The organism is Dickeya sp. ws52, assembly GCF_007210685.1.
In the GTDB taxonomy this organism is placed as follows: domain Bacteria; phylum Pseudomonadota; class Gammaproteobacteria; order Enterobacterales; family Enterobacteriaceae; genus Dickeya; species Dickeya chrysanthemi.
The window spans coordinates 173015-229670 of the sequence record NZ_SZVX01000001.1 but is presented as its reverse complement, the minus strand read 5'-3'; the positions used below and the strand labels follow the sequence as shown (position 1 = coordinate 229670).

Sequence of the window (56656 nt, the reverse complement as noted above, 5' to 3'; positions counted from 1 at the left end):
ATTCAAAATTCACAATGAATGCAGAGGGGATCGTGCAGTGGGATGAGGCGATTCGTTATCAGTGATTATCCTGAAAAACAAAGCGGCATAATAATAAATACGAGATAAATAATAGCCGGAGTTAATAACTTTCTGGATTATTTTTTAACGGATTGCTTTAAAAATAATCAGTCGCAGTATATGAATAATGGCCGAGAGTGGTGTTTAGTCGAGCACATATTGTTTTACCGGTCATCTAACGGTGAGGGTGATGTATGCCATCATGCATTGCGTGGGTTATTCCGCTCACCGAAAAATGACCAAAACATTAATCCGGCATACCGACGAACGGCAATACGCGATGTAACGCAACGTATTGCACCAGCATAATGGTTTTGGCGTCCATAATCGTGCCGTCGGCAATGGCCGCTAATGCCTGCGGCAACGTCATCTCCAGCGTTTCTACATCTTCGCCCTCGTCCAGCACGCCGCCACCCTCGCCGATACGAGAATGGTCGTCATATTCGCCCAGAAAGAAATAGAGCTTTTCCGTCACCGAACCGGGGCTCATATAAGCTTCCATTACTTTGCGAACATGGAATACCCGGTAGCCGGTTTCCTCTTCCGCTTCGGCGCGAATCCGCACCTCGGGGTCGGCATGATCAAGCAAGCCGGCGGCGGCTTCAATCAGCATTCCGTCGTGGCCGTTGACGAATACCGGAAAACGAAACTGACGGGTCAACAACAATGTCTGTTTGCGGCGATGATACAACAAGATGACTGCGCCATTACCGCGATCGTAGGTTTCCCGGCTTTGCCGCTGCCAGGTGCCATCCCGGCGTAGAAAATCGAAGGTATTTTTCTTCAGCACATACCAATCATCAGACAGTACCACGCTGTCAATAATGCGTACCCGGTCTCGTGTGGTGAGCATTGCAACACTCCTGAATAAGTGATGAGTGGTTATCCTAACTGGGTTTTTCGTGCATCTTCAAGTTATTTCGTGCGTATTTGTGCAGTTATTTGCGGGTTAAAATCAGTATTTAGGTAATTAATCGTGCAATATCAGGCGTGTTCAGGTAAAAAAGGGATGAAAAAACGTATCGGAGAAATACCATGCTGACGACGCAGCGTAAACAGCGAATTCTGGAACAACTGGCGGCTGAAGGACAGGTGCTGGCAAAGCAATTAAGCGAAGCCTTTGGCGTTTCGGAAGATACCATTCGGCGTGACTTGCGCGAGCTGGCCGGCGAGGGGCGATTACAGCGGGTGCATGGCGGCGCCTTGCCCGCTTCCGGCACAGTGGTCAGTTTTGATGCGCGCAGCCGGATAGCGATAAGCGCCAAGCATCAACTCGCGCAGGCTGCCGCTGCGCTGATACTATCGGGTCAGGTGGTGATGATTGACGGCGGCACCACCAGTGGTGAGCTGGTGACGTGCCTGCCGTTGACGCTGGCGGCGACGGTAGTTACCCACAGCCCGAGCGTGGCGGTGGCGCTGGTAAATCATCCCGGCATCGAGGTGGTATTGATTGGCGGTCGTCTTTACAAGCATTCACTGGTTGCGGTAGGCGCCGCGGCGGTGGAGGCGCTGGCGACGATCCGCGCCGATATCTTTTTTATGGGCGTAACCGGTGTGCATCCGCAGGCGGGGTTCAGCACCGGCGATCTGGAAGAGGCGTATATCAAACGAGCGCTGGCGGCACGCGCAGCGGAAACGGTGGTCATGGCGACACAGGATAAGTTGAATGTCGCCTCTCGTTATGCGATCGGCGAACTTACCATGGCCAGCACGCTAATTGTGGAATCCGCGGTGCCTGACGAAGTAGCTACGCCTTTTACTCGGGCAGGGTTAAGCCTTATTCGCGCATAAATACGCTAACAACGCTGATGGACGACAGCGTTATCGACGTGGGCATTAACGTGCAGAAACGTGCATCGGAGGGTGTGCCGTCTCCGATGTTACCGCCATTACTGAGATAAGGTGCCGACAGGCGCGCACCAGTGAAACTCGCTCGCCAATTGGCTGAGCGTTTCACGTACCAGACGAACCGCGCCGTCACGGATGATTGTCGGCCGGAATCCGAGTTCGATGGCGTAATCCGGCATAGACAACGGGCACGGCAGACAACGCAGATGCGGCGTACGGGCAGCAATGGCCTGAGCGGCGTGGGCGGGCAGCGTCGCCAGCAGAGTATCATCCTGCAGTAGCCAGGGGATCGCGGCAAAATGGGTGGTGGAGGCAGCAATGCGTCGGCTGAATCCCAGCTCTGCCAGTTGCTCGTCTACCAGCCCGATATGTCCGCCGTGCGAGATCAACAGGTGCGGTGTGTGGATAAATCGCTCCAGCGACAGCGTCGTCACGTCCCGGCTTACCAGACAGGCATAGCCGCCGCTGGCGACCTGCACTTTCGACAGTGAACGGTAGCTGAAACCGCCCGCCGTCAGCGCCAGATCCAGTTCATGGCGCAGCAGCATGTCGGCCGCGATCTGGCTGTGGGCTTGCCGAAACACCAGCCGCAAGCCAGGTGCCCGCTGGTGCAGGCGGGCAATCATCATCTGCCCCAACGCCAGTTCAAAATCATCCGACAATCCCAACGTGACGGTGCGACCGGCATACGCCTGTGGGTTCGGTTGGAGCAACATCAATGTTTCACGGCATTTGTTGAGTGCATCGCTGACCAACGGCTGCAGTTCGTGTGCACGCGGCGTCGGCATCAAGCCCCGGCCGGTACGTACGAATAGCGGATCGCCGTACCACTGCCGAAGCCGTTTTAACGCCGCGCTGACGGCGGATTGAGTAATGCCGAGGCGTAAACCGGCGCGGCTGGCGCTACCTTCCTCATACAACGCCTCAAACGTCTTGAGCAGATTCAAATCCAGACTGCTGATATTTATTTCATTCATATCAATCAACAACGAAATGGGCTTCATTCAACTCAGCGGGACTGGCAGCATACCACCATCCTGTGGCTCTCGGGCCCGATTAACTCACCGGAGAAAAGACGATGGCGACATCCGTAGTGGCTGCATTACAGATAGGGAGTTCACCCGCCGGCAAAGCGGCGACGCTGGGGGCGATTCTGGCATGGGAAACGGAAATTGTTCGTAGCGGCGCGGTGTTGGTGGTCATGCCGGAAGCGTTGCTGGGCGGCTATCCCAAAGGGGAGATGTTCGGCACTTATCTGGGTTATCGCCTGCCGCAAGGACGCGAGACGTTCGCACAGTATTATCACCATGCCGTTGATCTGGATGGCGAAGAGTGTACCGCGCTGGCGGCGTTGTCGGCCCGTACCGGCGCCACGCTGGTAGTGGGCGCGATAGAGCGCGACGGCAATACCTTATACTGCACCGCGCTATTTTTCACGCCGGAAGCCGGGCTGGCGGGCAAGCATCGTAAGCTGATGCCTACCGGCACCGAGCGGCTGATCTGGGGGCAGGGCGACGGCTCCACGCTGACGGTCATCGATTCACCGGCTGGTAAAGTCGGTGCGGCGATCTGCTGGGAAAACCATATGCCGTTGCTGCGTATGGCGATGTACGGCAAAGGGGTACAGATTTGGTGCGCACCAACGGTGGACGAACGCGATATCTGGCAAGCCTCAATGCGGCATATCGCCCATGAAGGGCGCTGTTTTGTGATTACCGCCTGTCAGGTACAACCTTCGCCTGCTGCGCTGGGCATCGACATTCCCGGCTGGGACCCGCAACGACCCCTGATCAACGGTGGTAGCTTGATAGTCGATCCGCTGGGCAACGTACTGGCCGGGCCGCTGACGGGTGAGACGGGGTTACTGACGGCGGAAATCGACACCGACCTGCTGGCCGGCGCCCGTTACGATCTGGATGTGGTCGGTCACTACGCCCGACCGGACGTATTTTCGCTGACGGTGGATGAACGGGAGCGGAAAACGGTGCGATATTGGGGGGATTAGGCTGTAAATGGTGTTATTGAGTCTGGCGGTGAGGGGATATTTTGAATTTTCGGGATTGAATGTTTATCCATTTTAAATGAACGGGTGTAGTACCAATTTTGGTGGTCAGACTTTAACCGCCTGCCCTTGTTATGTGCGACGGTGGGCATCAATTTCTTCGACATATAGCTTTTGAGTTTTTGCAGCTACTACCTGTAGTAATGATCTAAGCGTAATGTTGGCGGTTTGAATCTGTTCTTCGGTTATTGTGTGACCATTCATTGGATGAATAACCAAATCATTGATGCTACCCATACCACCAAATGACGACAAAATACCCTCAATACCTCTGAAGTCGGATCCACGGATTAATTCAGCATTTTTTTCAAACCAATGGGCCCAATGCTTCTCACCTACTGATAGTAGAAAGTCTATGAATACTTGAAGATCGCGGGATAATGCTTTGATATCTGGATGCATATAATACCTAAGTGGCTGTACTAAATAGTCTATTGTGTTAGGGAAGTTCAGTTCGAATTGATAGGCTTTGCTGATGCTGTTTTAATGGGAATGATTATCCTTGAACGAAGCTCAAATAGTTCAGGTGGGTGCCGTCGTGCCATACAACGCACCATGAATTTATATCACTTTCATTGGAAAAAAAGATTTCCCAGCGCTTATCAGCCATATCTTGTAACTCGAGTTTCTGATTGTTAATGAATTGAAAACAATGATTTTCAAGAGCTAATTCAGCGCCTTCAGCACCGATCAACCATAGGAAATCTTCTTTCCATAAAGGGTGTTCAGATATTTCACTAATTTGATTGAGGCAAAGTGTTTTGATTATTTTAGGCCAATCTGATTCAACATAAAGACAACGAATGGCTAGGCGATCATTGATTCCAGAGCCCCCAGAATAGAAATTAAAAGAATAATCCAGATCGGTTGTTAAAGGCTGGAAACCTAGTATGTTCGCAATGATTCTAATAGCTTTTTCTCTTTCAGTTTCGTTGCTGCTATATTGATAGTCAATTCCATCGTAAGAGTGCATATAGGATTTTCTTTAACGTTTAAAAAGTTATTATGTGGAATGTTTTCATGTAATGGCAATACTGCTGTTCCGCATATTTTTTCTGTTGTGTGTATTTCGAATGTGTCGTGTGCAAATCATAAGCATGTTTCTAGTCTGCATCAATGAAAGAATGCTAGCCAGGAATGGGGTGTCATATCCTTTTGCGATTTAATTTAATATACACTAACCAAACTATATACCCTTTATACTCCAAGTTACAGATCTGTTGGCTGTATTATTCGGCCCATCCCTCAGGACGTCATGGGGTATCCGGGTCGGTGAAGTAGCGGCGCGTTTTGGCGCTCAGCAACGCCCATAGATTGATGGCGATTTCAAGACCACTGCGCACGGCCGCAGCCGTTAGCTTCTCGGCCGGCAGCAAACCGCCATCAGCTTGATTCAGCAGGTAGGCGTTTTGAAGCAGAACGCTGCCATAAAACAGGATTGCGGCGAATAGCATCAACCAGCGACCACGTGGTTTCCCTCGCAGCGCAAGCACAGAAGCCAGGATTAAAAATACAGCGCTGGAGACGGCGAAAACGGCCGTACTCGGGGCGAGTTTGATGGCACCCGCAGTTTGTACGGAGACGGTCAGGAAAATCAGTGCGAACAGGCTGATAAGACCGACTGCGATGTTCATGATTGCAGCGGCCCAGAGGCGTTTGGGGCGTTTATGCTGTGGGGGAGTCACTGTCGTTCCTTGGATGATCGAGTGGAGTAAACCAACGTGTAATCGCCCGGCCAGGGCGCACGGTAGGCGGCGTCTACGACGGCGGATTGTTCCTTCTGCCGGTGACCACGCTATCGTGTCGATACTGTATATGCCGTTTTAGCGGAAAGACAATAACTATACCCGTCATACTTCAAGTTGCAGGTGCGTTGGCTGCGTGACTCGGCCCATCAATGGGCCTCGCCCTTCGGGCCGCTGCAAGCAGCGTTCAAATCTGCTCCCGGCAGATTTGTCGTTCACCCGAATCACTTACTTGAGTAAGCTCATCGGGATGAAATGAGAGACATCCTGTCTCTCACCAGAGGCCAGCCGTTGGCTGGTCAAATTCGTTCCCGACGAATTTGTCACTCTCTTGCCGCGTGACAAGGCTCAATGAGCCTTGCCCTGACGGGCCAACGCGTTGCGTTGTTCAAAACGCAGCGCGTTTTGTCCTGCAACTCGAATTATTTGGGGTATATATGGGATTTCGTATTTGACACGTTTTTATGATGATCGTAATATGATGACCATCATGTTAAATAAATTTACACGCAAACAAATCACCCACGAGCGTATCGTCGAGGTCGCATCGCGCGCGATCCGGCGCGCCGGCACTAACGGCGTCGGCGTTGCCGATATGATGAAGGAAGCCGGCCTCACGCATGGCGGTTTCTATGCGCACTTCGAGTCACGGGATGCGCTTGTGGTTGAGGCTATACAGCGCGCCTGGATTGACAGTTCAACCGCAATCAAGGCGGCGACTGCACGTCGCATGGCATGTGGGGAAGGGCATTTTGCGGCGCTGGTGCATTCCTACTTGCACGAAAGTCATCTGGAGCAAATCGAGTGTGGCTGCGTCGTCGCCGCGTTGGCGTCTGAAATGCCCCGTATGAGCGATGCCGTGCTCAACGAAGCGCGCCGTAATGTAAATGCGTTGGTAGAGCTGGTGCGCTCAACGCTGCCACAGAGTGCCGATCCGGCCCGAGCAGAAGACGCTGCGGCCATGATGGTCGGTGCATTACAACTGGCGCGAGTATTCGGCGGCCAGCGTGGTCGCTATCTGCTAGCGCGAACCAGCGAACAGCTTATTACACAGTTTGAACCTTTTTACCCTAATTGAGCCTGCCGGGATATCAGCGGCAGTCTCTTTTCACCTGAAAATATGATGACCATCATACCGGAGATATTGTATGAAAATTGCTGACGCTACTGTTCTCGTCACGGGTGCCAACCGCGGCATCGGGCTTGCCTTCACCAAGGCTTTCCTGGCTCGCGGTGCCCGCAAGGTTTATGCGGGTGCGCGCGATCCTTCGAGCATCACCTTATCGGGTGTTGAACCACTGAAACTCGACGTGACCTCGGTCAGCGATGTTGAGTCTGCCGCGCGTTTGGCCGGCGACGTGAATATCGTCGTCAATAACGCGGGTATTGCGGCCATCGGCGGGTTTCTTGCCGATGATGCCGAAGACCTCCTTCGGCGCCACTTCGAAACAAATGTTTTCGGGGTGTTGCGCGTAAGCCGCGCGTTTGCGCCGGCGCTGGCACGCAATGGCGGCGGCGCACTGCTCAACGTGGCATCTATCGGTAGTTGGCTGAGTTTTCCCATGTTAGCGACCTATGCGACGTCCAAAGCCGCCGTCTGGAGCCTGAGCAACGGCTTGCGCAACGAATTGCGGGAGCAAGGAACGCAGGTGATGTCTTTGCACATGGGTTTCGTCGATACCGATCTTACGAAGGGTCTCGATGCCCAGAAATCAACGCCTGAGGCGATTGTGGAATACGCGCTCAATGCGCTGGAAGCGGGTGCCGAAGAAGCGCTCGCTGACGAGCTCACCCGGCAGGTGCATAGCGGCTTGTCGGCCGAGTCGCCGATCTATCTGATGCCGCGCTAAGCGCTCTTCAAAAGAACCGGAAACACGGCTTATGGCGACGAGGAGCGAACTTGAACTTACGCGTCAGGTCAGTACGCCGGCATCTCCTCCGGCACGCTTTCTCCGTGGTCGGCATTGTCGTGTTTCTGGTCTCCATGAATGGAGCCGTCTTGTTTGCGGCCTCCGAAACGGATTTCCCGGCAGTACCGCAACGGGCTTCTCGTGAGTACGCCATAGCAGAATGGCGCACAAGTGCGTTTTACTGGCTCGCTGCTGAAAGACCAGAAGCGCCAGCAGAATGACCGAGAGTGGTGACGTGCCGGCAATGGGGCAGCCACATGAACGGCTGACGTAAGATGTCCTCATCGGCGAAATAAAGAAGGCGCAATAAAGAAATAGGGGATGCCCTCTCAACAAGTGTTGTAATGATTTCAATTGGGTGAAGGCTGGATGGTGGTCTCAGATGCGCAGGGAGCCAAGGTCACTTTCAGTGCAGATACCGCAAAATCAATAGCCAACAGCCCGACCCGCTAAGGCGGTCGGGCACTGAAAAAAGAGATCGCAGGTTGTGGGATGAGGGCCGACTGAGTGCTCGCTTCATCAACGAATCATCAAGCGGTAGGCGGTGTTGTCTCAACGACTGTGAACCACCCCTTCACCACCTGGATGACGCCCCACAGTTTATCGGGGATCGCCAGTAACGGCACGCGCTCGGCATCAAGGGCAGTGGCAATTTCTGCTTCCCGGCCTTCACCCGCGAGCTCGACCCATGTTGGATTCATCACCAGACCCTGTCCAACCGCGACCAGTGACAGTCCTGTGCTCAACGCTTTCTCGGCGTCGCTGGGCGTTCGGATAAGGCCGGCCGCCATTAATGGAATGCGGTCAGCTACGTGTTCAACGAGCAACTCGGCGGTCGTACGTTCGCCGGTATAGTCAGCAGGTCTGGCATTCGGAATGTCAAAGAGTGACGCATGGAGATAATCGATGCCAGCTTCAATCAGCCGGTCAATAAGCACGTAACTATCGTTAATACGCAGGGCACCCTCATCAGCCTCTTCTGGTGATATGCGGTAGCCAAGCAAGAACGGTCGCTTGGCGTGTTCGGCGATGACCCGCTGTGCTTCACGCACCACGGCTAAGGGGAAACGTATACGGTTTTCGAGTGAGCCACCCCATTCATCATCACGCTGGTTAAACATGGGCGAGAAGAAATTCTGGATGAGAAAGCCATGAGCACCATGCAGTTCGATGCCGTCGAAGCCCGCTTCAATGGCGCGGCGAGTCGCTTCGCCGAACGCCATGATGATTTCTTCAATTTCTTTTTCACTCAGTGCATGACTGGTTACTTCGGCGTTATTGAACGGGCTGGGCGGCACCTGTAATGCACTGGCACTGACAACGCGGCCATTCGGCACAAGGTGTGGCAAGGCTTTGTTGCCGGCGTGGAAAATCTGCAAGATGGCGGGCGCGCCCCCGCTTTTAGCCGCTTGCGAGAGGCGACGGAGGCTGGGAATGAAACGATCATCATAACTGGCGAACTCGTCAGTGAAGCCTATACCATCAGGTGTCACGTGCGTACAGCCCGTCACTACCATGCCAACGCCGTTGACGCGAGCGCGATAGTAGGCCACCTCTTGGTCAGATATGGTGCCATCAGGGTTCGCCGACCATGTTGTCATCGGCGCCATCACGACGTGGTTGCGCAGGGTCAGGCCGTTCTTGAAAGCGAAAGGCTGAAGCAGCCTCGATTGGGTTGAGGTCATAGCACTGAATCTCCATGAATAAAAAAGTAAGTCAGGGTCGGTTGTGAACCGGTGTGGGGCAGTATGGGCCCGATGGCTCAGAGAATGTTTGCCAGAAACGTTGCATTTATTGCCTGATTTGATGATTTGATATCAATAACCAAGTCGGTCGGCGATCAACAATGCTAAGCTTCAACAATACAATTGAAATGTAACCATTAGATTTTACGGAGATGTGGAATGAGTTCTCAATCAGAACCGGACATGGGTGAGCTTGTCAGTCTGGTTGGTAAAATTGCACAAATCGACGGAGATTATGATACCCCGATTCCAGCTCTGAAGCTTCGTCGTTGCAGTTCCACCACCGATCCGAAGCCTTGCATTTATGGCCTGGGCCTGGTCTTGATCGTGCAAGGTGGTAAGCGGATCTCTCAGGGCGACGAGATCTTCGACTATGGGGCCGGGCAATCCCTTATAACAACCGTGGATATGCCTGTCGTCGCGTATGTCACTCGTGCCAGCGCCACAGAGCCTTTCCTCGGGATGTGGCTGGAACTTGATGCTCGCCTCATCGGCCAGTTGGCGGCGGAAATGGAGTTTTCGACGCCGCTGCAGGCTTCGACGGCACGGGGAATATCCCTTGAGGTACTGGATCCAGGCTTGCAGGATGCGCTGACCCGGCTGCTCCGATTGCTGGCCGAACCGTCGTTGATTCCTCTCCTCGCTCCCCTGATCCAGCAGGAGATCGTCGTGCGCCTGCTTAATGGGGGACATGGCGCCAGTTTGCGCCGCCTTGTGGCGGTCGGCTCTCCGAGCCAGCAAATTGCCAAGGTGATTACATGGCTTAAACAGCATTACACGGAAAATATATTGATGGATGATCTTGCAGCAAAGGCCCATATGAGCGCGTCGACTTTTCGGCAGCATTTTCGCGCCGTCGTCGGCGTGAGTCCCTTGCAATACCTGAAGAACCTGCGCCTACTCGATGCCCGGCAACTGATGCTCAATGAAAATCTGGATGCAGGCAGCGCAGCGACGCGAGTCGGGTACGAGAGCGCATCCCAGTTTAGCCGGGAATACAGCCGATTATTCGGAGATCCACCGAATCGAGATATCAAACGGATGCGAGAATCCACTCGGACAAGAAACCATTATGACCACTAAAGAGTGGCCAGCCGTCCCATCACCGGTTAAAAACAAAAACCCCAGACTTGCGTCTGGAGAAGGGCGAGTGAGGATGAACCGGTCCGGTCGGGATTGACTCGCGCGGAGCGCTCGCCCTGCGGGCCGCCTGCGGCGGTCCAAAAGGCAAGCCGTTTTGTCGAACCCTGTCGTGGGTTCTCGTCCGTCCCATCACCGGTTAAAAACAAAAACCCAGACTTGCGTCTGGAGAAGGGCGGGTGAGGATGAACCGGTCCGGTCGGGATTGACTCGCGCAGAGCGCTCGCCCTGCGGGCCGCCTGCGGCGGTCCAAAACGGCAAGCCGTTTTGTCGAACCCTGTCGTGGGTTCTCGTCCGTCCCATCACCGGTTAAAAACAAAAACCCCAGACTTGCGTCTGGGGAAGGGCGGGTGAGGATGAACCGGTCCGGTCGGGATTGACTCGCGCAGAGCGCTCGCCCTACGGGCCGCCTGCGGCGGTCCAAAACGGCAAGCCGTTTTGTCGAACCCTGTCGTGGGTTCTCGTCCGCCCCATCACCGGTTAAAAACAAAAACCCCAGACTTGCGTCTGGGGTTTTTGTTTTTAATCTGGCGGTGAGGGAGGGATTCGAACCCTCGATACGTTTTCACGTATACACACTTTCCAGGCGTGCTCCTTCAGCCACTCGGACACCTCACCGGATTGTCGCCGTCAGGGGCAACGGGGCGCTACTCTAGGGAAAATCCGCCGCAGCGTCAACACACTTCTTTCATAAAAACGTGCGTTTAGCCAAACTTAGCGCAATCTGCTGCTTTCCTCGACAGTTTGCTTTGTCTGCCAACCCATTCGATGAGTAAGGAAACGGCGCATGTTTCATTTCTGTTAATTTGCGGTTGTTGTGCCGACTCCTCGGCTGTGTCGATAAGGGATAAATGCTATGCTTGCTTATCAATGCCGAGTCAGGAGAAACCATGTATCCCGTCGATTTACACATGCACACCGTCGCCAGCACCCACGCCTACAGCACCTTGCATGACTATGTGGCCGAAGCTAAAACTAAGCAGATCCGCCTGTTTGCCATTACCGATCATGGCCCGGATATGGCGGATGCGCCGCATCACTGGCATTTCATTAATATGCGTGTCTGGCCGCGGGTAGTGGACGGTATCGGTATTCTGCGAGGTATTGAGGCTAACATTAAGAATCTGGCGGGCGATATCGACTGCACCGGGCCAATGCTGGAAAGCATGGATCTGATTATCGCCGGTTTCCATGAGCCGGTGTTTCCCCCTTCAAATCGTGAAGCCCATACCGAAGCGATGATTGCCGCCATGGCACAAGGGGCGGTACATATCATCAGTCACCCCGGTAACCCGAAATTCCCTGTCGATATCCGTGTGGTGGCGCAAGCGGCCGCTAAATATAACGTGGCGCTGGAATTGAATAACTCCTCTTTCACCCATTCCCGCAAGGGCAGCGAGGCGAATTGCCGGGCGATAGCCGAAGCCGTGCGTGACGCCGGCGGTTATCTGGCTCTGGGGTCGGATTCGCATATCGCCTGGTCGTTGGGGGAGTTTCCGCATTGTGAGCGTATTATGCGGGACGTTGATTTTCCGCAAGATCGCGTGTTGAATGTCAGCCCGCGCCGGGTGCTGGATTTTCTGGAGCAGCGTGGTAAGCCGGTGATCCCGGAGTTTGCCGATCTGTGACGTTGTCACTTAATCGCGCCGTCATGTCTTTTTACAGGTTGATGAGATGAATGAATTTTCCGTGGTGTGCCGCATTCTCGGCACGCTGTTTAACCGCTCGCCGCAGGATCCGCTGTTGGCGCCGTTGTTTACCCTGATTGAGCAAGGCAAGCTGGCGCAGCAATGGCCGCTGGCGCAAGACGAGCTGATGGCGCGCTGGCAGCGTAGCGTCGATTTGCCGGCGATGAGTGCTGATTATGAGGCATTGTTCGGCGCAGAGCCGTCGGTAGCGCCGTGGCGCTCCAGTTGGGAGCCGGACGCACCGGAAGCTGAAATCCGTACGTTTTTACAGCAACGTGGTATGCCGCTGGGCGACGGGCCGGTGGATCACTTTGGCGCTATGCTGCTGGCGGCATCCTGGCTGGAAGACCAGGCACAGGAAGATGAAACGGCGGCGCAGTCGGCGTTTTTCGATAACTATTTATTGCCGTGGAGTGATCGTTTCTTAGGCAAGGTGGAAAGCCATGCTACCAGTGCATTTTATCGCACTCTGGCGATCATTTGCCGCGAAGCACTGGACGCGATGCGTGACGAACTGGCGGAAGCGGAAGACAATGAGACGGATAATGAGACGTCTGAAGAGTGAAAAACGGGTGGCGGATGCCACCCGTTTTTGTCTTAATCGATCAAGTCTTAATCGGTCAACATGATAACCAGTTGACCGGGTTTCACCTCGATGCCTTTGGCCAGTTTCTTCGCCAGCGCTTCTTTGTTGTTGTGCTCCGGGTTCAGCACATAAGCGGGCTTCTGGTCAAAATAGCTTTTCAACGACTGATTCAGGTAGGGCGTCAGCGTTTGCAGTAGTGTTTGTAATTTCTCCGGCTGAACGCTGTAATCCACCAGTTCCATCTCTTTCAGGTAGATGGCGCCTTCATCCTTGTTGAACACCGGCTGGGCTTTGAGCGTCAGTTTCATATCCGCTTGCTGTTTTCCCAGCAATGAACTGATATCCACTTTAGCGTTACCGCTCAGCGTTACTTTGCCGGGTTCTGCGCGGCCAATCTGGCTGGTCAGCTCGGTCAGCGTAATATGTGCATCCACCACACCGGGAACGCCCAATTGCTTCTGGTAGTCATTATGTTGCTGCAAATACTGATTAATTTCTTGCTCGCTCAGGCTGTATTGCGCCAATTGGTTACAACCGCTTATCAGCAATGTACCCAGCAGCGCCAGAGCGGCCAGTCCCGATTTTTTCATTGTTATAACCTCTTGTTTTCCGTAATGGACCTCGCCGGGCGAGGAATGCCGGCAGGGTGCGTTATTCCGCTCACATCGCCAATCGGAATACGCCTAAACGCCGCCGTCGGGCGGCGGCGACAAGGGGATTATTGTGCCTGTTCAAGCAGCAGGTCGACGTTGGCGCTTTGAGACAAGGTGTCACAGTAAGCGGCGACACTCGCCGGGACATTGACGTCGGCAACGATGGTCAGCGAGCGCAGCAGGGCAAACAGGTTGATGTCATCCAGCGACAACGTACCGTTGCACGCCTGTGGCGATACTATCAGCGGCGCCAGCGTTTGCAGGTCGCTTTCCAACCGGCTTATCAGTTCAGCGCTCTGGCTGAAATGCGTATCGAAGCGGCCGATTTGCCCCTCTTTCTTGTGAATAAAGTAGTTACGGCCGGCGTCAGTGGCGAACTCGTCGAAATCCGCGCGGGAAAAACGGGGAATCAGCAGGTGCGGCGCGTATTCATAGACGCGGCTAATCCAGGCGTCGATAGCCGGGTTGGTCGGGCCGGTCAACACTGGTTTGCCGTCCAGCTCGTCAACGTATTTCACGATGTCCAGACTTTCCGGCATGTAGCTGCCGTCGTCTTTTTGCAGGATCGGCACCACTTTCTGACCGACCATTGAAATCGGCGTGGTTTCATCATCGTTAGACAACACATGCAGTTCCACCGGCAACCGTTTAAGGCCGAAAATCATGCGTGCTTTCACGCAGAAAGGACAATGTTCATAGACAAACAATTTCATATGGGCACTCCCTGGTTGAGCGGCGCCGGGATCAGACGCGGCCGTAATCATGATGTCGGGGGGAATTATCCATTGTCAGCCGCTGTGCGTCCATGTGCAATGCACGTCATAACAAATGTACGTCGTAACAAATGTGCGCAGCAACAGGTGGAAATAGCAGAGAAAAATGGGGCGATGACGGCGCCCCGCAGATGATGTGGACTGAGTGTGATTGATAGCCTTGATCAATGCTCGCTCAGCATTGCCGGTTCGATCCGTTTCAGATGGAATTGCCAGTACAGGGCGGCCAGGGTCAGCATACCGATAATGCCTAACATACCCCAAGGCAAGGCCGGTTGGCCGAGCGCCTTTCCGGTATCAAACAGCCAGCCGCCACCGCTATAACCGAGCGCGCCGCCCAGTGCCAGCCCCATACGGCTAAATCCCATATAACTGCCGCGGGCGCGGGCATCGGCCAGTGATGCGCCCAGCGTTTCTCGCGCCGGTTCGGCGATAATGGAGCCAAGATAAAACAGGGCTATCAAACCCAACAGCCATTGCAAGTTGGTGACCATCCCCATCGGAATCAGGCTTAAGGTCATGATGAACAGCCCGAACATCAGTCGCTGTTCAAGGCGAAAACGTTTTTCGCTCCAGCGCGCTATCGGGTAGAGCAGCGTCAACGACAGCGTCGCTTCAATGGCGTACATCCATTTCACGGCGGACGGCGTGCCGGCCAGTTCATTCACCATGATAGGCATCATCAACAACACCTGTACGCCCAGCATGAAATAGCCGGTCAGCGTCAGCACATAGACAACGAAACGCCGATCGCGCATCACCCGCATCATGCCTTCGCGAATAGGCGTGCGGGTAGTGGAAATGCGATAGGCCGGCAATAACAAGGCATTGAGCGCGGCAGCCAGCACGAATACCGCCGCGCCGGCCCAGCACACCACTGAAAAGTTATATTGCATCAACCAACTGCCGATCAGTGCGCCGATCACCGCGCCGGCGTTATCCTGCATCATCAGGAGCGAAAAGAAACGGCTGCGCTCGTGCGGACGCGTCAGCTTGATGACCATCGCGTTACGTGGTGGTTCGAATAAGGTGCCGCCCAGTGCCGACAGTACGCAGGAGAGCATCAGCATCAGCGGTGTCGTAGCCAGCGCCATGAACACAAATCCGGACGCGCGCAGCAACATGCCGGTGACGATCATCGGCTTGGCGCCGAAACGGTCGGCGATGGCGCCGCCGAAAATGCCGAGCCCTTGTTGGGTGAATTGGCGCAAGCCGAGCGCAATCCCGACGGTGAGCGCCGCCCAGCCCATCTGATCGACAAAGCGAATGGAGATCAACGGGAACACGACGAAGAAACCCAATACCACCAGCATGTTATCCAGCAGCAGAAAATATTTACCCAGACTGCGGGCCTGCGTCATTAATGACATGTTTCACCACGAGGAAAAAAGAAAGAAAGGAATGCAGCTTGTCCATTCTCTCGCCGATTGCGTCATCGTGATAGGGGATCCTGCTAATAAATTTTTTTATCGTTCAACTGTTATCTGTCGAACAGTTTAAGAAAAAATGTCAGTGCGGCGTATCGATCGTTCAATAACTCGGCGGTCATGATTTTACGCTATGGAATTTATGTGGTTATAGTAAGCGCTATTGGCTTGTTATCCGGTTATGGCGTCCGCCGTATCGGCGTTGATCGCATTAATAAAATTTATTTATCGATAATTCGTCACCTGAGGGGGAAGGCATGTTTGGCTATCGCTCAACGACACCCAGAGTCCGTCTGACTACGGATCGGCTGGTGGTCCGTCTGGCGCACGAACGCGATGCCTGGCGTCTGGCTGAGTATTACGCGGAGAACCGTGATTTTTTAAAACCCTGGGAGCCGGTGCGCGATGCCAGCCACTGTTATCCTTCCGGTTGGCAGGCGCGGCTGAGCGTGATCTGCGATATGCACAAACAGGGGAGCGCGTACTATTTTTTGCTGCTGGACCCGGATGAAAACGAAGTGCGCGGCGTGGCTAACTTCAGTAATGTGCTGCGCGGTTCTTTTCATGCCTGTTATCTGGGGTATTCGCTGGGTGAAAAATGGCAGGGGCAGGGGATGATGTACGAAGCATTGCAGTCGGCATTGCGTTACATGCAGCGCCAACAGCATATGCATCGCATTATGGCCAACTATATGCCGCATAATCATCGTAGCGGCAACCTGCTGGCCCGGCTGGGGTTTGAGAAAGAAGGTTACGCCAAAAATTATTTATTGATTGACGGCAAGTGGCAGGATCATGTGCTGACCGCGCTGACGAACAATGAATGGACGCCGATGCGCTGAATGCGCGAATAAATCAGGAGAAGCCATGAAATACGCATTGACGCCCCAAGAAGCGCGGGTAATCGGATGCCTGCTGGAAAAGCAGGTCACGACCCCGGAACAGTATCCGATGTCCCTGAATGGCCTGACCGCCGCCTGTAATCAGAAAACCAACCGCGAGCCGGTGATGGAACTGACCGAAAACGAGGTGCAACAAACGCTGGACTTGCTGGTGAAACGACATTTTCTGCGTACCGTCAGCGGTTTTGGCAATCGGGTAATGAAATATGAACACCGGTTTTGCAACTCTGAATTCGGCGACCTGAAATTTTCCACGGCCGAAGTGGCGCTGGTGACGACCTTGTTGCTGCGCGGTGCTCAGACGCCGGGCGAGTTGCGCACCCGTGCCGCGCGTCTGCACGAATTTGTCGATATGGACGAGGTGGAGAACGTGTTGCAGCACCTGCAACAGCGTGAGGACGGGCCGTTTGTAGTGCGGCTGGCGCGCGAGCCGGGTAAACGCGAAAGCCGTTTTATGCATCTGTTTAGCGGCGAAGTGGCCGAGGCGGCGCCGTCTGCGTCGGGTGATGCGCCGCCGGATGACGAACTGGTTGCTCGGGTGTCCGTACTGGAAAATGACGTTGCTGAATTGCGGGCGCAATTGGCGGCGTTGCAGGCGCGTCTTGCCTGATGTGGTTCCGATAACAGAGTGGCGGGGAATGTAGGCATGACATCGGTGCGTATTGGTGTAGTAGGGTTGGGCGATATCGCCCGCAAGGCGTATTTGCCGATTTTGTCGCAGGCTGAGAATTGGCTACTGGTGGGCGCCTGGTCGCCGGGGCAGGAACGAGCCCGGCAACTGTGTCGCCATTACCGTATCACCTGTTTTGCCTCTCTGGACGCGTTGATCAGCCAGTGTGATGCGGTATTTGTCCACAGCAGTACCGCCAGCCATTATGAGGTGGTTAAAACGCTGCTATTGGCGGGCAAACACGTTTATGTGGATAAACCGCTGGCGGAAACGCTGGCGCAGGCAGAAGCGTTGGTGGCGCTGGCGGCCAGTCGTAATTTGTTGCTGATGGTGGGGTTCAACCGCCGTTTTGCGCCGCTGTATCAGCGTTTGCGGCAAGCGCAGCCTACTCCGGATAGCCTGCGAATGGAAAAACACCGCGTTGATCATATCGGGCCGCACCCGCTGGCGTTTACCCTGCTGGATGACTACCTGCATGTGGTGGATACCGCGTTGTGGCTGGCACAAACGCCTGATGCCCCTGCTACGTGGTACGGCGGCCGGATACGCTGCAATCCGCAAGGGCAACTGGTGTATGCCGAGCACCAGTTTCAAACCGCGCATACCTTGATCACCACCAGTATGCACCGCCAGGCCGGCAGCCAGCGCGAAAGCGTGCAGGTGATCGGCGATGGTGGTTGGTATCAGGTAGATAACCTGCGGGAATGGCGTGAAGAGCGTGAGGGGACGGTGTTGCTGCATCCTACGCCATCCTGGTTGAGTACACTGGAACAACGCGGGTTTGTGGGGGCGGTCCGGCACTTTATTGAGGCGGTGGTTTCGCATACGCCGCCGTTAACCTCAGGTGATCAGGCGTTGTATGCGCAACGGGTGATCGAGATGCTATTGAGAGAATGCTGAAAAAAACAGCGGCCATCGGTTGCCCATGTGGCTATTGGCGGTGCAATCGACTAGGCTGTGTGCCGCGATAAATTGCGCAGTGAGCGATCGGCGGTGAGTGCCGCTGTATGGCGTGAGGTGTTGCGGGCGGTGTGACCGTCTTGGGCATGGCGGTCGAACGGCTTTTCCCCGCCATCCATTTCTTTCCCATAGTCAGAACAACTGAATGAATCTACTGAAATCACTGGCAGCGGTCAGTTCCATGACCATGCTTTCTCGTGTGTTGGGATTTATGCGCGATGCGATCGTCGCTCGTGTGTTTGGCGCCGGTATGGCAACCGACGCTTTTTTTGTGGCGTTCAAGCTGCCTAATTTATTGCGGCGTACTTTCGCCGAAGGCGCGTTTTCTCAGGCGTTCGTTCCGATCCTGGCTGAGTATAAGAGTCAGCAAGGCGAGGAGGCGGCGCGCACTTTTCTGGCCTATGTCGCCGGCATGTTGACGCTGATTCTGGCGCTGGTGACGGTAGCCGGGATGATTGCCGCCCCCTGGGTTATCATGGTGACCGCGCCGGGCTTTGCCTCGACGCCGGAGCGTTTTGAATTGACCTCTGCGCTGCTGCGGGTGACTTTTCCTTATATCCTGCTGATTTCGCTGACATCAATGGTTGGGTCGGTGCTCAATACCTGGAACCGATTTTCGGTTCCGGCGTTTGCGCCAACCTTATTAAACATCAGTATGATCGGCTTTGCGCTGCTGGGTGCCCGCTGGTTTGATCCGCCGGTGATGGCGCTAGGTTGGGCGGTGATAGTCGGCGGGGTGCTGCAACTGTTCTATCAACTGCCGTATTTGAAAAAAATCGGCATGTTGGTGTTGCCGCGCATCAAGTTTCGCGATCCTAGCGTCAGCCGGGTGATGAAGCTGATGGTGCCGGCGATTCTTGGCGTATCGGTCAGCCAGGTCTCCCTGATCATCAACACTATTTTTGCTTCGTTCCTTAGCCAGGGCGCCGTCTCGTGGATGTATTATGCCGATCGATTGATGGAGTTTCCCTCCGGCGTGCTGGGGGTGGCATTAGGGACGATTCTGCTGCCGTCGTTGTCGAAAAGCGTCGCCAGCGGCAACCACCAGGAGTATTCCCGGTTATTGGACTGGGGGCTGCGGTTGTGCTTCGTGCTGGCATTGCCTGCGACGGTGGCGTTGGGATTGCTGGCTAAACCGCTGACGGTGGCGTTGTTTCAGTATGGTAAATTCAGCGCGTTTGACGCCATGATGACGCAGCGTGCGCTGGTCGCTTACTCCATCGGTTTGATGGGGTTAATCCTGGTGAAAGTATTGGTGCCGGGATTTTATGCACGGCAGGATATTAAAACGCCGGTAAAAATCGCCATGGCGACACTGGTGATGACCCAGTTGATGAACCTGATATTTATCGGTCCATTGCAACATGCCGGGCTGTCGCTGTCGATTGGTCTGGCATCTTGCTTCAACGCCGGGTTGTTATTCTGGCAGTTGCGTCGCCAGCGTATCTTTGCCCCTCAACCGGGTTGGACGGTATTTTTGGTGAAACTGGTGACGGCCGTCGTGGTGATGTCTGCCGTGCTGATCACGCTGAATCTGTGGATGCCTCCCTGGGAGCAAGGCAATATGACGGAGCGGCTGTTGCGTTTGCTGGTGGTAGTGGCGGCAGGCGTCGTCAGCTATTTTGCCTCGCTGGTCACACTGGGATTTCGTCCGCGAGATTTTTCCCGCCGTAGCGTCTGATTTTTTCCTGATTCCTCATTGGTTGATTTTTCTTTCATGGTTCGCGGTCGGCTTGGTAGGCCGCCTGCGGACCTGCATATTGAGACATCTTTAGTATCCCCCCTTTATTTTGTCGTTTCTTAAAAAAATAGCATATTGCTTGAATTTTATCATTTTGTTCAGTGTTTCTGATTAGTTGCACACCGAGTGATGGAAGTCAATCGCACAATATAGACCTGGATTTACGTGTTTTCCGGCCAATTGATGTTATTTATGTTGCTGTTTTATAGGTTAATTTTATTAATGTGTTTGCGTATATTGCCGATAATAAATTATCGGTAAATACATTACTGATACTTCAAATAAAAACACAATAACCTTTAGTAAACAAAGGAAAAAAAGATGACGATTTTCCAGAAGTTAGCCATAGCCATAGCGATTTTTGTACTGGCGCTCGGTGGGGTGGGCGGGTACGGCATTAAAGCACTGGGGGATTCGAAAGACAGGGTTGAATACGTTACCGGCAATACCTTACCCAGCCTGACGTTATTATCTAACTCGAATATCAATATGCGTGAAGTACGGGCATCGCTCTCGATGCTGTCGGAGATTGAGGATCAAGCGCAGCGCGTGGGTCAGTTAAAAACCATTCTGGGACAACTGGCGAACGTAGATAAATTCATGGCGGATTATAAGCAAAATTACATTTCCGACGATCGTGACGCACAGATGACCAACAGCATTATTCAACTGTTGGCGTCTTACCGTCAGTCCATCGACAGCCTTTATCAAGGCGGTACTATTCAGAAAAGCACCGATGCGGCAGCAGAAAATGCTAAAAAACAAACCGAGCAGGCATTGATAAAATTGTTGCAGGATCAGCGAGAATACAATTTGACGCTGGCCAGTAATCAGGAAAAGGCGAATAAAGAGGGCTACAGCACCGCACTCTATACACTGATCAGCCTGATCGTCGTTTCCGTTGGAGTTGCCGGTTCGCTGGCGTGGGTGATTCTGCTCTACGTTCGCCGCAGCCTGAATCACTTGCAACACACGCTGTTGACGATCAGCGACAATCTGGATCTGACGTTGCGGGCCGATGATAGCCGTCATGATGAAATCGGTAAGACGGCGCAGGCGCTCAATAACCTGACCGAGCGTTTCGCCACAGTGCTGGCGGATGTGCGTATGGCCAGCGAAAGCGTGGCGACGGCATCCAACGAGATTGCCGCGGCAAATATCGATCTGTCCGCGCGGACTGAAGAACAGGCGTCATCCCTGGCGCAAACCGCCGCCAGTATGCATGAGATTTCCTCCACGGTAGAAAGCAATGTCGATAACGCCCGGCAGGCCAATAGCCTTGGTCAGCAGGCGGCGGACGCCGTGACCCATGGTGATGATTCCGTCGAACGCATGATACAGGCGATGAAAGCGATTGCTTCCGGTTCGGAGAAAGTGGCGGAGATTACTAACCTGATTGAAGGTATCGCTTTCCAGACCAATATCCTGGCGCTTAACGCAGCAGTGGAAGCCGCGCGTGCCGGTGAACATGGCCGTGGCTTTGCTGTGGTGGCGGGTGAGGTGCGTACGTTGTCGCAGCGCTCCTCTTCGGCCGCCAGAGAAATCAAAACGCTTATCGATAATGCCATCACCGCCGTAAGAAACGGCTCGCAACAAGCCGATGATGTACGCAATGCGATCAGCAACGTTAAAGCGCTGATCACCAATGCGTCGTCGCTGGTAGGTGAAATGTCGATGGCATCGGAAGAACAGAGCCGGGGTATCAGCCAGATCAACGTGGCGATCAACCAAATGGAAGCCGTCACGCAACAAAACGCGGCTATGGTGGAGCAGGCATCGTCGGCGGCGGAGTCACTCAATGATCAGGCGGCGAGATTGCGCCAACTGGTAGAGATTTTCCGGTTGAAGGCTGGAGCAGGCCATCAACGACTGGATGATGCATCGACGAATACGCTGTCTTTGGGGATGAAATAACCGAGCGACAGAGCGCTGACGTTGGTGAGGCGTGTTTTGGCGCAGGAAGCAAGCGGGCCGACAGTCTGAAACCTGACGTCGGCCCAGATAAAGCTTACATTTTCTCGACCGTCTGGATACCCAGCGTATCCAGGCCGGTTTTCAGCGTTTTAGCCGTCAACCGCGCCAGTTTGAGGCGGCTTTGGCGTGTGTTTTCGCTGTCGGCGTTGAGGATGGGGCAGTTTTCGTAAAAACCGGAGAACAGCCCGGCCAGATCATACAGGTAAGCACACATCACATGCGGCGTACCATCACGGGCCACCGTCGTCACCGTTTCTTCGAACTGCAGCAGGCGGGTAGCCAGGGCTTGTTCATGCTCGGCAGTCAGTGCGATTGGCTGAGTCAGGCTGCTTTCTTCCACACCGGCGCGTTTAAAGATGGACGACACGCGAGTGTAAGCGTACTGCATATACGGCGCGGTATTGCCTTCGAACGCCAGCATATTGTCCCAGTCGAATATGTAGTCGGTAGTGCGGTTTTTCGACAGGTCGGCGTATTTGACGGCGCCAATGGATACCACCTGCGCCAGTTGTTCCAGTTCGGTGCGATCCATCTCCGGATTTTTGCCTGCAATCAGCGCCAGCGCCCGTTCGTAGGCTTCATCCAGCAGTTCAGACAGTTTGATGGTGCCGCCGGCGCGGGTTTTAAACGGTTTACCATCTTTACCCAGCATCATGCCGAACATGTGATGTTCCAGACTGACGGACTCCGGCACGTAACCGGCTTTACGTACGATGCTCCAGGCTTGCATCAGGTGTTGATGCTGGCGGGAGTCGATATAGTACAACACGCGGTCGGCACCCAGTTTTTCATAACGGTACTTGGCGCAGGCGATGTCGGTTGTGGTGTAAAGGTAGCCGCCGTCCTTTTTCTGGACGATGACGCCCATCGCTTCGCCTTCTTTATTTTTGTACTCGTCGAGATAGACCACGATGGCGCCTTCGCTTTCCTCTGCCAGCCCTTTGGCTTTCAGGTCCGCGACGATTTCAGGCAGCATCGCGTTATAGAGGCTTTCACCCATGACGTCGTTTGGCGTCAACGAGACATTCAGACGGTCGTAACTACGCTGGTTTTGGACCATGGTGATGTCTACCAGCTTACGCCACATTGAGCGGCAGTACTCATCACCGCTTTGCAGCTTCACCACATAGCCGCGGGCGCGTTCCGCGAAGGCGGCATCCTCGTCATACTGTTTTTTTGCTTCGCGGTAGAAGGCTTCCAGGTCGGCCAATTCCAGATCGCTGGCGCTGCCGTTTTGCACGTCTTCAAGATGGGCAATCAGCATACCGAACTGAGTACCCCAGTCACCGACATGGTTGGCGCGGATAACGCGATGACCGAGAAACTCCAGCGTACGCACCGCCGCATCACCGATGATGGTGGAACGCAGATTACCGACGTGCATCTCTTTAGCGACGTTAGGTGCGGAATAGTCAACGACGATGGTTTGCGGCTCGACGGGCAACACCCCCAGATTCGGGGCGGCCAGCGCATGTTCCAGTTGAGCGGATAACCAATGAGAGTCGAGGAAAATATTGATGAAACCGGGACCGGCAATTTCCGTCTTGGCTGCAATACCATCCAGTTGCAGCGTTTGAACCACTTTTTCGGCCAACTGGCGCGGCGACATGCCGAGTTTCTTGGCGGCTGCCATGATGCCGTTTGCCTGATAATCACCAAATTGCGCTTTTGCTGACTGGCGAACCATTGCTTCGCTGTCAGCGGGCGCGCCCGCCGCAATCATTGCCTGATGGACTTTTTCTGAAAGAAGAGCCTGAATATTCACCGGTTTACCCTAAATGACGAATCAAGCCTTTCCTTATACCATATTTGGGGTGGGGAGTCAGCAGAGCGGTTATAACAAGCGCCCCGTGCGGGGCGGCAATAAAAATAAAATAATGCGCCGGACAATGCAGCAAAACCGGTGCTGTCATTATCGATAATAAAATTAAGGTGAAAGACCTGGCTTGCCGGCAAGCCTGAATAAAGGCGGGGAGGTATATAAAAAAACTTAGCGTCGTCTGTGGCGGCGATCCGTGCTCAATCGTGTGCTCTGTATCGTTTTGAAATGACGGAACAGTGAATAGCCGGCAATGACAACTAGCATAGAGAACGTTATTAGTAACATGGTGAATGCCCTTTGGTCATTTAATGGAGATTGGGGAGTTTCGAAGTTATCTTTTTTTTGTTTATTTCTCAATGTTACAGAGGATATTTAAGAATACTCTCATCAGTTTTTTAAAGTCATTTAAAATCAATAAATTGTAATTTTTATTATATTTCTGTCATTTTGTTAACAATATCCGATGTTATTATTATTTGATTGGAATGAAGTTTGTCTGTCGTCGCGAATGGTTGTATGAAAAGACAAGAAAGTAAGGCTAATGTCAGCATGGTATGATACAAAAACTGCAAAAAGATGGAGGTTATTTCTGTCTATGTTAAATTAAGCTGAATAAACTATTATTCAGGTTAATGAGAAAATAATGACCGCTTTGTTACCGTCAACGCTTCCCTCCGCTTTAATGAATGATCTTTCCCGTTTTACGGCTGAACTTCAGCAATTCGCACAGCAGCTCGAACTTGACTTGGCCGCGTTTGAGGCCGACCACATCTCTTTACGCTGTCATCAAAACAGCACGGCGGAACAATGGTACGCCGCGTTGCTGGAGTGCGGTTCGCTGTTGTCGGAAAACCTTATCAATGGCCGGAAAATTTGTCTGTTTACGCTACACCAGCCGTTGGCAGTCGGCCCATGGCGGATTGATTGCATAGAACTTCCATGGCCTGGTAGCCGATATTACCCGCATGAAGGATGGGAGCATGTGGAATTGGTATTGCCCGGTGATCCGGCGACATTACATCCCCGCGCGCTGGCCTGCTTGTCGGACGTAGCGCTGACCACGCCCGGCATTAAGCTGAAATTCAGTCACCCTCAGGGGGAGGGGGAGCGCCTGCCTAATCCGACATTAGCGGTAACGAATGGCCGCATCACCCTGAAATTTCACCCCTATCGCATACAAGCGATCATCGCCAGCGAACAGTCGGCCGCTCAGTAAGTTAACGCATGGTGCTTGTAAATTGTGTGGCGTGTCATATTCCACGTGCAAATCCTGTCGCCAGTGTGACATGCCTCTCTTCCCCACCGTCAGGGGGATGCCAGTATTAGGCCCTGTATCACGGCGTTATGCTGTCATGAACGGGTAAATATTTCGGAAATGCGGTGTTTTTCCGGTTTCGTTATTTTTTGCAAAGGAGGGGGTATGCCGATGTTGGAGGTCTGCTGCTACAGCCTGGACTGCGCGCTGACGGCACAACAGGCGGGGGCGGACCGAATTGAACTGTGTGCCGCACAACGCGAGGGTGGGTTAACGCCGGGGTACGGTGTGTTGCGTCGCGCCGGGGATATTGTCTCGATTCCGGTACACCCGATGGTAAGGCCGCGCGGGGGGGATTTTTGCTACAGCCAGCAAGAATTTGCCGCGATGTTGTATGACATTGATCAGATTAAGGCGATGGGGTTTCCTGGGCTGGTGGTAGGGGTTCTGGATGAGGAGGGACATATCGATCTCGCCCGTATGCGGCAGATTATGGCGCGATGCGAGGGATTGGCGGTAACATTCCATCGCGCATTTGATATGTGCCTGAATCCACGGTTGGCGCTGCATCAACTGGCGGATTTGGGGGTCGCGCGTATCCTCACGTCCGGCCAACAGCAAAGCGCCGAAAATGGATTAACGCTGTTACGGGAACTTAATGAGGCCGATTGTGGTCCAATTATTATGGCTGGTGCGGGGGTGCGCTTGACCAACTTGCACAAATTCCGTGCCTGCGGCATTCAGGAATTGCATACATCGGCGGGCCAGTGGCTGCCATCGCCGATGCGTTATCGTAAATTGGGTGTCACGCTCTGCTCTGAAACCGAAATGGACGAGTTCCAGCATTACTGTGTTGATGGCGATGTCGTAGCGGCTATGAAAAATGCCCTGAGCCCGGAAACGGTTCCCTCTGCGACATCCGCTTTCTAGACTGTGCCCATAAGAAGATTGGCACTGTCTGGTATTCTTCCGATGCCCTTTGCCGCGCAGCATTCCCTTTATCGGTTTGCTTGCGAGTACCAGGCCCCGGCGACCTTGCCGGGGCTTTTTTTCTCTTTTCTCTTTTCTCTTTTTCGTCGCCACTTTCGCAGATATTTTCCGTCGTGCATCGCTCTGCGGCCGCTTACCTGATCAACCTCGATGATAAATCACGGTTGTGGGGATTTTTCATCATTTGAACGTGATCTGCCCCCAAAAATGCGCTGAATTGTTATACGCTTATCTTTTATCGCCTTAAGCCGGTGATATGCTGCTTATTATCCCAACAGTCAACAAAAAGGAATCCTGTCATGCGTGGAATCGTTGTTCATCATGAGCATCGCATAGGTTGCATCGTTATCCGCGATCCTGAAGAAAGGTTCATCGTTGCGAAATTGCTGGATATTTATGAGGTGGAAAGAGGGGATGCGATAACGGGTGATTTTCATACCGTCGGCAAGACGACGCTTTTTAATGAAGTCAGCAATCAGGATATCGATGTCGAGATCCTGAGTACCGACATGACCGAAGACGCTGCCATTGAGCTGATCGTCAAGAATCGCAATTAATGTCGTAAGCATCATGGGCGGCGGGGCATGTTAGCGAGATTGCCACCATACCGTGCCGCCCTGGCTCTGGACGTCGTGTTTCTCCCTAGGGTTTTCGTGCGACCAGCACAGCGCGCAAAGGCGCGGGATAGCCTTCGACGGTCTTACTGCGATCGTTCGGGTCGAGAAAATCCGCCAGCGAAGCCGTGGTCATCCAGTCGGTGCGGCGTTGTTCTTCCAGTGTCGTCACACATTGGTCTACGATGCGAATATCAACAAAACCACATTTTTCCAGCCAGCGAGCCAGTGCGGCGGCAGAAGGCAGGAAATAGACGTTGCGCATCTGGGCGTAGCGTTCTCCCGGCAGCAAGACGTTGTGTTCGTCGCCTTCCACCACCAGTGTTTCCAGTACCAGCTCTCCACCAGCCACCAACTGATTCTTTAGCTGCCATAAATGGTCGAGCGGCGAGCGGCGGTGATAGAGCACGCCCATTGAAAAGACGGTATCAAATGCCGCCAGTGCCGGTAGCTGTTCGATACCCAGTGGTAACAAGTGGGCACGCTGATCATCGCCTAATAGCTTGCGTATCGATTCAAACTGACACAGGAACAATTGCATCGGATCAATACCCACCGCGAGCTGAGCGCCGGCGCCGATCATTCGCCACAGGTGGTAACCGCTGCCGCAACCCACATCCAGAATCAGTTTGTCCTGCAATGAGCTGATGTGCGGTAGGACGCGTTCCCACTTCCAGTCAGAGCGCCATTCCGTGTCGATATTGACGCCGTAGAGCGAGAACGGACCTTTACGCCAGGGCATCAGGTTGCGTAACAAGCGTTCAATCCCGGCTTGCTGGCCGATCGACAACGGTGTATTCAGGCGCGCCGTTACACTGTGAGTGAGATCGAGCTGGTCGGGGGTTAAGGTTGGCAGGTGAGATACGGTATTCAGCCAATGCTTGAATTCACCGTGTAATGAGTCCTGTTGCCACTGGCTGATTTGGGCCGGTAGCGTATTGAGCCAATGGCTGAGCGGCCCTTTGGCGATCAACTGATAGAAATTGCCGAAATCGATCATGGATGCGGCTCCGCTTTCAGCGCCAGCAGGGAACCAAAGTTAAAGCACTGGAACCACATTTCACTGTGACTAAAGCCGGCCTCGCGCAACCGGGTTTTGTGTGTATCGACCGAGTCGGTGAGCATGACGTTTTCCAGCATACTGCGTTTCTGGCTGATTTCCAGCTCGCTGTAGCCGTTAGCGCGTTTAAAATCCAGATGCATGTTGAACAGTAATTCGCCGATCGACGCATCTTCAAAACTGAATTTTTCCGACAATACCAGCGCGCCGCCGGGGCGCAGCCCCTGCCAGATGCGTTGTAGCAGCGCCAGACGATGCGCCGGCGGGACGAACTGCAGCGTGAAATTCAGCACCACCAGCGATGCGTTTTCAATGTCGATATCCAGAATATCGGCTTCACGCACTTCAACCGGCGTTTCCGCGCGAAAAGCTTCAATATGGCGGCGACAACGAGCCACCATCGCAGGCGAATTATCGACGGCAATGATACGGCAGCCGGGCACACGAATATTACGACGCATCGATAAGGTCGCGGCGCCCAGAGAACACCCCAGATCGTAGACCTGGGTGTCGGCCTGAACAAAGCGCTCCGCCAGCATACCGATCATAGCGATAATATTTGAATAGCCGGGAACCGAGCGCTGGATCATGTCTGGAAACACTTCAGCCACGCGTTCATCAAACGTCCAGTCACCCAGGTTGGCAATGGGAGCGGAGAAAAGCATATCGCGGTTTGACATAGCAGGAAAAATACATACAGGGAAGAACAAGGGCGCATTCTAACAGAAAGAGGGGGCGAAATGGTGCAAAGATGTATGAAGAAGAAGGTGGTAAGGCGAGGCCTGGGTTAGCCTGAGGCATTGAGCCTTACCGTAAACAGCGAGATGAGGTTACCGTACGGTCAGTACCAAATCCCAGGGCAGATAGTAGAGATTGAACAGGATCATCAACAACAGCGAGAGATAGGTTGCCATCATGCCCGAACGCCGCCAGTTTAATTCGCGGTGCCGCAGGCCATAATAATGGCACAAACGACCGAGTAATAGCATGGTGCCACATAGATGGATCATCGCATTCATCGCGCCGTTCATCTCCATCAGCACCAGCAGAAGACCGCCGATAGGGATGTACTCTACGGCATTGCCATGAACGCGAATAGCGGTCTGCAACTCGTAAAAACCACCGTCGCCGTAGGCTACCCGGTATTGCATCCGCAGTTTCATCACATCAACCGACAATTTCACTAACAACAATGCGCTGAGCACCACATAAAGCGCGCTTACCATTTTTTACTCCATTGCCCGACCAGAAACGGCAACCGCTATCATAGCTTGTCTGTCACCGGCATAACATGAAGATATTGTAGGTAAAATTGACGGATAGCCAATACCGTTGATAAGAAATTGTGATAATGACGACAACGATTGCGTTCTGCCTTCATGGTTGCGAAACAGCGTTAAAACAGCGAGGTTTGTTGCGGCCAGTCTGGACTGGGCGGCATGTCGGCGATAACGGCGCTCAGGTGCGGCCACACGCGCTGTGCCAGTTCAGGCGCGCTGGCCGTTCCGGCGGTATGGATGAACAGGTACGGCGAATGCGATTGCCATTGCGCCAGTTTGGCGACCCACGGCATGAACCAGTGTAGATTATCGTCCGGGTCTTCATTGCCGATAAACCGGATCAGTGGCGCGTCGGCGGTGCGCACCACGTGCAGCGGGATTTTAGGTTTTTTACGCTGCGCATCCCGCAACACGTCGCTCACCGGTGCGGCATGATGCACCGGCCGGCTATCCATAATCACCCGATTCAGGCCGCGTTGGTGTAATCCCTGATTGAGTCGCCGCTCTTCATCGCCTTTGGCGAAAAATAACGGATGGCGCACTTCGACGCCGTAACAAAAGCCCGCCGGCAATGTATCCAGAAATTGCCACAGCGCCTCTTCCTGATCCGGCCCGAACGCAGACGGCAACTGTAACCACAACTGGCCTAACCGATGGTGGACCGGTTCCAGACAGCGGAAAAATTCCGCTACTTGCTGCTGGCAATGACGCAACCCGGCCTGATGACTGATGGCGGAGGGGAATTTGAAACAGAAACGGAAATCGTCATGGGTCATATCGCGCCAGCGCAACACCGATTCCGCCGATGGCAACGCATAAAAGGTGGTATTTCCCTCCACGCAGTTGAAGTAGCGGGCATAATCCGCCAGATCGCGCAGGCCCAGCCGGGCCCAGCCCGGATGCTGCCACTGCGGTAAACCGATATACATAAGCCTTTGTCCCGATAGCTTTCTTGGCGAATTAACGCCCTTGATGGCCAGTCATCATAACGACTGATGTAACAGGGTTTTAGCATAATCCCCCGCAATTGTGTAACTCGCAGGCAAAAGCGCGGCAAAAAGCAAAAAAGAGTATGCGGGGCGGCCCGCAGACCGCTACCATCAGACTTATCGTTATGGGGAAATTCCTTTATAATGCTCCCCTTTTTTCATTGGACTGTAATCCAGAAAAACCATGCCGACCGGTTCACCGATTCTGTATCGTCGCCAACTGGCGAGTGGAACAGAGCACCGGCGGCGGTGTAAAAGGACATCGTAATGCGTACTGAATATTGCGGGCTGTTGAATTCGTCCCATGTGGGCCAGGAAGTGACGTTGTGCGGTTGGGTCAATCGCCGCCGCGATCTGGGTGGGTTGATTTTTATTGATATGCGTGACCGCGAAGGTCTGGTGCAGGTGTTCTTCGACCCGGATCGTCAGGATGCTTTCAAACTGGCTTCTGAACTGCGCAACGAATTCTGCATCCAACTGACCGGCGTGGTGCGCGCCCGTCCGGACAATCAAATTAATAAAGAGATGGCGACCGGTGAGGTGGAAGTGCTGGCGACGGCGCTGACCATCATCAACCGTGCTGAACCGCTGCCGCTGGACTCCAATCAAAACAATACCGAAGAAGCGCGCCTGAAGTACCGCTATCTTGATTTGCGCCGCCCGGAGATGGCTCAGCGCCTGAAGACCCGCGCCCGCATTACCAGCTTTGTACGCCGTTTCATGGATAGCCACGGTTTCCTGGACATTGAAACCCCGATGCTGACCAAAGCTACGCCGGAAGGCGCTCGCGACTATCTGGTGCCGAGCCGTGTGCACAAAGGCAAATTCTACGCGTTGCCGCAGTCACCGCAGTTGTTTAAACAGTTGCTGATGATGTCTGGGTTTGACCGTTATTATCAGATAGTCAAATGCTTCCGTGACGAAGACCTGCGTGCCGACCGTCAGCCGGAATTCACCCAGATCGATGTGGAAACGTCGTTTATGACCGCGCCGCAAGTGCGTGAAGTGATGGAAAAACTGGTGCGCGAACTGTGGCTGGACGTGAAAGGGGTGGACCTGGGCGACTTCCCGATCATGACGTTCGCCGAAGCCATGCGCCGTTTCGGCTCTGACAAGCCAGACCTGCGTAACCCGCTGGAACTGGTGGATGTGGCTGACCTGCTTAAAGATGTCGATTTCAAAGTCTTTTCCAGCCCGGCCAACGATCCCAAAGGCCGCGTAGCTGCGATTCGCGTGCCGGGCGGCGCACAACTCAGCCGCAAACAGATCGACGAATACGCCAAATTCATTGAGATCTACGGTGCCAAAGGGCTGGCTTATATCAAGGTTAACGAGAAAGCCAAGGGGCTTGAAGGCATTCAGAGCCCGGTCGCCAAGTTCCTGAATGACGGCATTCTGGCTGACTTGCTGGCGCGTACCGCTGCCGATGATGGCGATATTCTGTTCTTCGGCGCCGACAGCGCTAAAGTCGTTACGGATGCGCTGGGTGCGCTGCGCCTGAAATTGGGCCGTGACTTGAAAATCACCAATGAAAATAGCTGGCAGCCGCTGTGGGTCATCGACTTCCCGATGTTTGAAGAGGATGGCGAAGGCGGACTGGCCGCGATGCATCACCCGTTCACCGCACCGCGTGATATGTCCCCGTCGGAACTGAAAGCCAACCCGACGGCCGCTATCGCCAATGCTTACGACATGGTGCTGAACGGCTATGAAGTGGGTGGTGGCTCGGTGCGTATCCACAACGGTGAGATGCAGCAGACGGTATTCCGCATTCTCGGCATTGATGAACAGCAGCAGCGCGAAAAATTCGGTTTCCTGCTGGATGCCCTGAAATTCGGCACGCCGCCACATGCCGGTCTGGCCTTCGGCCTTGATCGTCTGGTGATGTTGCTGACCGGCACCGACAATATTCGCGACGTCATCGCCTTCCCGAAAACGACGGCGGCGGCCTGCCTGATGACTGAAGCGCCGAGCTTCGCCAATCCGTCGGCGTTGGAAGAATTGTCCATCACGGTGGTGGGTAAAGGCAAAGCCGCTCAGGATGCAGAGAATCAGTAAGATGAACTATAAGCGACCCGTCTCAGTGCTGGTGGTGATTTATGCCGGGAATACTGGGCGGGTGCTCATGCTTCAGCGACGTGATGATCCGGATTTCTGGCAGTCGGTGACCGGCAGCCTGGAAGAGGATGAAAGCGCGCGATGTGCCGCACAGCGTGAAGTGAAAGAAGAAGTTAACATCGACATCGCCGCTGAGGCGTTGTCGTTGGTTGACTGTCAACGCAGTGTGGAATTCGAGCTTTTTGCTCATTTGAGACGTCGCTATGCCCCTGGCGTGACGCATAACCTGGAACACTGGTTCTGTCTGGCATTGCCCGATGAACGCCCGGTGGAGATCAGTGAACATCTGGCTTACCAATGGCTGGATGCGCCCGATGCGGCGCGGTTGACCAAATCCTGGAGCAACCGGCAGGCGATTGAAGAATTTGTTATTTGCCCAGCCAGGCCCTGACGATTTCCGGGGCGCCGCAAGGTGGCGGCCCGATAACTTAAGGGCATAACAGGCTTTTTTCGGAGATTTTTATGGCAGGTCATAGTAAGTGGGCCAACACTAAGCATCGCAAAGCAGCACAGGACGCTAAACGCGGTAAGATTTTCACCAAAATTATCCGCGAGCTGGTTACCGCGGCCCGTTTGGGCGGCGGCGATCCCGGTTCTAACCCACGCCTGCGTGCTGCTATCGATAAAGCGCTGTCCAACAACATGACGCGCGACACCCTGAACCGTGCGATTGCGCGCGGCGTGGGCGGCGATGAAGACGCCAACATGGAAACCATCATTTATGAAGGCTACGGCCCTGGCGGCACAGCGGTGATGGTGGAATGCCTGAGTGATAACCGTAATCGTACCGTGTCTGAAGTGCGTCATGCCTTTACCAAATGCGGCGGCAACCTGGGAACCGACGGCTCGGTGTCCTATCTGTTCTCCAAGAAAGGCGTGATTTCTTACGCACCGGGTTTGGATGAAGACACGGTGATGGACGCGGCGCTGGAAGCCGGTGCTGATGACGTAGTGTCCTATGACGATGGCGCGATCGACGTGTTTACGCCGTGGGAAAGCTTCGGGCAGGTAAAAGACGCGCTGGATGCAGCCGGCCTGGTGGCTGAATCCGCTGAAGTTTCAATGATTCCGTCCACCAAAGCGGACATGGACGCTGACACCGCACCGAAGCTGATGCGTCTTATCGACATGTTGGAAGACTGCGACGATGTGCAGGAGGTTTACCATAACGGTGAGATCTCCGACGAGGTAGCGGCACTGCTGTAATGGCAGTTTTCCTTACCCAGCAGGAAACCGGGGGAAAACGATGAGTATTATTCTCGGCATCGACCCCGGTTCCCGTGTCACCGGTTACGGCATCGTTCGCCAGCAAGGCCGGCAGATCAGCTATCTGGGCAGCGGGTGTATCCGCACCGCGGTAGATGACTTGCCCACGCGTCTCAAGCTGATTTATGCCGGCGTCAGTGAAATCATCACACAGTTTCAACCTGATTTTTTCGCTATCGAGCAGGTGTTCATGGCTCGCAATGCCGACTCGGCGTTGAAACTGGGGCAGGCACGAGGTGCAGCGATTGTGGCGGCGGTTAACCAGTCGTTGCCGGTGTTTGAATACGCGGCGCGGCAGGTAAAGCAAACGGTGGTCGGTACCGGTGCTGCCGAAAAAAGCCAGGTTCAGCATATGGTGAAAACACTGCTCAAACTGCCAGCCAGCCCGCAGGCGGATGCCGCCGACGCTCTGGCGATTGCCATTACGCACTGTCATTTTAGTCAGAATTTCTCACGAATTAGCCACGACAAGCTGACGCTGGCGCGTGGGCGTATTCGCTAACCGATATCATGTTTTAATCCCGGCTGCGGTTTGACCAAACAAACTACCGCTTTTGTCAGAAAGCAGCCTGATTACCTATTTTCTTGATGGACACCCTCTGGCGTTGTGTTCAGGTGTCTTACCTGCCTTTCGCTGTCATAACCGCCTTTTGTTTTGATCTGGAATAACACGGCGGTGTATGAACAATTCATAAAATCTCATACCCACAATTTACCCGACGGCGATAACCCGCCGGATTGATACCGAGTCTTTGTATGCTGTCTTCACTTCTCAAAAATAATCCGCGTGCTGTGGCAATACTGAGTGGTCTGGTGATGGTCAATGTGCTGGTGTGGCTGCTGGCATGGGCCGTATTTCACAACCATACGGCTCTGATGGCTACTTGCTTGTTGGCGTGGTGTTACGGTTTGCGCCACGCAGTGGATGCTGACCATATCGCGGCTATCGATAACGTCACCCGTAAAATGATGCAGGAAGGCAAAATGCCGTTGGGTGTCGGGGCCTGGTTTTCGTTAGGACATTCTTCGATTGTCATTCTGGCATCACTGGCGCTGGCGGCAACAGCCGCCGCATTACAAGACGATATGGCATGGTTTCACGAGGTTGGCGGCGTGATCGGCACATCAGTTTCCGCCGGTTTTTTACTGCTGATGGCGTTGGTGAACCTGGTGATTTTACGTGGTGTCTGGAAACGTTTTCAGCAGTTCAAGCAGGGTGAACGAGGAATACTCGGCCAGGCTGATGGTGTGCCGACCGCCGGTATCATGGGATGGCTATTCCGCGCCACGTTTCGGTTGGTGAACAAAAGCTGGCATATGTATCTGGTGGGGCTGTTATTTGGTTTAGGGTTTGATACGGCTACCGAAATCGGCGTATTGGGCATCTCCGCCGCAGGCGCTTCACAGGGGATGTCGATCTGGTCAATCATGATTTTCCCTGCGTTGTTTACCTGCGGTATGGCACTGGTGGATACGCTGGATAATGTGTTGATGGTCGGCGCTTATGGCTGGGCATTCAGCAAACCGCAACGTAAGCTCTACTACAATTTGACCATTACCGCGACATCGGTGGTGGTGGCTGTGTTTATCGGCGGTATGGAAGCACTCGGATTACTGGCGGATAAACTGGATCTACATACGGGGTTATGGGAAGTCATCGATACGTTTAATGAGCAGTTGGGCAACGCCGGATTTTATGTCGTGGCACTGTTTATCGTATGTTGGATAGTCTCATTAGCCAATTATCGCTGGCGAGATTACGATGCGTTGAATAGCCCGATAGCGTAGCCGCATTTCCCGGCCGGTTTCTCTGATGAGCAGGGAGACGGCCGGCATTTTTTCTCCGGCGTTTCACCGCTTTCATGCCGCTGCCGGAGAGGAATTCCCGCTCTGCTTTATATCTGGATATGCATCCAGCTTTTCTGTATCCGCCTCTTTTTTTGTGTTATAAGCTATACCCAAAATAATTCAGGTCGCAGGCGTGCCAACGCACCCGCAACCATGACGTATGGCGGATATCCGCGCCATGTTGACATCAGCCAGATAAAGGAAAACACCACGTGATAGGTCGTCTCAGAGGCATCGTATTAGAGAAACAGCCGCCACTGGTTCTGATTGAAGCCGGCGGCGTGGGATATGAAGTGCATATGCCGATGACCTGCTTTTACGAACTGCCGGATCTTGGCCAGGAAGCGGTGATTTTTACCCATTTTGTGGTGCGCGAAGATGCACAATTGTTGTTTGGTTTCAACAATAAACAAGAACGCTCTCTGTTTCGCGAACTGATCAAAGTCAATGGCGTCGGGCCGAAATTGGCGTTGGCGATTTTATCCGGTATGTCGGCCCAGCAGTTCGTCAGTGCGGTAGAGCGTCAGGAAATCAACACGTTGGTGAAATTACCGGGCGTGGGCAAGAAAACGGCAGAGCGGCTGGTGGTGGAAATGAAAGACCGCTTTAAAGGATTGAACGGCGATCTGTTTAATGCCGACAGTGATATGGCCTTGCCGGCGCAAACCGGTGAGGCGGCACCGCAAGCGGATCCACAAGCCGAAGCGGAAGCCGCGCTGGTCGCGCTCGGTTATAAACCACAGGAGGCAAGCCGGATGGTGAATAAAGTGTCTCGACCGGGTGCTGATTGCGAAACCCTGATCAGGGATGCGCTACGCGCTGCGCTGTGAGGTAGATATGATTGAAGCCGACCGCCTGATTTCACCCGGTGTAGTCTCCGATGAGGAAGTACTGGACCGCGCTATTCGCCCCAAGCTGTTATCCGAATATGTCGGGCAGCCGGTGGTGCGCGAACAGATGGAGATTTTTATCGAGGCCGCGCGCAAGCGGGGTGATGCACTTGACCATTTGTTGATTTTCGGCCCGCCGGGATTGGGTAAAACCACGCTGGCGAATATCGTTGCTAACGAAATGGGGGTCAATCTGCGGACAACTTCCGGTCCAGTGCTGGAAAAAGCGGGCGACCTGGCCGCGTTGTTGACCAATCTCGAGCCGCATGACGTGTTATTCATTGATGAGATTCATCGGCTGTCGCCGGTCGTAGAGGAAGTGCTCTATCCAGCGATGGAAGATTATCAGTTGGATATTATGATCGGTGAAGGGCCGGCAGCACGTTCCATCAAGCTGGATTTGCCGCCTTTTACACTTATCGGGGCGACGACCCGAGCCGGATCGTTGACATCGCCGCTGCGAGACCGTTTCGGTATCGTGCAACGACTCGAGTTCTATCAGGTTGCTGATTTACAACATATTGTGCAGCGCAGTGCGCAGTGCCTGGGGTTGGAGATGACGGTTGACGGCGCGCTGGAAGTGGCTCGTCGGTCGCGTGGTACGCCGCGTATCGCCAACCGATTGTTACGCCGGGTACGTGATTTCTCCGAAGTGAAATCAGACGGTGCGATCTCGGCTGAGGTGGCCATTCAGGCGTTGGATATGCTGGCGGTAGACTCCGAAGGGTTCGATTATATGGACCGCAAGCTGCTGCTGGCGGTTATCGATAAGTTCATGGGGGGGCCGGTGGGCCTGGACAACCTGGCGGCGGCGATTGGCGAAGAGCGTGAAACGATTGAAGATGTGCTGGAGCCTTATCTTATTCAGCAAGGGTTTCTGCAACGCACACCGCGTGGACGCATCGCGACGCAACATGCCTACCGCCATTTCGGCCTGACCCGCGAGCACGAAGAGTAGGAATCCCGAAGAGTAGGAACCCCGAAGAGAGCACCGGAAGAACAGTCACAGTTCGCCTTTCATCGTTTTTCATCATTGCCGCCAGCCGATTGACTGGCGGCAAACCGTATTACGCTGTACCCACCAACAGGTTAATTCGCTTTTTCTCAGTGTTGCCAACCTATCGCGACGTCAGGCTGTTTGCCTTTTCAGTAGGCTGAGCATGAATAGCAACGATGCACATAACACCACGGAGGGGCCGGCAGGCGTATTGACCTCTGCTGAAAAAGCGAGCCCCCCGGTGACGGCTAAAATACCGACTCCCATCGCACAAACAGCCATTTGCTCCGGCGTGCGGGCAAATCGACGAGCCGTAGCGGCGGGAATAATGAGCAATGAGGTAATGATCAGCGCGCCGACGAACTTCATCGCCAGGCCAATGGTTAATGCGGTGATCAGCATCAATAGCAGTTTGGTTCGTGCTATCGCGACACCGTCGACGTGCGCCAGTTCCGGGCTGACCGTCATGGAGAGCAGCGCACGCCATTGCCATCCCAGCACGCCGAGTACCAGCAGTACGCCGGGGGCGATCAGCCGCAGGTCTTCACTGGTGACGGCAAGCAGGTCGCCAAATAGATAGGCCATCAAATCAACACGGACATTATTCATTAAACTGACAACCACCAACCCCAACGACAGCGCACTGTGCGCCATGATACCGAGCAAGGTGTCGATCGCCAGCCCTGGCCGACGCTCCAGCCAGACTAACCCGACGGCCAGCAGTAACGTAATAGCAATAACCGCATAGAACAGGTTGATGTCTAACAGCAATCCCAGCGCGACGCCCAGCAAGGATGCATGGGCGAGGGTATCACCAAAATAAGACATACGCCGCCATACGACGAAGGAACCGAGCGGCCCTGCCGCCAGCGCCAGACACACTCCTGCCAACCAGCCAGGCAACAACAACTCAATCATGCGTGATTACCATCCTGTCGTTTTAAAATGATTTTCCCGTTCAGATCATGGCGATGATTATGATGGTGGCGGTAAATCGCCAACTGTCCGGCGCCGCGATGGCCGAACATGGCTAAAAACTCCGGGTGCAGCGACACCACTTCCGGCGTACCGGAACAGCAGATATGCTGATTAAGGCACAGGACTTCATCGGTTTTCGCCATCACCAGATGCAGGTCATGGGAAACCATCAGCACGCCACACTGGTAATCCTGCCGCAACTGATTAATTAATTCATACAGTGCCAGTTGACCGTTGACATCGACCCCTTGGGTTGGTTCATCCAGTACCAGTAATTGCGGGCGTGTAAGAATAGCGCGGGCCAACAAAACACGCTGGGTTTCGCCGCCAGAGAGTTTTTGCATCGGTTGTTCCAGCAAATGCCCCGCCTGTACGCGTTTTAATGCCGGCATAATGTCCTGTTTATTCACACCAGGGCGTAACAGCATAAAGCGTTGAACCGTCAGAGGGAGGGTGGGGTCCAGATGCAGTTTTTGCGGGACATAGCCGATACGAAGATCCGCTGCGCGCGTCAGTGTACCGCGGGTGGGTGGCTGCAATCCTAACACCACTCGAACCAGTGTGGATTTCCCCGCTCCGTTCGGCCCGAGCAGCGTCAGAATACGGCCAGCCTGTAATGTAAGCGAAATATCACTGAGTACAGCTTTGTTACCAAACTGCACGCCAATATTTTCCAGTGAAACCAGCGTTGACATAGAATTCTATTTGCAGAGGGTGTGTGACGTTATAATATAACGCGTTTATGTTAATAAATCGACGGATGATTGGGTATGCTGCGAGTCACGCATTATAAATGGCTAAACACTGTATTGGCTACCGGTACATTACTGGCTTCACTATCTGCCGCGACGGGTGTTTCCGCCGCGATAGTGACGTCTATTCGCCCTCTGGCATTTATCACGACGGCAATTGCCGATGGCGTTACGCCGACGGAGGTGTTATTACCGGACGGTGCATCCCCCCACGATTATGCACTACGCCCCTCCGATGTACAGCGCCTTAAATCAGCCGAGCTGGTTATTTGGGTTGGGCCGGAGATGGAAGCCTTCTTGCCCAAAGCACTGCAATCATTGCCTGCTGAGCGGCAACTTGCCTTAAGTCAGCAATCAACGATTCAGTCTCTATTGTTACGGGAATCACATCCTGAGCAGGTTGCCGCAGAAAAGCATACGCCGCATGATGCCGATCATGACGACCAGGCAAGCGATGGGCATGATCACAGTCATCATCCTGAAAATCATCAGGATGACGATGGTGACGGGCATCATCATGGTGAGTTCAATATGCATCTCTGGCTGTCGCCGGAAATGGCCCAGGCTTCTGCCGTGGCGATTCATGCAAAATTATTGGAACGTATGCCGCAGAATAAAGACAAACTGGATGCAAATCTGCGTAAATTCACTGAGAAACTTGCACAGACAGATAAAAATATTGTTAATATGCTGACGCCTGTGCGTGGCAGGGGCTATTTCGTGTTTCACGATGCTTACGGCTACTTCGAGCGGCATTATGGGTTGACCCCACTGGGGCATTTTACTATCAACCCGGCTATTGCGCCCGGCGCACAGCGTTTAAACCAGATACGAACACAGTTGGTTGAGCATAACGCGGTATGCGTTTTTGCTGAGCCACAATTCAGGCCAGCGGTCATCAATGCTGTCGCCAAGGGAACTGACGTACGCATCGGCGTGCTGGACCCGTTGGGAAGTGACATTGTGCCGGATCAAGACAGCTACGTGCGTTTCCTGTCGCAACTGTCTGAACAGTATTTAAGCTGCCTGAAGGGAAAATAATGAGGATAGGAACAAGTGCAGCAGATAGTCCGAACTATCGCTCTGGCGTATAACAGCCTGCCCCGGCCTCACCGCGTGATGCTGGGGTCATTGACTGTTGTCACACTGGCCGCCGCTGTCTGGCGGCCAATGACATATCCCCCGGTTAATGACGCACCTGTTATCGTAAGAGACGCGGAAAGCGAGAAAAACCAAACGCAGAGCCAAGCTCTGAATCCCCCAGCAAGTGAACCCCTGGACAGTAATCCATTGCCGCCTGTAACGGCGCAACAAACCGCCGGCGCAGCGCCGACGGCAGATGTTCCCGAAGCCAACAGCGAACCGCTGGATCAGCCGTCAACCACCAATGGTATTGCCGGTGACGAGCTGGATGACAAAGAATCTGATAATACGCATGAATATGTCGTCTCTACTGGCGATACGCTGAGTAGCATTCTGACCCAGTACGGCATTGATATGTCAGATATTAGCGCGTTGGCGGATCGAAATACGGCGCTGCGGAATCTGAAGATCGGCCAGCAGTTAACCTGGACGTTGGATACCGATGGTGCATTGCAGACGTTGTCCTGGCAGGTTTCCCGACGTGAAACCCGTACTTATACCCGTAGCGGCGATACATTCCGTGAGGAGATCGAGAACGTAGAGGGTGACTGGCAGAACAAAGTAATGACTGGCCGTCTGGACGGCAGTTTTGCCAGTAGCGCTCAGGCGGCGGGTTTAACCAGTAGCGAAGTGCGTGAAGTGATTCGGGCGCTGCAATGGCAATTGGATTTTCGCAAATTGCGCAAAGACGATAGTTTCACCGTGCTGATTTCCCGTGAAATATTGGATGGACACAGTGAACAAAGTGAGCTGCAAGGCGTTCGTCTGCGTACCGGCGGGAAGAATTATTATGCATTCCGTGCAGAAGACGGCAAATTTTACGATCGTGAAGGTTCCGGGCTGACTCGCGGTTTCCTGCGTTTCCCGACCATGAAACAGTTTAAGGTCTCTTCCAACTTCAATCCGCGCCGTTTGAATCCAGTCACCGGTCGTATTGCGCCGCACCGTGGCGTTGATTTTTCCATGCCGGTGGGGACGCCGGTTTTGGCGGTAGGTGATGGAGAAGTAGTGGTGGCGGAGCGGGATAGCGAAGCCGGTAATTTTGTCGCCGTGCGTCACGGGCGCCAGTACACCACCCGTTATATGCATATGAACCGTTTGCTGGTGAAGCCGGGGCAGAAGATAAAACGCGGCGATCGCATCGGGTTATCCGGCAATACCGGACGTTCAACCGGGCCGCACCTGCATTATGAACTGTGGGTTAATCAGCAGGCTGTCAATCCGCTAACGGCTAAACTACCGCGTTCTGAGGGGTTGATGGGTAAAGAACGTCGCGATTATTTGGCGCATGTGCGTGAAGTGCTGCCGCAATTGCAGTTGGACTGATCGACGTTCTGGATAAGCGACAGCCGGCAGTCAGCGCTGCCGGCTGTTTTTTTATTGCACTGCCAAACGTCAGGCCAGTGTGTGTTCAATTGCAAAACATCGGATGGCTATTATTATTAACCCGATTTTGTAATGAAGAGTGGCAGCATGGAACAAGAGAAAAAAGAGAGGAAGACCAACACTGAATTTATCCCACAGTTTACGCCTGCCTTCTTGCATCCGCGTTATTGGGGAATTTGGTTGGTTGTCGTTGTGACGGCGTTGCTGGCATGTATTCCCGCACGTGTACGCGATCCGCTGTTGGGGACGCTAGGACGACTGGTAGGGCGCTTTTCCAAAGGCGCCAGGCGACGGGCTCGTATTAATTTACTGTTGTGTATGCCGCAACTGTCGGAAACTGAACGCGAGCATATTATCGATCAGATGTTTGCGACTGCGCCGCAAGCGATGTTGATGATGGTAGAACTGGCGATATTGCCCGCCAGCCGCGCTTATCGTCGCGTTCGCTGGCATGGCATGGAGATTGTCGACGCATTGCAGGAGCAGCGGCGTAATATTATTTTCATGGTACCGCACGGTTGGGCTGTTGATGTGCCTGCAATGCTGATGAGCTGGAGAGGCCAGAAAATGGCTGCCATGATGCACAATCAGAAAAACCCGCTGCAGGATTATCTGTGGAATACCCTGCGGCGCCGTTTTGGCGGCCGCCTGCATACCCGCAATGACGGCATAAAGCCTTTTATCAGCTCCGTGCGTGAAGGGTATTGGGGATATTATCTGCCGGATCAGGATCATGGTGCGGAACACAGCGAGTTCGTTGATTTCTTTGCGACCTATAAAGCGACATTGCCGGCTATTGGCCGTTTGATGAAGGTCTGTCGTGCTGAAATCGTGCCGCTATTTCCTGTGTATGATGGCAGAACATCACGATTGGATATCTATATTCGCCCGCCGATGAGCGATATTAACAACGCCGATGATCAGACTATTGCTCGTCGCATGAATGAGGAAGTTGAACAGTTGGTGACGCCTAATCCAGAGCAATACACCTGGATTTTGAAGCTGTTGAAGACCCGTAAGCCTGGAGAAACGGAGCCCTATCTACGTAAGGACCTGTATCCACGTAAAAAATAAAATCAAAGAGTCAGTACGTTAATAATAAGGGCGATGCCGATGGAGACTGTAATTAAAATTGTGTAATTGCCTGTTTTTGATATGTTCACTCCAACAACGGAGACAGGCAAAATATGGACGAGAAGAAACTCAAAGCCCTTGCGACTGAACTGGCTAAAGGCCTTAAAACCGAAGCAGACCTCAACCAGTTTTCTCGTATGCTGACCAAACTCACCGTCGAAACAGCACTCAATGCTGAGTTGACTGACCATCTCGGATACGAGAAAAATGCCCCTAAATCAGGCTCCAATACCCGAAATGGTTACTCGACAAAAACGGTGTTGTCCGATGAGGGAGAAATCGAGCTCAGCACGCCGCGTGACCGCGAAAATACCTTTGAGCCGCAACTGATAAAGAAAAATCAGACACGTATCACCCAGATGGACAGTCAGATTTTATCCCTGTACGCCAAAGGTATGACGACACGCGAAATCGTCGCTACCTTCCGGGAAATGTACGATGCGGATGTCTCGCCCACGCTGATATCCAAAGTCACTGATGCGGTTAAAGAGCAGGTGACAGAATGGCAAAACCGACCACTGGATGCGATTTATCCCATTGTTTATCTTGACTGTATTGTTGTCAAAGTCCGACACAACGGCAGTGTGATAAACAAGTCGGTCTTTCTGGCGCTGGGTATCAACACCGAAGGCCGAAAAGAGCTGCTGGGGATGTGGCTGGCCGAAAACGAAGGCGCGAAGTTCTGGCTGAATGTACTGACCGAACTGAAGAACCGGGGACTTCAGGACATCCTGATAGCCTGCGTAGACGGCCTGAAAGGTTTCCCGGATGCGATAAACAGCGTATATCCGCAGACGCATATTCAGCTCTGCATTATCCATATGGTGCGCAACAGCCTTAAATACGTCTCGTGGAAGGATTACAAAGACATTACCAGCGGATTGAAAGCAGTGTATCGGGCCCCTACAGAGCAAGCGGCACTGATGGCGCTGGAGGCATTCGCAGGTGTCTGGGATGAAAAGTACCCCCAAATCAGTAAAAGCTGGCGTACACACTGGGAAAATCTCAATACATTCTTTGGCTACCCGCCAGACATCCGTAAAGCCATCTATACGACGAATGCCATTGAATCGCTGAACAGCGTTATCCGCCAGGCGATAAAGAAACGCAACGTGTTCCCGACGGACGACTCGGTACGGAAAGTGATTTATCTGGCGATACAGTCGGCATCAAAAAAATGGAGTATGCCGATCCAGAACTGGCGGCTGGCGATGAGCCGTTTTATTATCGAGTTCGGTGATCGCCTGAGCGCTCACCTTTAATGGGATGGCAATTACACAGAATTACGTACACCCTCTGCCGATGGCGTCGCCTTTTTTGTCAGCCTATCACCACGTCCTTGGGACTGCAACTTGAAGCATGACGGCTATACATGATTTGTAACAGTTGATTTTATTTAAACTCGATAGATTTCTGAACTTATAAAAAACTTTAAAAATCGCGTTATTCAAGTCTGCTTTTTTCTCGGAATATTCCATATTCTATTTATTATTGGATTTGATTTAATGACTCCCGAGGTTGATATATTTATCACCTCAACCGTTAGCCGCCATAAATAATGCAGAATATATTCCTGCTTATTTAATCCTGGCTAATAAAAAATCTCTGCTAAAGGATTTATACCATGAATCTGAAACCACTGTTTTTAAGCGTTTTGCTGGCAACGATTTATACAACTGCCAATGCTGCAACCACCACGGTGGAAAAAAATGCACCTGACGCGACGGCAACCAGTACGGCGGCGCCGGCATCGGCGGAGTCTGCGCTGGGGAAGGCGGTGGATAAAGTCACTGCTAATGGCGATAGCTCGGTAAAACCTGAAAAGATTACTGCCGAAACACATGGGAAAAGTGACGATAAATCAGCCAAGAAGGTAGTGAAAAAGCCTCATGCTCAGAGCACCCATACCAGTGAAAAAATGAAAGCCAACATCGGAGAAGAAAAGGACAACACAAAAAACAAGAGTAACGATACTCAATAAAACCGTCCGTCAGTCAACCTACAATAAGATGCTCATCGCACGATAATAAAGTAAGTAGTAGTATTCGTGCAGATGGCAATAGTAATTGACCGGTCAGGAAATAACGGGCTGTGTGATGGCATGAGTTACATACTGCCATATAATCAGAACGTGATTCCTGACCGGGAAATATGAAGGGTATACTCCTGTTGGAGAAAGGTTCGACTTTATGAACAAACCACTTTTATGTCTTACATTAATGACTGCACACATTTCTTTTTCTCAGGCTGACAGTTGTCGAGCCAATCTATTTGGTGGTCAGGACTGTCGTTATAATGATGGCTCGACATCGACCAGTCGAACCAATCTGTTTGGTGGGTTTGATACCCGGTATAGCAATGGGCGGACCAGTACCAGCCGGGCTAATCTGTCGGGAGGCTATGACACCCAGTTTAGTGATGGCACCCATAGCACCAGCCGTGCGAATCTTTCAGGCGGGTTAGATACCCGGTATAGCGATGGTTCAAACAGCTCCAGCCGTAGCAACCTTTCTGGCGGTTATGACGTTCATTACAGTAATGGACGGTTTGGTTCCAGCCGCGCCAATCTGTCTGGTGGACTGGATGGAGATCATCTGGTGAATGCGCCTTAACCTGAGTGTTCATCTTTCATAGTGAGTGCGCGCTGTGTGGGTTCTACGCGATGATAAGGTAGATGGCATTGATGTTCTAAGAGAATACGGCAGACGGCAATAAAAAACGGGGCGCTGTTATCGCCCCGTTTTATGCTTCTTAACGCTGTTTCGCTATGGCAGCGGGAAACTATTCCACCCGCAGTACACGCACCGTATTGGTTGTGCCGACTGTTCCCATTACGTCACCTTGGGTAACGATGACCAAATCACCCGAGACCAGGAAACCTTTGTCGCGCAGCAGGAGCACGGCATCATTAGCCGCCGCCACACCATCGGTATAGCTGGTGAATTGTACCGGGGTAACGCCACGGTACAGGGCGGTCAAATTCAGCGTGTGTTCATGACGAGACATAGCGAAAATCGGCAGGCCGGAACTGATGCGCGACATCATCAATGCGGTACGGCCAGACTCTGTCATGGCGATAATCGCGGTCACGCCATTAAGGTGGTTGGCCGTGTACATGGCGGACATGGCGATCGACTCTTCCACATTATCGAACTGCACGTCGAGGCGATGTTTAGATACGTTGATGCTGGGGATCTTTTCAGCGCCCAGACAAACCTTCGCCATCGCGGCGACAGTTTCCGCCGGGTATTGACCGGCAGCCGTTTCTGCGGAGAGCATCACTGCATCTGTGCCATCGAGTACGGCGTTGGCGACGTCCATCACTTCAGCGCGAGTCGGCATCGGGTTGGTGATCATCGACTCCATCATCTGTGTTGCCGTAATAACGGCGCGATTCAACTGACGAGCGCGGCGAATCAGTTTTTTCTGGATACCCACCAATTCCGGATCGCCGATTTCTACGCCCAGATCGCCGCGAGCCACCATCACGACGTCGGAAGCCAGAATAATATCATCCATTGCTTCGTCGGTTGATACCGCTTCCGCACGTTCTACCTTGGAAACGATTTTAGCATTGCTGCCGGCTTCGCGAGCCAGCCGGCGCGCATAGTGTAAGTCTTCACCGGTGCGAGGGAATGACACCGCCAGAAAATCCACGCCGATTTTGGCGGCGGTAATAATGTCGGCTTTGTCTTTTTCGGTTAAGGCTTCAGCCGAGAGACCACCGCCCAATTTGTTGATGCCTTTGTTGTTAGACAGCGGACCACCGACGGTCACTTCGGTGAACACTTTCATGCCATCGACTGTCAGAACTTTTAACTGCACGCGGCCGTCGTCGAGTAGCAGGATATCGCCGGGAACCACATCGCTGGGCAATCCTTTATAGTCGATCCCCACTTTTTCCTTGTCGCCTTCGCCTTTTCCAAGGTTGGCGTCCAACAGGAATTTGTCACCGATATTGAGGAATATCTTCCCTTCTTTGAAGGTCGACACGCGAATTTTGGGCCCCTGGAGATCGCCCAGAATAGCAACGTGGCGGCCAAGTTTAGCCGCAATTTCGCGAACTTTGTTCGCACGCAGCAGGTGGTCTTCCAGCGTGCCGTGAGAAAAGTTCAGGCGGACTACGTTTGCGCCTGCGGCAATGATCTTTTCCAGATTATTGTCGCGGTCCGTAGCCGGTCCCAGCGTGGTAACGATTTTGGTTCTTCTGAGCCGTCTGGACATGTATAACTCCGTTGACTGGTGAAGCTGTTGTAATGTAGTAATGCCGTCAGGCGAGGGGACGGTAACAGCGCCTTTTGTGCCGCTCTGTACTGCCCGGATGCTGCGCCTGTAATTATGATTGGATGGCGGGGAACTGTTCCATGGTACTTATGCCTCGCCGCCCATGTTGATGTTATAGCATAATTAATTAAACGGGTTGCTGAATCGTTCTTCCTTATCAAATCTCGATTCGCGTAATGCTTCCTTGACCCGCTTCAAGTTATCGCGGAATTTTGCACCGCGCCGCAGAGTGAAGCCTGTCGCCAGCACATCGATCAGTGTCAACTGCGCGATGCGCGATACCATCGGCATATACACATCGGTATCTTCAGGGACTTCAACCCGTAGCGTGAGCGAGGCTTCCCGTGAAAGAGGAGAACCATCCGACGTAATGGCGATCACTGTGGCGTCATTTTCCCGCGCCAGCCGAGCCATATCCACCAGACTTTTGGTGCGCCCGGTGTGTGAAATCAGCACCACGACATCGCCGTCGCCGGAGTTCATGCAACTCATGCGCTGCATGACCAGGTCATCGAAGTACACCACCGGAATATTGAAACGAAAAAACTTGTTCATCGCGTCGTGAGCGACGGCTGCCGACGCGCCAAAACCAAAGAAAGAGATCTTGCGTGCCTGCGTGAGCAGGTCTACCGCACGGTTGATGGCCTGAATATCCAGGCTGGATTTCACATGCTCCAGCCCGGCCATGGTGGATTCGAAAATCTTGCTGGTGTAAGACTCAACCGAGTCGTCTTCTTCTACGTTGCGGTTCACGTAAGGGGTGCCGTTGGCCAGACTTTGCGCCAAATGCAGTTTAAAATCGGGAAAGCCTTTGGTATCCAGACGGCGGCAGAAGCGGTTGACCGTAGGTTCGCTCACTTCCGCCATACCGGCGAGGGTAGCGATACTGGAGTGGATGGCTGTCTGCGGCGACGCGAGAATCACCTCCGCCACCTTTCGTTCCGATTTGCTCAACAGCTCCAGATGACCCTGGATTTTTTCCAGCATATTCATATGACAACGACCATCTATGGTATTTTGGATTTCAGCCAAAGGTGAAACCGATGCGGATTTTGTGAAATATACTACGAGCCCGCAACGGTTGGCAGAGGTGGACACAACAAGTCATCTGATTTTTTTGTCAGAACATGACGTGTGTCTAACTTTCAGAACGGTAACTGGCTGTCAGAAACGATGGGAAATTTCTCTTTTAGGCAGATGCCAGACTCGTTTTCCTCATCGGCACAATAGGTTCTAAGGCCTTGTGGTATCAGAATCAGCCGATAATGTGGTTTTCTTACGGGTTTACTGGTTTGTGTCAAAAAGAGTACATTATTGATGTAATAAAATTACAGCGTCCTGCAATGAGGAGATTGAAAATGGCGGTAACGTCAACAGCCCAGGCGTGTGACCTGGTTATTTTCGGTGCGAAGGGCGACCTGGCGCGTCGTAAATTGCTGCCTTCACTGTATCAACTGGAAAAAGCAGGCCATATTCATCCGGAAACCCGCATCATCGGCGTAGGACGAGCGGAATGGGACCGAGACACCTATATCAAAGTGGTGCGTGAAGCACTGGACACCTTTCTTAAGGAACCGCTCGACCCGGCATTGTGGACGACATTGAGCAACCGACTCGATTTCTGCAATCTTGATGTAGAAGACACCGAGGGGTTCAATCGTCTGGGTACGATGCTCGATCAACAAAATCGTACCACCATCAATTATTTCGCCATGCCGCCGAGCACTTTCGGCGCTATCTGCCGAGGCTTGGGCAAAGCGGGTTTGAACAAAGAACCGGCGCGCGTGGTGATGGAAAAACCATTAGGCACCAACCTGGCATCGTCGCGGGTGATCAACAATCAGGTGGCGGAGTTTTTTAACGAGTGTCAGGTCTATCGTATCGACCATTACCTCGGCAAAGAAACCGTACTGAACTTGCTGGCGTTGCGGTTTGCCAACTCCCTGTTCGTCAATAACTGGGATAACCGCACTATCGATCACGTGCAGATTACCGTGGCCGAAGAGGTGGGTATTGAAGGGCGCTGGGGGTATTTCGATCAGGCCGGGCAAATGCGCGACATGATCCAGAACCACCTGTTGCAGATTCTGACCATGATCGCCATGTCTCCACCGGCGGACCTGAGCACGGATCGCATCCGTGATGAAAAAGTTAAAGTGCTGCGCTCGCTGCGCCGTATCGATCGTTCCAACGTGCATGAGGTAACGGTACGCGGTCAGTACACCAGCGGTTTTGTGCAGGGCAAGAAAGTGCCGGGTTACCTGGAAGAAGAGGGCGCCAACAAGACCAGCAATACCGAAACCTTCGTGGCGATCCGTGTCGATATTGACGACTGGCGCTGGTCCGGCGTGCCGTTTTATCTGCGTACCGGTAAGCGCTTGCCGTCAAAATGTTCGGAAGTGGTGGTGTACTTTAAAAACCCGGCGCTCAACCTGTTCCACGATTCCTATCAGCAGTTGCCGCAAAACAAGCTGATTATTCGTCTGCAACCCGATGAAGGGGTGGAAATTCAGATTCTCAACAAAATCCCAGGGCTGGATCACAAACATCGTTTGCAGACCACCAAACTTGACCTGAGTTTTTCCGAAACCTTTAACCAACAGCATCTGGCGGATGCTTACGAGCGATTGCTGCTGGAAACCATGCGCGGTATCCAGGCGTTGTTTGTGCGCCGCGACGAAGTGGAAGAAGCCTGGAAATGGGTGGACTCGATTATGGAAGCCTGGGCAATGGACAATGACTCTCCCAAGCCTTATCAGGCTGGGACCTGGGGACCGGTGGCGTCCGTCGCTATGATTACCCGCGATGGACGTTCCTGGAACGAAGTGGAATAAGCGGTTTTGCCCTGCCGCAAAGCGGGGCGAAGCCGTTAGCGTTTTTTTTGGCTGACGGTGCGGTCGGACATCCGTGGGTAACTGCGGATCCCTGTGGCAGGGGCGCGCCAGATCATTAATCGATGCCCGTTGGGCATGACTGGAGATTACCCTCGATGAAAAACTGGAAAACCAGTGCGGAACAGATTCTGACAGCCGGTCCGGTTGTTCCTGTGATTGTGATTAACAAACTGGAACACGCGGTGCCGATGGCGAAAGCCCTGGTAGCGGGTGGCGTGCGCGTACTGGAACTGACGTTGCGTACCGATTGTGCGGTTGAAGCCATTCGCCTGATCGCGCAGGAAGTGCCGGACGCCATCGTCGGTGCGGGTACGGTAACCAACCCGCAACAGCTGGCGGAAGTGACTGCCGCGGGGGCGCAGTTTGCTATCAGCCCCGGTCTGACCGAGCCGTTGTTGAAAGCGGCAACGGAAGGCACCATTCCGTTGATCCCCGGGATTAGCACCGTTTCCGAGCTGATGCTGGGGATGGATTATGGATTACGTGAATTTAAGTTCTTCCCGGCTGAAGCTAACGGTGGTGTGAAAGCGTTGCAGGCGATTGCCGGTCCGTTTGGTAAAATTCGCTTCTGCCCGACCGGCGGCATCTCCCTGAAGAACTACCGTGAGTATCTGGCGCTGAAAAGCGTACTGTGCGTTGGTGGTTCCTGGCTGGTGCCGGCCGATGCGCTGGAAAGCGGCGACTACGATCGCATCACTGCGCTGGCGCGTGAAGCGGTTGCAGGTGCGACAGCCTGATCGGCATTTGTCTCTTAGTCATTTCATAAGCCCGCGTCAGCGGGCTTTTTTGTACCTCATCGACAAACCGGCAGGCTTATCTTGCGCTGACGTTGACGGCAGCCGCGCTCGTTTTCGCCAGTTGTACGGCCGCATCGGTATTATCGGCCGTCGCCAGTGCAACGCCCATGCGACGACGTCCGTTGATGTCGGGTTTGCCGAACAGTCGAATCTGGGTATGGGGGAGCAGCGCCTGTTCCAGTCCCTGATACTGCACATTATTGCTGGTCAGTTCCGGCAGGATGACCGCAGAAGCCGATGGGCCGTACTGCCGTATAGCGCCGATCGGCAAGCCCAGAAACGCGCGAACATGCAGAGCGAACTCGGACAAATCCTGCGAAATGAGCGTCACCATACCGGTGTCGTGCGGGCGCGGCGAAACTTCGCTGAAAATGACCTCGTCGCCGCAAATAAACAGCTCGACGCCAAACAGGCCGAAACCACCCAGCGCCTTTACCACATTTCCGGCAATCTCTTTGGCGCGCGTCAATGCCAGCTCGCTCATCTGTTGCGGTTGCCAGGATTCGCGATAGTCGCCGTCTTCCTGACGATGGCCGATTGGCTCGCAGAAGTGCAGGCCGTCAATTGCATGAATGGTTAATAATGTGATTTCGAAATCAAATTTCACCAGCCCTTCTACAATCACTTTTCCACCGCCGGCACGACCGCCTTCTTGCGCATAGCGCCAGGCGCGATCCAACTGCTCCGGCGATCGGATCAGGCTCTGGCCTTTCCCCGATGAGCTCATCACCGGTTTGACGATACAAGGGAAGCCTAACTCATGGGCCGCCTGACGGAACGCCGTTTCGTCAGCGGCAAACCGGTAACTGGACGTCGGCAGGCCCAGCGTTTCCGCCGCCAATCGACGAATGCCTTCACGATTCATGGTCAGCCGTGTGGCTTCAGCGCATGGCACGACACGTTGCCCTTGCTGTTCCAGCGCAACCAGCATATCCGTAGCGATAGCCTCGATTTCCGGCACGATATAGTCCGGGCGTTCCAGCGCCACCAGTTGTTTCAACGCGTCGCCATCGAGCATGTTGATGACATGACTGCGGTGAGCGACCTGCATCGCGGGGGCATCGGCGTAGCGATCAACCGCAATAACTTCGATACCCAGTCGCTGGCATTCAATCGCCACTTCTTTTCCCAGCTCGCCGGAGCCTAGCAGCATAACGCGTGTAGCGCCGGGACGCAGGGCTGTTCCGATTGTTAACATAACCTGATACCTGATGGTGTTGTAAAAAGAGGTGTAGAAAAAACGGGCGGATTGGCCGCCCGAACGTAGCCGAAGTATAAACGAAAACGTTTGCGTTTGGCATCATTCGCGTAGCGGTACGCAAAAGCGCGTGAAAATCCTTGCAGATCTCGGCGCACGCTGGATTCCCCGGATGATTCATGACAGGCTTTGGGCATTTGCCGTCTCGCCGGCGTAACGCTAGGTGTCAGGCAGAACCTGATCAATGAATGGAAAGGAGTGACGTGGATGAAAGCGCCGCAAGCCGAAAAACGCCCGCATAGGATGACGATGCACGGCGATACCCGCATCGATGATTATTATTGGCTGCGAGATGATGAACGCAAGAATCCGGAGGTGCTGGCTTGGTTGCAGGAGGAGAATCGTTATTGCGAGCATGTCATGGCGCCCTATGCCGCGCTGCGTCATACCTTGTATGAGGAGATGGTCGCGCGGATCCCCAGGGAGGATGTTTCAGTACCTTATGTGAAACGTGGTTATCGCTACCAGAGCCGCTATGAGCCGGGTAAGGATTACGCTATCTATCAGCGTCAGCCGGAGCAGGAAACAGAAAGCGGCGCCTGGCAGGTATTGCTGGATGGCAATCAACGCGCGACAGGCAGCGAGTTCTACAACCTTGGCGCGCTGGCCGTTAGCCCGGACAATCGACTGATGAGCGTCGCGGAGGATTTATTGTCTCGTCGCCAGTATGTGCTGACGTTTCGCGATCTCACCACCGGCGAGTGGCTGGCAGACCGGCTGGAGAATGTCTCCGCCGGCAGTGAATGGGCGGCGGATTCCCGTACTCTTTATTACGTACGTAAACATCCGCAGACGTTGCTGCCTTATCAGGTGTATCGCCATCGCCTGGGGGAGGATCCGCAGCAAGATGAACTGGTGTATGAGGAAACGGATGACGCGTTCTACCTCAGTCTGGATAAAACCACGTCCGAGCGTTATATCCTGATTTATCTCGACAGTACCACCAGTACCGAAATTCTGTTGCTGGATGCCGAAGACCCTTATGCCAAACCGTGTGTGTTTGTACCGCGGCGGCCGGATCACGAGTATGTTATCGATCATTTCCGCGACGCCTTTTATGTGCGTTCCAATAAAGACGGTAAAACCTTTGGTTTTTACCAGACCCAGGATGTCGGCGAATCAGCATGGGAAGTGTTGATTGCCCCGCGTCCGGAACGCGTACTCGAAGGGTTTTCGCTGTTTGACGACTGGTATGTGGTCGAAGAACGCGAGCATGGATTAACCCATATCCGCTATATCCGTTGGCAGACGGCAGAATCTCACCAGATCGCCTTTAATGATCCCGCTTATGTGACCTGGCTGAGTTATAACCCAATGCCGGAAAGTACGCGATTGCGTTACGGCTATTCCTCCATGACCACGCCGATGACTATCTATGAGCTGGACATGGCGACCGGCGTTCAGGTGGTGCTCAAACAATCTGAAGTGAAAAATTTTGATGCCGGGAATTACCGGAGCGAGCGTGTGTGGGTAACGGCTCGCGATGGCGAATCCGTGCCGGTATCGCTGGTGTATCATAAAGACTGCAAACTGGCTCAAAGCCCATTACTGGTTTATGGCTATGGCGCTTACGGCAGCAGTATGGACCCGGAATTCAGTAGTAGCCGTCTTAGCTTGCTGGATCGTGGTTTCGTCTATGCGCTGGCGCATATTCGCGGCGGCGGTGAGCTGGGGCAGCAATGGCATGATCAGGGGCGCCTTTCCAACAAGATGAATACTTTTACGGATTTCATCGACGTCACGCAGGCCCTGCTGACAAGCGGTTATGGCGATCCGACGAAAACCTTCGCGATGGGCGGCAGTGCGGGTGGGTTACTGATGGGCGCAGTAATGAATATGGCGCCGTCATTATTCCAAGGGGTGGTAGCGCAGGTGCCGTTTGTCGATGTGCTCACTACCATGCTGGACGAGTCTATTCCGCTTACCACGGGGGAGTATGACGAGTGGGGTAACCCGAACAATAAGCGTGATTACCAGTACATGAAACAATATAGCCCTTATGACAATCTTTCGGCACAAGCGTACCCCCATCTGTTGGTGACGACCGGCCTGCATGACTCGCAGGTTCAGTACTGGGAACCGGCTAAATGGGTAGCGAAACTGCGTGAAATAAAAACTGATGATCACCTGCTGTTGCTGCATACCGACATGGGAGCCGGTCATGGCGGTAAATCCGGTCGTTTGGCTCAGTTTGAGGATATTGCACAGGAGTTTACCTTCTTGCTGATGAGACTTGAGCAGCAGGCATTGCCCGCGTAGGGATGGGGTTTGGGTATCACGCGAGAAAAGGGCGGCCTGTTTGGGCACCGGATTACCGTAAAAGACAGGAAACGATAACAGGGAGATTGGAACTGCGATCACCGGGTGTCAGGAGGCAGAGGGTGATCGCAGGATGTTGCCTCAGTAGTCGCACTGGTTAGCTAACAGCGAAAACAGCGGCAACGTGGTGAGTTAACTTCAGTTAGTTTCAGGCTGTGGTTGAGACCGTTTGGCTCGCTTTTCCGCCCGTTTCTGCGCGGCGGTTTTCAGCGGTTTTTTCCTGGCGTTTTTCTTGCTGTCCATTCCTTTACTCATCTTATGCCTCGCTTGGTAAAAGGTTGGTATGCCTGTTTATTAACCCCCTGTTTGTGAGGAGATGCAAGCGAAAAAATGCTTTTTTTGACCCAAAAAATGGCGGAACAGAACAGAAAAAGTGACGAAAACCGGCGTGCGGCTAGACAATCGGACGCTATCCTTCCGTGCTGGATAGCATCCTTGCCAACTTGTGCTGCGGAATATTTTATTTACTGTGAGGGTCGTACGGTAAGGTGGAGAACTGGTGGGATATCCTCCGGTAGTCACTGACCCTTTCCCGAAAATAGGCGCGCAGATGCGCGGGTTGCTGCTGTTCGATTTCATCCGGGATCACCGGCATGTTGTAGCGTTCGCGAAACGCTACGCCGGATGCTGCCAGATCCACATTGACCTTTTCCATTTCTTCATAAGGCAGGTCGGCCAAATTGTATCCCATGATTGCCTCCTTCTGTGTTGCGCCACAAAAGTAAAGCAGAAGTGCGGAATTGGCAAATCCTGTTACTTCCCGCATCTCGACAAGTCATCAGGTGACTCGTATTCTTGCCGCTGTTTTGGGGTGAAACGGGTGTGACAGGAAAGCAATACAAGGATAAGACAATGTTGAAACGTATAATTTTTCCGGCTTTGAATACGGCGTTGCTTGTAGGGAGCCTGATTATCTCTCATGCAGCGCTGGCACATGCGCATCTTAAAAGCCAGACGCCGATTGCGGATAAAACAATTTCAGTACAACAGGCTCCGTTATTTCTGACGTTGCGTTTCTCTGAAGATATTGAGGCTGCTTTCAGCGGTGTTGAACTGAAGTTGGCGGGGCAGGCCGTGCCGGTGGACAAGGTAACGGTAGACAATGAACACCGCAATGTTCTGGTTGTTCCGCTTGAGAAGCCGCTGACCGGTGGTAACTATCAGGTTAACTGGCATGTGCTCTCTGTTGATGGTCATAAGACTGAGGGAAGCTATCGCTTCGTTGTCGAGTAACATAAGAATGCGGATTCTGTGACGATGCTGGAAAGTGTGTACGCATTATTGCGCCTCGGGCATTTTTCCAGCCTCATGTTGTTAGTCGGTGTCGCGGGGTTCAGTGAGTTACTGGCTCCCCGTGAGTACCGGGCTTGGTTGGCTTCACGACTGCGTGGGGTGATGGCGTTCAGCAGTGTGGCGGCATTTTTAACGGCGATTGCCATACTGGCGGCACAGACTGGGCTGATGAGCGGCAACTGGCATAATATGAGTGACGTTGCCACCTGGCGTGCGGTGTTGGGTACCCGCTTCGGCACATTTTGGGTATGGCAACCGGTGCTGGCGTTAGTGGCCTGTGTGATGGTGTTCCAGCGTCATCCGGTATGGCTGGCGAGCGTGTTGCTGTTCGGCGTATTACAGCTGTGCGGCATGGCTTGGCTGGGGCACGCCGCGATGCTGGAAGGAAAACTCGGCTTATTGCATAGTATCAATCAGGCTGTGCATTTGTTGGCTGTGACCTTTTGGGTTGGTGGGCTACTGCCTTTGCTACCGGTGTTGCGGGATGCACGACAAGGGCTGATGCGAGCGGATGCCATCCTGACGATGATGCGTTTTTCTCGTTACGGCCATTGGGCGGTGGCGCTGGCGATCCTGACCGGGTTGATCAATACCCGATTAATTCTCGGTTGGCCGTTACCGGAAATAGGGCTGTATGGCGTCTTGCTTGCCATCAAAGTTATGTTGGTTGCTGTTATGGTGTTGCTGGCGTTATTTAATCGCTACCGGGTGGTGCCGCGTTTTCAGCAAGCCAATACCGCCGCTTATGATTATTTCTTGCGGGTAACCAGGGTAGAGTGTGGATTATCTGTTTTGGTTATTGCGTTGGTCAGTTTTCTGGCGACATTGTCTCCAGTGTAAATCGTGCGAGGAATGAAAGCCGCTTTCAAAGAGCCGTGCTGTTATTTTTAACCATATTTGGATAATGAAAATAGTTATCAGAACCAATCTCCGGACACATGCCGAATAATGAAAATCATTATCATGATTAAATGATAATGCGTTGAATTTATGAAGAAACAACCTTCATATTGTGTTAATGCGATGTTTCAAATCTCCTTTTTTACATGCATAATATAAAGCAGAACCATCATCTGCCAGTAAAATAAGGAACGGTCATGTTAAAAAAAGAAATGATTCAAAAGCTGAATGAACAGCTCAACCTCGAGTTTTACTCCGCTAATTTGTACCTGCAGATGAGCGCTTGGTGTGGCGACAAAGGTTTTGAAGGGGCATCAGCTTTCCTCAAATCACACTCTCGCGAAGAAATGGATCATATGCAGCGCCTGTTCGATTATCTGGACGATACGGGGAGTCTGCCGGTGTTGGGGGCGATTGCTGCGCCGCCGGTAGATTTCGATTCGCTGCAGGATGTATTCAAGCTGACTTATGAGCATGAGCAATTGATTACTCAGAAAATCAATGA

54 protein-coding genes and 1 tRNA gene (1 of these 55 only partly in view) are annotated in these 56656 nt (G+C 53.2%); 34 read left to right on the top strand and 21 right to left on the bottom strand.

What is annotated here, in order from left to right; all coding sequences use genetic code 11:
- Nucleotides 1-307: 307 nt before the first annotated feature.
- Complete coding sequence (locus FDP13_RS01045) at nt 308-913, bottom strand: NUDIX domain-containing protein (RefSeq protein WP_143838247.1); 606 nt, start codon at nt 911-913, stop codon at nt 308-310.
- A gap of 182 nt (nt 914-1095) precedes the next feature.
- Here FDP13_RS01045 and FDP13_RS01040 point away from each other — a divergent pair, with 182 nt between their 5' ends.
- Nucleotides 1096-1851: a DeoR/GlpR family DNA-binding transcription regulator gene (locus FDP13_RS01040; RefSeq protein ID WP_143838245.1), complete on the top strand. Its 756-nt coding sequence runs from the start codon at nt 1096-1098 to the stop codon at nt 1849-1851.
- Between the two features lie 98 nt (nt 1852-1949).
- Here the strand turns inward: FDP13_RS01040 and FDP13_RS01035 are convergent, their stop codons facing one another.
- The gene (locus tag FDP13_RS01035; RefSeq protein ID WP_143838243.1) at nt 1950-2885 is read right to left on the bottom strand and encodes a LysR family transcriptional regulator; all 936 of its coding nucleotides are present in this window, start codon (nt 2883-2885) and stop codon (nt 1950-1952) included.
- 101 nt (nt 2886-2986) lie between these two features.
- Between FDP13_RS01035 and FDP13_RS01030 the strand changes: the two genes are divergently transcribed.
- A complete protein-coding gene (locus FDP13_RS01030; protein WP_143838241.1) occupies nt 2987-3913 on the top strand; it encodes a carbon-nitrogen hydrolase family protein in 927 nt (308 codons plus the stop codon).
- 129 nt (nt 3914-4042) lie between these two features.
- On the opposite strand, the gene FDP13_RS01025 is transcribed toward FDP13_RS01030, so the two are convergent.
- The 3 genes from FDP13_RS01025 to FDP13_RS01015 form a co-directional block, all read right to left on the bottom strand.
- Nucleotides 4043-4372: a hypothetical protein gene (locus FDP13_RS01025; RefSeq protein ID WP_033580993.1), complete on the bottom strand. Its 330-nt coding sequence runs from the start codon at nt 4370-4372 to the stop codon at nt 4043-4045.
- A gap of 94 nt (nt 4373-4466) precedes the next feature.
- The gene (locus FDP13_RS01020; protein WP_143838240.1) at nt 4467-4943 is read right to left on the bottom strand and encodes a hypothetical protein; all 477 of its coding nucleotides are present in this window, start codon (nt 4941-4943) and stop codon (nt 4467-4469) included.
- A gap of 280 nt (nt 4944-5223) precedes the next feature.
- Entirely contained in the window at nt 5224-5604 is a 381-nt protein-coding gene (locus FDP13_RS01015; protein ID WP_143838238.1) for a hypothetical protein, read from the bottom strand.
- A gap of 601 nt (nt 5605-6205) precedes the next feature.
- Between FDP13_RS01015 and FDP13_RS01005 the strand changes: the two genes are divergently transcribed.
- Together FDP13_RS01005 and FDP13_RS01000 are read left to right on the top strand one after the other, a co-directional pair.
- Nucleotides 6206-6793 carry a TetR/AcrR family transcriptional regulator gene (locus FDP13_RS01005; RefSeq protein ID WP_033577310.1) on the top strand — a complete coding sequence of 196 codons (588 nt, stop codon included), beginning with the start codon at nt 6206-6208 and terminating at the stop codon, nt 6791-6793.
- A gap of 70 nt (nt 6794-6863) precedes the next feature.
- Nucleotides 6864-7565, top strand: coding sequence for an SDR family oxidoreductase (locus FDP13_RS01000; protein ID WP_033577275.1), 702 nt, complete (start codon nt 6864-6866; stop codon nt 7563-7565).
- Between the two features lie 590 nt (nt 7566-8155).
- Here the strand turns inward: FDP13_RS01000 and FDP13_RS00995 are convergent.
- Nucleotides 8156-9310: an NADH-dependent flavin oxidoreductase gene (locus FDP13_RS00995; RefSeq protein WP_143838236.1), complete on the bottom strand. Its 1155-nt coding sequence runs from the start codon at nt 9308-9310 to the stop codon at nt 8156-8158.
- 219 nt (nt 9311-9529) lie between these two features.
- Here FDP13_RS00995 and FDP13_RS00990 point away from each other — a divergent pair, with 219 nt between their 5' ends.
- The gene (locus tag FDP13_RS00990) at nt 9530-10453 is read left to right on the top strand and encodes an AraC family transcriptional regulator (RefSeq protein ID WP_143838234.1); all 924 of its coding nucleotides are present in this window, start codon (nt 9530-9532) and stop codon (nt 10451-10453) included.
- Between the two features lie 585 nt (nt 10454-11038).
- Here FDP13_RS00990 and FDP13_RS00985 read toward each other — a convergent pair.
- Nucleotides 11039-11128 (bottom strand) — tRNA-Ser (locus FDP13_RS00985).
- A 272-nt stretch (nt 11129-11400) separates the two neighbouring features.
- Here FDP13_RS00985 and FDP13_RS00980 point away from each other — a divergent pair.
- Complete coding sequence (locus FDP13_RS00980) at nt 11401-12138, top strand: phosphatase (protein ID WP_033577278.1); 738 nt, start codon at nt 11401-11403, stop codon at nt 12136-12138.
- A 46-nt stretch (nt 12139-12184) separates the two neighbouring features.
- On the top strand, nt 12185-12763 hold the full coding sequence (locus FDP13_RS00975) for a molecular chaperone (RefSeq protein ID WP_143838232.1): 579 nt from the start codon (nt 12185-12187) through the stop codon (nt 12761-12763).
- A 47-nt stretch (nt 12764-12810) separates the two neighbouring features.
- Here FDP13_RS00975 and FDP13_RS00970 read toward each other — a convergent pair whose 3' ends face one another.
- The 3 genes from FDP13_RS00970 to mdtH all read right to left on the bottom strand — a co-directional run bounded on the left by FDP13_RS00970 (nt 12811) and on the right by mdtH (nt 15580).
- Entirely contained in the window at nt 12811-13374 is a 564-nt protein-coding gene (locus FDP13_RS00970; RefSeq protein WP_033577280.1) for a lipoprotein, read from the bottom strand.
- Between the two features lie 128 nt (nt 13375-13502).
- Nucleotides 13503-14150, bottom strand: a complete 648-nt coding sequence (gene grxB, locus FDP13_RS00965) for a glutaredoxin 2 (protein WP_027712186.1) — start codon at nt 14148-14150, stop codon at nt 13503-13505.
- A 224-nt stretch (nt 14151-14374) separates the two neighbouring features.
- On the bottom strand, nt 14375-15580 hold the full coding sequence (gene mdtH / locus FDP13_RS00960) for a multidrug efflux MFS transporter MdtH (RefSeq protein ID WP_033577282.1): 1206 nt from the start codon (nt 15578-15580) through the stop codon (nt 14375-14377).
- Between the two features lie 314 nt (nt 15581-15894).
- On the opposite strand from mdtH, the gene rimJ reads away from it, so the two are divergent.
- From rimJ to FDP13_RS00935, 5 genes are all read left to right on the top strand, one after another.
- Nucleotides 15895-16479: a ribosomal protein S5-alanine N-acetyltransferase gene (gene rimJ, locus FDP13_RS00955; protein ID WP_027712184.1), complete on the top strand. Its 585-nt coding sequence runs from the start codon at nt 15895-15897 to the stop codon at nt 16477-16479.
- A gap of 25 nt (nt 16480-16504) precedes the next feature.
- The gene (locus tag FDP13_RS00950; RefSeq protein ID WP_143838230.1) at nt 16505-17149 is read left to right on the top strand and encodes a YceH family protein; all 645 of its coding nucleotides are present in this window, start codon (nt 16505-16507) and stop codon (nt 17147-17149) included.
- Between the two features lie 36 nt (nt 17150-17185).
- Nucleotides 17186-18109: a Gfo/Idh/MocA family protein gene (locus FDP13_RS00945; RefSeq protein ID WP_033577284.1), complete on the top strand. Its 924-nt coding sequence runs from the start codon at nt 17186-17188 to the stop codon at nt 18107-18109.
- Nucleotides 18110-18314: 205 nt separating this feature from the next.
- Nucleotides 18315-19850 carry a murein biosynthesis integral membrane protein MurJ gene (gene murJ / locus FDP13_RS00940; RefSeq protein WP_143838228.1) on the top strand — a complete coding sequence of 512 codons (1536 nt, stop codon included), beginning with the start codon at nt 18315-18317 and terminating at the stop codon, nt 19848-19850.
- A gap of 381 nt (nt 19851-20231) precedes the next feature.
- Entirely contained in the window at nt 20232-21824 is a 1593-nt protein-coding gene (locus FDP13_RS00935) for a methyl-accepting chemotaxis protein (protein ID WP_143838226.1), read from the top strand.
- A gap of 94 nt (nt 21825-21918) precedes the next feature.
- Here FDP13_RS00935 and argS read toward each other — a convergent pair whose 3' ends face one another.
- Entirely contained in the window at nt 21919-23649 is a 1731-nt protein-coding gene (argS, locus tag FDP13_RS00930) for an arginine--tRNA ligase (protein WP_143838225.1), read from the bottom strand.
- Between the two features lie 700 nt (nt 23650-24349).
- Between argS and FDP13_RS00925 the strand changes: the two genes are divergently transcribed.
- The 3 genes from FDP13_RS00925 to FDP13_RS00915 all read left to right on the top strand — a co-directional run bounded on the left by FDP13_RS00925 (nt 24350) and on the right by FDP13_RS00915 (nt 26508).
- Complete coding sequence (locus FDP13_RS00925; RefSeq protein ID WP_033577286.1) at nt 24350-24922, top strand: VOC family protein; 573 nt, start codon at nt 24350-24352, stop codon at nt 24920-24922.
- A gap of 204 nt (nt 24923-25126) precedes the next feature.
- Nucleotides 25127-25891 (top strand): copper homeostasis protein CutC, encoded by a 765-nt coding sequence (cutC, locus tag FDP13_RS00920; RefSeq protein ID WP_012769975.1) that lies wholly within the window; start codon nt 25127-25129, stop codon nt 25889-25891.
- Nucleotides 25892-26250: 359 nt separating this feature from the next.
- Nucleotides 26251-26508, top strand: a complete 258-nt coding sequence (locus tag FDP13_RS00915) for a hypothetical protein (protein ID WP_012769974.1) — start codon at nt 26251-26253, stop codon at nt 26506-26508.
- 85 nt (nt 26509-26593) lie between these two features.
- On the opposite strand, the gene cmoB is transcribed toward FDP13_RS00915, so the two are convergent.
- The 4 genes from cmoB to FDP13_RS00895 all read right to left on the bottom strand — a co-directional run bounded on the left by cmoB (nt 26594) and on the right by FDP13_RS00895 (nt 29834).
- The gene (gene cmoB / locus FDP13_RS00910) at nt 26594-27565 is read right to left on the bottom strand and encodes a tRNA 5-methoxyuridine(34)/uridine 5-oxyacetic acid(34) synthase CmoB (RefSeq protein ID WP_012769973.1); all 972 of its coding nucleotides are present in this window, start codon (nt 27563-27565) and stop codon (nt 26594-26596) included.
- A complete protein-coding gene (gene cmoA / locus FDP13_RS00905; RefSeq protein WP_012769972.1) occupies nt 27562-28305 on the bottom strand; it encodes a carboxy-S-adenosyl-L-methionine synthase CmoA in 744 nt (247 codons plus the stop codon). The genes cmoB and cmoA overlap by 4 nt, the downstream gene beginning before the upstream one ends.
- 150 nt (nt 28306-28455) lie before the next feature.
- On the bottom strand, nt 28456-28851 hold the full coding sequence (locus FDP13_RS00900; protein WP_012769971.1) for an MAPEG family protein: 396 nt from the start codon (nt 28849-28851) through the stop codon (nt 28456-28458).
- A 170-nt stretch (nt 28852-29021) separates the two neighbouring features.
- On the bottom strand, nt 29022-29834 hold the full coding sequence (locus tag FDP13_RS00895) for a DUF72 domain-containing protein (RefSeq protein WP_033577289.1): 813 nt from the start codon (nt 29832-29834) through the stop codon (nt 29022-29024).
- 327 nt (nt 29835-30161) lie between these two features.
- Between FDP13_RS00895 and aspS the strand changes: the two genes are divergently transcribed.
- From aspS to ruvB, 7 genes are all read left to right on the top strand, one after another.
- A complete protein-coding gene (gene aspS, locus FDP13_RS00890) occupies nt 30162-31952 on the top strand; it encodes an aspartate--tRNA ligase (RefSeq protein WP_143838223.1) in 1791 nt (596 codons plus the stop codon).
- A gap of 1 nt (nt 31953) precedes the next feature.
- Nucleotides 31954-32403 (top strand): dihydroneopterin triphosphate diphosphatase, encoded by a 450-nt coding sequence (gene nudB, locus FDP13_RS00885; protein WP_012769968.1) that lies wholly within the window; start codon nt 31954-31956, stop codon nt 32401-32403.
- A 71-nt stretch (nt 32404-32474) separates the two neighbouring features.
- Entirely contained in the window at nt 32475-33218 is a 744-nt protein-coding gene (locus FDP13_RS00880) for a YebC/PmpR family DNA-binding transcriptional regulator (protein ID WP_012769967.1), read from the top strand.
- 40 nt (nt 33219-33258) lie between these two features.
- Entirely contained in the window at nt 33259-33780 is a 522-nt protein-coding gene (gene ruvC, locus FDP13_RS00875) for a crossover junction endodeoxyribonuclease RuvC (protein WP_012769966.1), read from the top strand.
- A gap of 254 nt (nt 33781-34034) precedes the next feature.
- Nucleotides 34035-35066, top strand: coding sequence for a HoxN/HupN/NixA family nickel/cobalt transporter (locus FDP13_RS00870; RefSeq protein WP_033577292.1), 1032 nt, complete (start codon nt 34035-34037; stop codon nt 35064-35066).
- 272 nt (nt 35067-35338) lie between these two features.
- On the top strand, nt 35339-35956 hold the full coding sequence (gene ruvA, locus FDP13_RS00865; protein ID WP_143838221.1) for a Holliday junction branch migration protein RuvA: 618 nt from the start codon (nt 35339-35341) through the stop codon (nt 35954-35956).
- 7 nt (nt 35957-35963) lie between these two features.
- Nucleotides 35964-36974: a Holliday junction branch migration DNA helicase RuvB gene (gene ruvB, locus FDP13_RS00860; RefSeq protein ID WP_012769963.1), complete on the top strand. Its 1011-nt coding sequence runs from the start codon at nt 35964-35966 to the stop codon at nt 36972-36974.
- A 171-nt stretch (nt 36975-37145) separates the two neighbouring features.
- Here ruvB and znuB read toward each other — a convergent pair whose 3' ends face one another.
- Both znuB and znuC read right to left on the bottom strand, forming a co-directional pair.
- On the bottom strand, nt 37146-37931 hold the full coding sequence (znuB, locus tag FDP13_RS00855; protein WP_012769962.1) for a zinc ABC transporter permease subunit ZnuB: 786 nt from the start codon (nt 37929-37931) through the stop codon (nt 37146-37148).
- Nucleotides 37928-38686 (bottom strand): zinc ABC transporter ATP-binding protein ZnuC, encoded by a 759-nt coding sequence (gene znuC / locus FDP13_RS00850; RefSeq protein WP_012769961.1) that lies wholly within the window; start codon nt 38684-38686, stop codon nt 37928-37930. The genes znuB and znuC overlap by 4 nt, the downstream gene beginning before the upstream one ends.
- 75 nt (nt 38687-38761) lie before the next feature.
- Between znuC and znuA the strand changes: the two genes are divergently transcribed.
- From znuA to FDP13_RS00820, 6 genes are all read left to right on the top strand, one after another.
- Nucleotides 38762-39784, top strand: a complete 1023-nt coding sequence (gene znuA / locus FDP13_RS00845; protein WP_143838219.1) for a zinc ABC transporter substrate-binding protein ZnuA — start codon at nt 38762-38764, stop codon at nt 39782-39784.
- Between the two features lie 15 nt (nt 39785-39799).
- Nucleotides 39800-41212 (top strand): murein DD-endopeptidase MepM, encoded by a 1413-nt coding sequence (gene mepM / locus FDP13_RS00840; protein WP_143838217.1) that lies wholly within the window; start codon nt 39800-39802, stop codon nt 41210-41212.
- A 147-nt stretch (nt 41213-41359) separates the two neighbouring features.
- The gene (lpxM, locus tag FDP13_RS00835) at nt 41360-42346 is read left to right on the top strand and encodes a lauroyl-Kdo(2)-lipid IV(A) myristoyltransferase (RefSeq protein ID WP_143838215.1); all 987 of its coding nucleotides are present in this window, start codon (nt 41360-41362) and stop codon (nt 42344-42346) included.
- A gap of 113 nt (nt 42347-42459) precedes the next feature.
- Nucleotides 42460-43668, top strand: a complete 1209-nt coding sequence (locus FDP13_RS00830) for an IS256 family transposase (protein WP_143838213.1) — start codon at nt 42460-42462, stop codon at nt 43666-43668.
- 362 nt (nt 43669-44030) lie between these two features.
- Complete coding sequence (locus FDP13_RS00825) at nt 44031-44387, top strand: hypothetical protein (RefSeq protein WP_143838211.1); 357 nt, start codon at nt 44031-44033, stop codon at nt 44385-44387.
- Nucleotides 44388-44595: 208 nt separating this feature from the next.
- Nucleotides 44596-45018, top strand: coding sequence for a hypothetical protein (locus FDP13_RS00820; protein ID WP_143838210.1), 423 nt, complete (start codon nt 44596-44598; stop codon nt 45016-45018).
- A 169-nt stretch (nt 45019-45187) separates the two neighbouring features.
- Here the strand turns inward: FDP13_RS00820 and pyk are convergent, their stop codons facing one another.
- Entirely contained in the window at nt 45188-46630 is a 1443-nt protein-coding gene (gene pyk / locus FDP13_RS00815; protein ID WP_012769955.1) for a pyruvate kinase, read from the bottom strand.
- Between the two features lie 183 nt (nt 46631-46813).
- Nucleotides 46814-47683, bottom strand: a complete 870-nt coding sequence (locus FDP13_RS00810; RefSeq protein WP_012769954.1) for a MurR/RpiR family transcriptional regulator — start codon at nt 47681-47683, stop codon at nt 46814-46816.
- Between the two features lie 365 nt (nt 47684-48048).
- Between FDP13_RS00810 and zwf the strand changes: the two genes are divergently transcribed.
- On the top strand, nt 48049-49524 hold the full coding sequence (gene zwf / locus FDP13_RS00805; protein ID WP_012769953.1) for a glucose-6-phosphate dehydrogenase: 1476 nt from the start codon (nt 48049-48051) through the stop codon (nt 49522-49524).
- A gap of 155 nt (nt 49525-49679) precedes the next feature.
- Nucleotides 49680-50321 carry a bifunctional 4-hydroxy-2-oxoglutarate aldolase/2-dehydro-3-deoxy-phosphogluconate aldolase gene (locus FDP13_RS00800; RefSeq protein ID WP_012769952.1) on the top strand — a complete coding sequence of 214 codons (642 nt, stop codon included), beginning with the start codon at nt 49680-49682 and terminating at the stop codon, nt 50319-50321.
- 76 nt (nt 50322-50397) lie between these two features.
- On the opposite strand, the gene purT is transcribed toward FDP13_RS00800, so the two are convergent.
- Nucleotides 50398-51579 (bottom strand): formate-dependent phosphoribosylglycinamide formyltransferase, encoded by a 1182-nt coding sequence (purT, locus tag FDP13_RS00795; RefSeq protein WP_143838208.1) that lies wholly within the window; start codon nt 51577-51579, stop codon nt 50398-50400.
- Between the two features lie 267 nt (nt 51580-51846).
- Here purT and FDP13_RS00790 point away from each other — a divergent pair, with 267 nt between their 5' ends.
- Entirely contained in the window at nt 51847-53898 is a 2052-nt protein-coding gene (locus FDP13_RS00790) for a S9 family peptidase (RefSeq protein ID WP_143838205.1), read from the top strand.
- Nucleotides 53899-54418: 520 nt separating this feature from the next.
- On the opposite strand, the gene FDP13_RS00785 is transcribed toward FDP13_RS00790, so the two are convergent.
- Nucleotides 54419-54649 (bottom strand): DNA polymerase III subunit theta, encoded by a 231-nt coding sequence (locus tag FDP13_RS00785; RefSeq protein ID WP_012769948.1) that lies wholly within the window; start codon nt 54647-54649, stop codon nt 54419-54421.
- Between the two features lie 161 nt (nt 54650-54810).
- On the opposite strand from FDP13_RS00785, the gene copC reads away from it, so the two are divergent.
- The 3 genes from copC to ftnA form a co-directional block, all read left to right on the top strand.
- A complete protein-coding gene (gene copC / locus FDP13_RS00780; RefSeq protein ID WP_143838383.1) occupies nt 54811-55191 on the top strand; it encodes a copper homeostasis periplasmic binding protein CopC in 381 nt (126 codons plus the stop codon).
- Between the two features lie 24 nt (nt 55192-55215).
- Complete coding sequence (gene copD / locus FDP13_RS00775) at nt 55216-56091, top strand: copper homeostasis membrane protein CopD (protein ID WP_143838203.1); 876 nt, start codon at nt 55216-55218, stop codon at nt 56089-56091.
- 257 nt (nt 56092-56348) lie between these two features.
- Nucleotides 56349-56656 carry the 5' portion of a non-heme ferritin gene (ftnA, locus tag FDP13_RS00770; RefSeq protein WP_012769945.1) on the top strand. Its footprint extends 202 nt past the window's final position, so 308 of the gene's 510 nt are visible here — the first part of the coding sequence; the start codon lies at nt 56349-56351; its stop codon lies beyond the right edge, outside the window.

What these genes read in the sequence shown, in the direction of transcription:
- FDP13_RS01045 (WP_143838247.1), bottom strand. Translation starts at nt 913, where the DNA reads ATGCTCACCACACGAGACCGGGTACGCATTATTGACAGCGTGGTACTG.
- FDP13_RS01040 (WP_143838245.1), top strand. Translation starts at nt 1,096, where the DNA reads ATGCTGACGACGCAGCGTAAACAGCGAATTCTGGAACAACTGGCGGCT.
- FDP13_RS01035 (WP_143838243.1), bottom strand. Translation starts at nt 2,885, where the DNA reads ATGAATGAAATAAATATCAGCAGTCTGGATTTGAATCTGCTCAAGACG.
- FDP13_RS01030 (WP_143838241.1), top strand. Translation starts at nt 2,987, where the DNA reads ATGGCGACATCCGTAGTGGCTGCATTACAGATAGGGAGTTCACCCGCC.
- FDP13_RS01025 (WP_033580993.1), bottom strand. Translation starts at nt 4,372, where the DNA reads ATGCATCCAGATATCAAAGCATTATCCCGCGATCTTCAAGTATTCATA.
- FDP13_RS01020 (WP_143838240.1), bottom strand. Translation starts at nt 4,943, where the DNA reads ATGCACTCTTACGATGGAATTGACTATCAATATAGCAGCAACGAAACT.
- FDP13_RS01015 (WP_143838238.1), bottom strand. Translation starts at nt 5,604, where the DNA reads ATGAACATCGCAGTCGGTCTTATCAGCCTGTTCGCACTGATTTTCCTG.
- FDP13_RS01005 (WP_033577310.1), top strand. Translation starts at nt 6,206, where the DNA reads ATGTTAAATAAATTTACACGCAAACAAATCACCCACGAGCGTATCGTC.
- FDP13_RS01000 (WP_033577275.1), top strand. Translation starts at nt 6,864, where the DNA reads ATGAAAATTGCTGACGCTACTGTTCTCGTCACGGGTGCCAACCGCGGC.
- FDP13_RS00995 (WP_143838236.1), bottom strand. Translation starts at nt 9,310, where the DNA reads ATGACCTCAACCCAATCGAGGCTGCTTCAGCCTTTCGCTTTCAAGAAC.
- FDP13_RS00990 (WP_143838234.1), top strand. Translation starts at nt 9,530, where the DNA reads ATGAGTTCTCAATCAGAACCGGACATGGGTGAGCTTGTCAGTCTGGTT.
- FDP13_RS00980 (WP_033577278.1), top strand. Translation starts at nt 11,401, where the DNA reads ATGTATCCCGTCGATTTACACATGCACACCGTCGCCAGCACCCACGCC.
- FDP13_RS00975 (WP_143838232.1), top strand. Translation starts at nt 12,185, where the DNA reads ATGAATGAATTTTCCGTGGTGTGCCGCATTCTCGGCACGCTGTTTAAC.
- FDP13_RS00970 (WP_033577280.1), bottom strand. Translation starts at nt 13,374, where the DNA reads ATGAAAAAATCGGGACTGGCCGCTCTGGCGCTGCTGGGTACATTGCTG.
- grxB (WP_027712186.1), bottom strand. Translation starts at nt 14,150, where the DNA reads ATGAAATTGTTTGTCTATGAACATTGTCCTTTCTGCGTGAAAGCACGC.
- mdtH (WP_033577282.1), bottom strand. Translation starts at nt 15,580, where the DNA reads ATGTCATTAATGACGCAGGCCCGCAGTCTGGGTAAATATTTTCTGCTG.
- rimJ (WP_027712184.1), top strand. Translation starts at nt 15,895, where the DNA reads ATGTTTGGCTATCGCTCAACGACACCCAGAGTCCGTCTGACTACGGAT.
- FDP13_RS00950 (WP_143838230.1), top strand. Translation starts at nt 16,505, where the DNA reads ATGAAATACGCATTGACGCCCCAAGAAGCGCGGGTAATCGGATGCCTG.
- FDP13_RS00945 (WP_033577284.1), top strand. Translation starts at nt 17,186, where the DNA reads ATGACATCGGTGCGTATTGGTGTAGTAGGGTTGGGCGATATCGCCCGC.
- murJ (WP_143838228.1), top strand. Translation starts at nt 18,315, where the DNA reads ATGAATCTACTGAAATCACTGGCAGCGGTCAGTTCCATGACCATGCTT.
- FDP13_RS00935 (WP_143838226.1), top strand. Translation starts at nt 20,232, where the DNA reads ATGACGATTTTCCAGAAGTTAGCCATAGCCATAGCGATTTTTGTACTG.
- FDP13_RS00925 (WP_033577286.1), top strand. Translation starts at nt 24,350, where the DNA reads ATGACCGCTTTGTTACCGTCAACGCTTCCCTCCGCTTTAATGAATGAT.
- cutC (WP_012769975.1), top strand. Translation starts at nt 25,127, where the DNA reads ATGCCGATGTTGGAGGTCTGCTGCTACAGCCTGGACTGCGCGCTGACG.
- FDP13_RS00915 (WP_012769974.1), top strand. Translation starts at nt 26,251, where the DNA reads ATGCGTGGAATCGTTGTTCATCATGAGCATCGCATAGGTTGCATCGTT.
- cmoB (WP_012769973.1), bottom strand. Translation starts at nt 27,565, where the DNA reads ATGATCGATTTCGGCAATTTCTATCAGTTGATCGCCAAAGGGCCGCTC.
- cmoA (WP_012769972.1), bottom strand. Translation starts at nt 28,305, where the DNA reads ATGTCAAACCGCGATATGCTTTTCTCCGCTCCCATTGCCAACCTGGGT.
- FDP13_RS00900 (WP_012769971.1), bottom strand. Translation starts at nt 28,851, where the DNA reads ATGGTAAGCGCGCTTTATGTGGTGCTCAGCGCATTGTTGTTAGTGAAA.
- FDP13_RS00895 (WP_033577289.1), bottom strand. Translation starts at nt 29,834, where the DNA reads ATGTATATCGGTTTACCGCAGTGGCAGCATCCGGGCTGGGCCCGGCTG.
- aspS (WP_143838223.1), top strand. Translation starts at nt 30,162, where the DNA reads ATGCGTACTGAATATTGCGGGCTGTTGAATTCGTCCCATGTGGGCCAG.
- nudB (WP_012769968.1), top strand. Translation starts at nt 31,954, where the DNA reads ATGAACTATAAGCGACCCGTCTCAGTGCTGGTGGTGATTTATGCCGGG.
- FDP13_RS00880 (WP_012769967.1), top strand. Translation starts at nt 32,475, where the DNA reads ATGGCAGGTCATAGTAAGTGGGCCAACACTAAGCATCGCAAAGCAGCA.
- ruvC (WP_012769966.1), top strand. Translation starts at nt 33,259, where the DNA reads ATGAGTATTATTCTCGGCATCGACCCCGGTTCCCGTGTCACCGGTTAC.
- FDP13_RS00870 (WP_033577292.1), top strand. Translation starts at nt 34,035, where the DNA reads ATGCTGTCTTCACTTCTCAAAAATAATCCGCGTGCTGTGGCAATACTG.
- ruvB (WP_012769963.1), top strand. Translation starts at nt 35,964, where the DNA reads ATGATTGAAGCCGACCGCCTGATTTCACCCGGTGTAGTCTCCGATGAG.
- znuB (WP_012769962.1), bottom strand. Translation starts at nt 37,931, where the DNA reads ATGATTGAGTTGTTGTTGCCTGGCTGGTTGGCAGGAGTGTGTCTGGCG.
- znuC (WP_012769961.1), bottom strand. Translation starts at nt 38,686, where the DNA reads ATGTCAACGCTGGTTTCACTGGAAAATATTGGCGTGCAGTTTGGTAAC.
- znuA (WP_143838219.1), top strand. Translation starts at nt 38,762, where the DNA reads ATGCTGCGAGTCACGCATTATAAATGGCTAAACACTGTATTGGCTACC.
- lpxM (WP_143838215.1), top strand. Translation starts at nt 41,360, where the DNA reads ATGGAACAAGAGAAAAAAGAGAGGAAGACCAACACTGAATTTATCCCA.
- FDP13_RS00830 (WP_143838213.1), top strand. Translation starts at nt 42,460, where the DNA reads ATGGACGAGAAGAAACTCAAAGCCCTTGCGACTGAACTGGCTAAAGGC.
- FDP13_RS00825 (WP_143838211.1), top strand. Translation starts at nt 44,031, where the DNA reads ATGAATCTGAAACCACTGTTTTTAAGCGTTTTGCTGGCAACGATTTAT.
- FDP13_RS00820 (WP_143838210.1), top strand. Translation starts at nt 44,596, where the DNA reads ATGAACAAACCACTTTTATGTCTTACATTAATGACTGCACACATTTCT.
- pyk (WP_012769955.1), bottom strand. Translation starts at nt 46,630, where the DNA reads ATGTCCAGACGGCTCAGAAGAACCAAAATCGTTACCACGCTGGGACCG.
- FDP13_RS00810 (WP_012769954.1), bottom strand. Translation starts at nt 47,683, where the DNA reads ATGAATATGCTGGAAAAAATCCAGGGTCATCTGGAGCTGTTGAGCAAA.
- zwf (WP_012769953.1), top strand. Translation starts at nt 48,049, where the DNA reads ATGGCGGTAACGTCAACAGCCCAGGCGTGTGACCTGGTTATTTTCGGT.
- FDP13_RS00800 (WP_012769952.1), top strand. Translation starts at nt 49,680, where the DNA reads ATGAAAAACTGGAAAACCAGTGCGGAACAGATTCTGACAGCCGGTCCG.
- purT (WP_143838208.1), bottom strand. Translation starts at nt 51,579, where the DNA reads ATGTTAACAATCGGAACAGCCCTGCGTCCCGGCGCTACACGCGTTATG.
- FDP13_RS00790 (WP_143838205.1), top strand. Translation starts at nt 51,847, where the DNA reads ATGAAAGCGCCGCAAGCCGAAAAACGCCCGCATAGGATGACGATGCAC.
- FDP13_RS00785 (WP_012769948.1), bottom strand. Translation starts at nt 54,649, where the DNA reads ATGGGATACAATTTGGCCGACCTGCCTTATGAAGAAATGGAAAAGGTC.
- copC (WP_143838383.1), top strand. Translation starts at nt 54,811, where the DNA reads ATGTTGAAACGTATAATTTTTCCGGCTTTGAATACGGCGTTGCTTGTA.
- copD (WP_143838203.1), top strand. Translation starts at nt 55,216, where the DNA reads ATGCTGGAAAGTGTGTACGCATTATTGCGCCTCGGGCATTTTTCCAGC.